The organism is Streptomyces poriticola, from assembly GCF_036689765.1.
Classification (GTDB): Bacteria; Actinomycetota; Actinomycetes; order Streptomycetales; family Streptomycetaceae; genus Streptomyces; species Streptomyces poriticola.
In genome coordinates this window covers 282,274-338,201 of record NZ_JBAGKH010000004.1, presented here as the reverse complement: position 1 = coordinate 338,201, position 55,928 = coordinate 282,274, and the positions used below count along the sequence as shown (strand labels likewise).

The window sequence follows — 55,928 nt, the reverse complement described above, 5'->3', positions numbered from 1 at the left end:
GAGGCCCCGGAACCGGAGGCGTACGGCTGGTGCGGCGGGCGAGCCCACGAAGTGGTAGTTCCGCTCAAGGCGACCCGACCGCCGACGTGGCCGCTGCTGCCCGCCCCCAGCCGGGCCCGCGTCCTGTCTGCGGCCCAAATGCAGACGCCCGCCTCTTCCTCGGTTCTTCTGGCCGCTTTGTACGGCGACCCCCGCCGCCAGGACATCCTGCTCTCCCGCTACTTGCCCGGCCTCCTCGAACAACTCGGCAACCCGCCGTGGTGGTTCATCCGCTTCCGCGACCCGGACCAACACCTCCGCGTACGCATCGCCCTCCCCGGACCGGAAGCCTTCGCTGGCACGGCCCGAACGGTGAGCGCTTGGGCCGACGAGCTACGAAGCATCGGCCTGCTGGCCGATCTGCGCTATCCCACCTCCTACCGGGAAATGGGCCGTTGGGGATCCGGCACCGCATGGGAGGCGGCCGAGGAGGTGTTCCGGGCGGACTCGCGCGCCATCCTGGCCCAGCTCACGCAGCCACAGCGCCCCGGACTGCGCACGCTTGTAGCGGCCCACACGGTCGCCATCACCTCCGCGTTCCTCGGCACCATAGAGGCCGGAATGCAGTGGCTGATCGACCACATCCCGCCGACCCCCCCTGTACCCGTTCCACGCCCGCAGTTCACCGAGGCCGTACGGCTCGCCGACCCGAGCGACGACTGGTCGGCCCTGCATAGCGTCCCGGGTGGAGACGCCATCGTGTCCGGGTGGGCCGACCGGGAAGCGGCACTCAGCGCGTACCGGGCGCACCTGCCCGGCCCGGACACCCAGGGCATCTCCGCCGACGACGTCCTGACCTCCCTGCTGCACGTCCACTTCGTGCGCCACGTCGCCGTGAACTTCCCGGAGGAAGAGGTGTGCCTCTACCTGGCGCGTGCCGCTGCCCTGGCCTGGACCGCTCGCACCAGGGGGAGGGCCTCGTGACCGCTCACCCCGCGCTCGATCTGGTCGACGCCATCGCCGTCCGGCTCGCCGACCCCGGCACCGTGCCCCTCGGCTCCAGGCTGCTGTACTCGGACCGGCAGCATCTTGCTTACGGCCCTCCCGGAATCGCGCTCCTGCACATCGAGCTGGCCGCGAACGGCCTCGGCCCCTGGCACCGCGCCCACGACTGGCTCGCCGCCGCCTCCCGGCAGCCGCTCACCAGCGGCCCGGACAGCCACCCGTTCTACGGAGTGCCCGCCTTCGCCCACGCTCTGACCTGTGCCGCCGACCACCTTCCCGACTCCTACAAACGCGCCCTCGACGCGATGGACGGACAGATCGAAGTCGACGTCGGACGCCGTCTCGACGCCGCACACCGCCGCATCGACGCCGGACGCCTACCGCAGCTCGCCGAGTTCGACGCCATCCGGGGCCTCACCGGATACGGCGCCTACCTACTGCGTCGAAACCCCGACAGCACCACGACCCGAGCCGTTCTCGACTACTGCGTGCGCCTCACCGAACCGATCACTCACCACGGTGAGACCCTGCCGGGCTGGTGGACGGAGACCGGCCCCTCGGGCAACCCGGACGACCGATTCCCTGGTGGACACGCCAACACCGGTATGGCCCACGGCATCAGCGGCGTGCTCGCGCTCCTCGCCCTCGCCGCTCGGTACAGCACCGCCACCGACGGGCACCAAGCAGCACTGCGCACCATCCTGGCCTGGCTGGACCGCTGGAAGCAGAAGGCCGACGGCGGACCGGTCTGGCCGTACTGGGTCACCCACGGCGAGCTGCGCAACGGACACCTCGGCTCGTCAGCCCCCAGGCGGCCCTCCTGGTGCTACGGCACCGCTGGCCTCGCCCGCGCCCAGCAACTCGCGGCACTCGCTCTCGACGACACCCGCCGCCAGATCGACGCGGAGAACGCCCTCGTGGCCGCCCTCACCGACCCCGACCAGCTGAAGGCCACCACGGACAACGGCCTCTGCCACGGGTTCGCCGGCCTCGCCCACACCGCCGCGCGTACGGCCGACGACGCCCACCCCTCGACCGCGGGGAAACTCCGAGCCGCGATCCCGGCCCTCCTGGCTGCGGTCATCCCACCGGGCACCGACCCCGAACTCATGGCCACGGCGCTCATGCAGAACGAGGAAGGCGGCCCCGGCCTCCTCGACGGCGCCGCCGGCATAGCCCTGGCCCTCCTGGCGCCCAGCACCGCCGCACCACCCCGGTCCTCCTGGGATGCCTGCCTCCTCATTACTTGATCCACCGACCGAAGGACCTCTATGCCTCCCGACCGCTGGCAGCAGCACAACATCACCTTCGTGGACCGCGAGATTGCCCGGCGCACCATCGCCGAACGCCTCGGCCCCGCCCTGATCGAGGCCGAGGCCGACGGGCAGCTCACCGGCTGTTGGTTCATGAACAAGCAGCCCTGGCCGCTTCGTTACTTCGCCGACAAGCCCTCACCAGCCATCGAGTCGCTCCTGAGCGATTTCATCGGCAACGGTGTGGCCGTATCGTGCCTGCCCAGCATCTACGAGCCCGAGGTCGACGCATTCGGCGGACCCGAGGCCATGGACGCAGCCCACGAACTGTTCCACAGCGACTCCCGCCACCTGCTCACCTACCAGCCGAGCCCGATGCACTTGGGACGCCGCGAGACCGCCGTCCTGCTGGCGAGCGCCATGATGCGCGGCGCTGGACTCGACTGGTTCGAACAGGGCGACGTATGGGCGAAGGTCGCGGCCCTTCGACCGGCCACCGCCTCACAACCACCCGAACGAGCCGCCGAACTGGCCCCGGCCATGCGCAATCTCATGACCGCCGACGCCCACAGCCTCTGCCTCCAGCGTGGCCCACTCCACGCTCACGAGGAATGGGTGAACGCCTTCGAACGGACCGGCGCCACGCTCGCCGACCTCGCAGCCCGCGGCACCCTCACCCGCGGCCTGCGAGCCGTCATCGCCCACCACGTGATCTTCCACGCCAACCGCGCCGGTCTCCTCCGGGACGACCAGAGCGCCCTGTCCCACATCGCACGAGAGGTAGTCATGGGAACGAGTGACCGCACCGAGTCGCCCATCGAGGCAACGGCCGACATCGATAGCGTCAGCGCGGTGAACACCGACACGATCACCACCCCCACGGCGGACGCAGAGCGCCTCCGCAATGCCCTGGTCGACCAGCTCCGCGCGGACGGACACGCCCGCACGCCCGCCGTCGAGACCGCGTTGCGGACAGTGCCCCGCCACGTGTTCGTGCCTGAGGCGACGCTCGAAGACGCCTACGCCAACGCACCGGTGCACATCAAGTACGACACCGACGGCACGTCCATCTCCTGCGCCTCCCAGCCGGGCGTCGTCGCCCTCATGCTGGACCAGCTCGACGCCCAACCCAGCGAGCGCATCCTCGAACTCGGCGCCGGCACCGGCTACAACGCCGGTCTCCTCGCCTATCTGGTCGGCGAGGGCGGGCACGTGACCACCCTCGACGTTGACGACGACCTCGTGGAAGGCGCCCGCGCCCACGTCGCCAGCGCGGGAATCACCAACGTCCGGGCTGTGACCCGCGACGGGGCTCTGGGCTACGCCGAAGGAGCACCGTACGACCGAATCATCGCCACCGTCGGCGCCCACGGCGTACCGCACGCCTGGCTGCAGCAGCTTGCCCCCGGCGGCCGGCTCCTCGTCCCCCAGCGCCTCAAGGGCACGGTGTCCCGCTCCATCGCCTACGAGCAGCGTGACGGCCGGTGGGTGTCCCTCGGCAGCGAGATGAACACCTTCATGCCGCTTCGGCGAGGCATCGCCGACGACGACCGCCGAGTGATCCCACTCAGTACGGACGGCGCCGTACGACTCCAGGCCCCCGCCGGGCTCAACATCGAAGCCGACGCCCTCGCAGGCGTACTTGACCAGCCGCGCACCGAGGAGTGGACCGGCATGACGGTCCGCGCTATGGAATCGCCGGAGTGGATGGAACTGTTCGTCACCTGCTCCCTCCCCTCCGGTCTGATCCGAATGCTGTTCCCCCGCAGTGCCAAGGGCACCCTGCTCACCGAGGACCCCTACCCCTCCTCCACCGCGGCCGTCGACAAGGGCGCCGTCACCTACCTCGCTCGACGCCTATCGAACGAGCAGACCCCCGAGGGCGACAAGCTCTGGGAGTTCGGCGTCATCGGCCACGGCCTCGGCAGCGACGAACTGGCCGCGAAGGTCGCCGACACCATCCGCACCTGGGACAGGGAGTACCGAGGCCGTGAGGCCACGTTCGAGATGGAGCCGCTCGACGCCCCCGAGATCGAGCAGCGCCCTGGTCTCTTCGCCCTCGACACCCCGCTGAACCGCATCGTCGTCGACTGGCGATGACGCCCCACGCGTAGCGGACGGTGCCCGTCGGCACACGGCTGGCGGGCACCGTCGCTTCAGCAGTCCTCACTCTCGACCCCGGGGGATCCATGGACCCGCACGGCCCCATAGCCCAGCGCTTCCCGCTCGTCGCCCGATTCCGCCCCGCCTGCCTGCCCCTGCTTGCACGCGTAGGGGCACTCGTCGATCTGGCCGACACTGCGGGGGAAGAGACCGACCAGGGGCTCGCATCGGCCGTCTACAACCAGGCCGCGCTCATCGCCTCCGACCTCGACCTCCCCGACCTCGCCCGCGAAATGTGCCACCAGCACGCCGCCGCCTACCTCCGCGCCTGCCCGCTGCGCGGCATGAGCGCGATCCGAGGACTGGAACCGGTCGTCAACCTCGCCCGCCTCCAGATCCGCGCCGGCCACGCCGATGAGGGCCGTCAGCGACTGCTCGACCTGTACAAGGCCATCGAGGCGGGCACAGCCGCCCGGTTCGACGGTGTCAACGTACCTGCGGACCTCACCGCGACCGGTGAAGACCGCCAGGAGGTTCGCGCATGGCTGTGGCGCGTCCTCCTCGCAGACGGCACGCGCACCCTCACCACCGAGGGGCGATGGGCCGAGGCGCTGGCGCACATCGAAGTCCACCATGGCATCGGAAAGCGGATGCTCGACGGTCGACAGGTCGCCGTGCTCGCCGCCCTCGCTGCGGGTGACACGGCGTGGGCAGCTGTCCTCCTTGCCGACACGATGCACGGCGATCCGTGGGAGCAAGCCGTCACGGCATGCCTGACCGTTCTATGCCGCCGCGACGCCGGGCAGCCGATCGACGGCCACATTGCGGACCTGGTGACGGCCTACCTCGGACGGAAGACCGAACCTGGGATGACCGTCTTCGACACCCGGCTCGGACTTACAGTCCTCGACGCGATCGGCTCCGCCGGGGCGCTCACCGCGCACCGCATCGTCAAGGACCTCCACCGCAGGACGACGGACGCCGAAGACGGCTACGCGGCCCGCGAGAACTTGGCTCATCCTCTGTTCACCGAGATCGCCTCGGAGCGGCAAGTGCAGGACTGTCGCGCGCTGGTGCGTGCCTGCGCCCTCGCGTCAGGTCTCCTCTCGGACGGGCTGCGAAGCGATTTGACGGCGGCCATGCGCACCAGCGACAGCGTGATCCGGGAAAGCCTCGCACGGTCCCCGGGTATGGGTGGAACGCAATCCCTGCGGCTCTGACCGGGTTGGATCTGGTGATCGCTGAGGCCGCAGCCCGGCTCGTCCCGCGCACCCGCGCCACCGCCGAAATCACCGCCCTCGAAGCGGAGGTCGAGCCTGACGGCGTGGAGAATCCCGGCCCGGATTCCGTGCTGGATGATGCTGATCCGTCGGGAGGAATCTCGGGGACCAACTTTCCATCCGCTACGCACTGCTAGCGCAAGCGGACCCGGACGAGGAGTCCAAGGCCGAATAGGAGCCCGCCCTGAGGGAGAAACTCCAGGTCAGAGCGGGAATGCGTTGGGTCCCCGGCAGGATTCGAACTTGCGACACCCGCTTTGGTAGCACACAGCACCGGTGGGTCAGGGTCCGCTGTGGGTCCGGGGCACGGTGCTGCTCGGGCTGCCGCTGTCGGGCCGCCGCCGGGCCGGCCGCCCGTCTCCCGCCGTACGGCACCCGACGTCCGGTACGACGCGGGTCCGCGCACGGCGCTGTGGCCGCTCCGGCGGTCGGCCGGGGCCGGGCCGGCCGGTCCGCCGGCCGTGGTGCTCTCCGGCCACGACGGCGGACGCGAACGCCCGGCAGACCCGCCGCCCGCCACCCGGTCGTCGCTCACGAGACCGGGTGGTCGACCCCCGCCGGGACGGCCGGGACCGGTTCCCCGGGCAGGAACGTCACCTGGGGCGTGCCGGTGCGCGGATGGACGGCCACCTCGCTCGCCACGCCGTACACCTCGGCCAGCATCCGCGGCGTGAGCACATCGGCCGGGGTGCCCGAGGCAGTGACCTCGCCGTCGCGCAGGACGTAGAGACGGTCGCAGTAGTACGCGGCCAGATTGAGGTCGTGCAGGGCCACCAGGACCGTGGCCGGCAGTCCGCGCAGCACGCCGAGGATCTCCAGCTGGTGGCGGATGTCCAGGTGGTTGGTGGGCTCGTCCAGCACCAGCAGGGACGGCTGCTGGGCCAGCGCCCGGGCGATCAGCACGCGCTGGCGTTCGCCGCCGGAGAGCCGGTCGAAGGGGCGGTCGGCGAGACCGGTGGCGTCGACCGCGGTCAGCGCCGACTCGATCAGCTCGGTGTCCTCGGGGGTGTCGCCGGACAGCAGCCGTTTGTGCGGGGTGCGGCCCATCGCGACGACCTCGCTGACGGCGAGGTCGACCTCGGTGCCGGAGTCCTGCACCACCGCCGCGACGGTGCGGGCCAGTTGCCGTACCGGCACGGACCAGGCGTCGGCGCCGTCGACCCGGACCCGGCCGGCCGCGGGCCGCAGCACCCGGTACACGGCGCGCAGCAGACTGGACTTGCCGCTGCCGTTGGGACCGACCAGGCCGATGACCTCGCCCGGACGCGCGGTCAGCGACACGTCGTGCACCAGGCGCCGCGCCCCTGCGGTGAGCGTGACGCCGTCGACGGACAGGTCGGAGGCGGTCATGCCACTCCTCGGTCGGTGTTCCGCCGGGCGTCCCGGCGCATCAGCCACAGGAAGAACGGCCCGCCGCACAGCGCCGTGAGCACGCCGACGGGTATCTCCAGCGGCGCGGCGACGCTGCGCGCGGCGACGTCGGCCCAGATCAGGAACACGGCCCCGCCCAGCGCGGCCGTCGGCAGCACCCGGCGGTGGTCGCCGCCCACGAACAGCCGGACGATGTGCGGCAGCATCAGGCCGACGAAGCCGATCGGCCCCGCCGCCGCGACCAGCACCCCCGTGACGAGGGAGACCAGTACGAACATCCGGGCCCGGAACCGGGCCACGTCCAGGCCCATGGTCGCGGCGGCCTCCTCGCCGGCCAGCAGCAGGTTCAGATTGCGGGCCTGCACCAGCAGCACACCGATGCCCAGGAGCATGGTCAGACTCGGCAGCCACAGCGTGCCCCAGTTGACGCCGCCGAGCCCGCCGAGCGTCCAGGCGAGCACCGCGCGGGCCTCGTTGCCCCGGTCGGTGGTCAGCAGCAGCAGGTTCATCACCGCGGTGAGCACCGCGGCGATGGCGACACCCGCCAGCACCAGCCGGGTGGGGGTGATCCGGCCGCCGGTGCGGGCGGTGGCGTAGACGATCAGCAGGGCGCCGAGGGCGCCGGCGAACGCGGCGGCCGGCAGCGACAGCGGCCCCAGCAGGCTCACCCCGAAGACGATGACCGCCACCGCGCCGAGGGAGGCGCCGGAGGAGACGCCCAGCAGATACGGTTCGGCGAGCGGGTTGCGGACCAGGGCCTGCAGCGCGGTGCCGACCACCGCGAGCCCGGCGCCGGTCACCGCACCGAGCAGCACGCGCGGTGCCCGTACGTCCAGCACGATGGTCTCCCGCGCCCCGGACCAGTCGGGTTCCACCCAGCCGGCGCCCAGCGCATGCGTCACGATGCCCCACACCTGGCCGGGGGGTACCGGCACCGAGCCGATGCCCAGCCCGGCCGTGGCGGAGACCAGCAGCAGCACGGTGAGGACGAGCAGGGTCCCGGCGAGCGGGCCGCGGCCGGTCCGCCGGCCGGCCGCCTCCTCGGCGGGGGCGGCCGGACCGGCGGGGGTGTGGGTGGCCGTCACCGGAAGCTCGCGGGGTGCAGCCCGCGGGCCAGGTCCTCGACGGCGTACGCCGACCGGATGCCGACCAGGGTCGCGGTCAGCGGCAGGACGACGAACCGTTCGTTCTTCACGGCGGGCACGTCGGCGAGGGCGGGCTGGGACAGCAGGAACTCCTTCTTCTGCTCGACGCTGCCGGAACCGGCGTAGTCGTAGACGGCGATGACCTCGGGCCTGCGCTCGACGACCTGCTCCCAGGAGGCGTCGCCGAAGACGTCGTCGAGGTCGGCGAACACGTTCCGCCCGCCGGCCAGCGCGATCAGTTCGGTGCCCAGGCTCTTGCCGCCCGCGGTGAACGGGGCCTTGTCGCCGCTGTCGTACACGAAGACGGGCACCTCGGGCTCGGCCTCCACCGCCTCGGCGGCCTCGGTCACCCGGCCCTCGAGATCGGATACCAGCTTCTCGGCACGGTCGGACACGCCGAAGATCTTGCCGATGGTGCGGATCTCGGCGTACGTGTCCTCCATCGTCACCTCCTTCTCGCCGCAGTACTCGCGGTTGAGGTGGGTGTCGATGCCGGCGTCGGCGAACGCCTTGCGGGAGCGGCCCTCGTTCTCGGCGAACGCGCTGGAGTAGCCGCCGTAGACCAGGTCGGGCTCGGCCTCCAGGACGTTCTCGAAGGAGGGTTCCTTCTCGGACAGTTCGGGGATCGCCTCGTAGTCCTCCTTGAGCTCGGGCAGCACGGCCGAGTCGGGGAACGCGGTGCCCACCATGCGGTCCTTCAGGCCGAGGGAGAGCATCAGTTCCGCCGGGTGCTGGTGGATGGTGACCACGCGCGCCGGAGCCTTGTCGTAGGTCGTCCTGACGCCGCAGTTGTCGACGGTGACCGGGAAGCCCTCGGCCGTGGACGCCGCCGCCTTCGGAACGTCGGCGCCGTCGCCGGACGAACCGCAGCCGGCGGTGAGCAGGGCGGCCGACAGGGCGACGGCCGCGGCGGTGGCGCGCAGGGCGGGGTGCCTGCGGGCCGGGGAGAACACGGGACGGCGGGACATGCCGAACTTCACGTAGAGCCTCCTGGGGAGTCCGCGCTCCTCAAAACGGGCCCGCGACAGGCCAGTGTCCTGACTCCCGGATCGACGCTCCCCCCGCCTTCCCGCGCGGTGCGCAGTGGCATGTCGAAGGGGTGTACTCCCCGGTCACAGTGGCGGGACCGTGCCGGAATCGCACCGGCTTCCTGTTCTCCCGTCGCGGCGATGACCTGGCGATATTACGTTCCTATGAGCAGACGGCGAAAGGGCGTGCGGCACCCGCCGCACGCCCCCTGCACCGCACGGGCATCCCGCACCCCGCCGGACCCGCCGGGTGACCGGCTCGGTCCTCCCGCACCGCCCGCGAACCAGCCGCCGGCACGGCGGACTTCCGGCTACCCGGCGCCGGCGCACGTGGGGGGCGCGGACGCGGTCTGGCCGGTGCAGTCCCGGGTGGTCCCGTCGCCCGGGGCGTATCGCGCTGGTGACGGGGCGCGGTCAGGCGTGGCACCATGTCCTGCGACAAAGGCGACGGCGGAACGAGGAAGCCGGTGTGAATCCGGCGCGGTCCCGCCACTGTGATCGGCGAGCGGATCCCGAACAGACCACCGCCCGGATGCGGGTGGGAAGGCCGGGGCGAGCGGTGACCCGAGAGCCAGGAGACTCACGCGGTCGCCTCCTCGATGTGACTGGGGCGGATCTCCCCAGGGAGGGGGCTCGTCGGGATGCCGACGGAGGTATCGCGGGCCGGTCCGGTGCCGTGCCGGATCGTGGTGTGCCGTGACTGCTGCTGCGGCAGTGCGAAGGTGACGGGCGTGGACCATGCCGAGCAGGCAGCGTCTCTCGCCGAGGACGCCCCGGTCCGGATCGCCGAATGTCTCGACGTGTGCGAGCAGGCGAACGTGATCGTCGTGCAGCCCTCGTCCGAGGGGCGTGCCGCCGGTGGCCGGCCGGTCTGGTTCGGTCTCGTCAACGATCCCGCGGCGACCGAGGACATCGCCGCCTGGGTGCGGGCGGGCGGTCCGGGCGTCGCGGCGCTGCCGGACGTCCTCGAGCTCCACGTCTTCCCGCCGCCCCGGCCCGCCCGGGCGGCGCGACAGCCGGCCCGCCGCGACTGAATCGGCGCCGTCCCCCGAATCGGCAGCCTCCCCGGCCGGAGGCCGTATCCGCTTCCGTCTCCTCGAAAGGGGTGAGCCCGCGGACCCTCTTTGTGCGGTGACGAGTTCGTCGTGGCGGGTTCGGTCGTCGCCCGCTCGGCGAAATTGTTGGGAGGCCGGTTCCGTCTGTGCGGATGGAATTCCGTGCACCTCGGTGTGCGGTGATCTCTTCGAATTCGTACCTTCCGAGACCGATTCACCACGACGAGAGATGTGGAAGTCGACATGAATGCTCTGCGGCAAGCCCCGGCCGCCGCGGTCGCCGCCGCCCTGGAGGACAGCGCGGCCTTCGGTTCCTTCTTCTCGATCGGGCTCGGCGGCCCGGACGACGGGTGGCACCCGGTCGAGGACGCCTACGAGCGCGGAGTCGCCGACCTCATCGCGGTGACGGCCGACCGGCACGGCACCCGTGAGCTCCGCATCGGCGCCTCCATCGTGCAGCTCGGGCATGCCGCGCGCCTGTGGTCACCGGTGCTGGCCTGCACGGTCGTCCACGGCATCGTCCCCGACCTGGAGCGGCTGCACCGCGCCGACGACGGCCCCGCACTGCGTCTGCCCGCCGCCCCCACCGGCTGGTACGCGCCCGGGATCCCGCACCTCACGAACCTGCTGCACGAGGTCGTCGTGGTCCGGCAGCTGGACGTGCTGGCCGCCGGGCTGCGGGTCAAGGTGGCACCCGGGCTGCTCGCCGGGAACGCGGCCTCCGCGCTCGTGGAGGCGGCGCGCACCATCCTGGCGGCCAGACCGGATCTCCGCGATCCCCTCGCCGGCCTCGTCGACGGGATGCTCGGCACCGGCCGGCTCGCCGGTACCGGAAAGGTCGTGGGGGGCGATCTCGGTTTCCGCAGACGCAGTTGTTGCCTGTATTACCGGGTGCCTTCGGGAGTGAAGTGCGAGGACTGCTCGCTGGCCGGATGAATTCCGCGGCGCCTGACCGGAAAGCGCTATTGCGAATTCAATCGTGCGTGCCCTAATCTCATCATGCAATCAGCTCGCAACTGCATAGGATGTGCAAGTGAGCGCAGATCCTGTGCCGATCCGAGGAGGACGCACATGGCGCACCACGGCTGGGCCGAGCCCGAGGAGCCCCAGAACGGCCTGAAGTCCCACACCCCGGCGATCGACGCCCCGTTCGAGTGGCGTGAGGACGTCGAGGACGAGCAGACCGACAGCTGAGCACCGACAGCTGAGACCGACGGCGGGGAGTGACGCACCGTCACTCCCCGCCCCCGCCGTACCGCCGGACGGAGAGGACCGCGACACGCCGTGCTGCCAGGTCTGGTCGAACGGGTCACCCGCGACCGCCCCCGCATCGAGACCGTGCCGAGCTGCGTCTCCTACAGCGCCCATCTGTCGGCCCGCTCCGAGTACGCCCCCTGCGCCGTCGACACCGTCACCGGCGGCGCCGCGCTCGGCGACCACGACAAGGCGCGCGCCGCCGCCCTGGGCGAGGCCGTCGAACGCTACTGCGGCAACGCCGTACCGCCCACGCTGCCGATCACCTCGCACAGGCGGCTGGGCCGCGCGGGCAGGCCCGCGGTCGACCCGCGCGAGTTCGCCCTCTACTCGCCCTCCCAGTACGCCCGTCGCGCCTTCCCCTTCGCGGCGATGACACCCGACCTGGAGATCGCCTGGGTGCCGGGCAGGGACCTCACCGACGGAGGGGAAGTCCTCGTCCCCGCGTCGTTGGCGTACGTCAACTACTTCCGCGGCCCGCACTCCGCCGAGCCGGCCACCAACTACCCCCTCCTCGCGGGCACAGCCGCCGGACCCGGCCCCGAGCAGGCACAACGCGCCGCCCTGGAGGAGGTGCTGGAGCGGGACGCCGTCACCGTGTGGTGGCTGAGCGGTGCACCGGCCACGGCCCTCGTCCCGGAACCCGGCGGCCCCGTCGCCGCGGCGGCCGAGGAGGCCCGGGCCGCCGGCCTCCGGGTGACCTTCCTGCGCATCCCCTCGACCTTCGACATCACCGTCGCCGGCGCGTTCATCGAGGACCCGGCCCGGCACCTGGTCGCCTTCGGCAGCGCCTGCCGTGCCACCGCCGAGGCCTCGGCGGCCAAGGCCCTCACCGAGGCCGTAGGCATGCACGAGACAGGCCTGGAACTCCTCGACCACGACGGCGACTTCTGGAGCGGCGTCCGCGCCGGCCGCCACAGCCGGCGCCCGTACCGGCCCCACCGGCGCGACCGGGCCTACCGGGACGACTTCCGGTCCGACCTGCGCGACATCAACGACGTCCGCCTGCACATGCAGTTCCACCTCGACCCGCGCACGCAGGGACCCCGGCTCGACCGGCTGCGCGCTCCCGGCACGTCGCGCCCCCGCACGCCCGCCTCCACCGGGGGAACCGAGGGACTTGTGCGGCAGCTCACCGCCCACGGCCTGCGGGCCGTCGCCGTCGACCTGACGACGCCGGACGTGCGGGCGGCCGGCCTCCACGTCGCCCGCGTGCTCGTGCCCGGGCTCACCTGCAACGCCCCGGCCGCCTTCCCGTTCCTCGGCGGGCGTCGGCTGTACGAGGAACCGGTCGCCCGCGGCTGGCTGCCGGGTCCGCTGACGGAGGACGGGCTGGTGCGCGCCCCCCTGCCGTTCTCCTGACCGCTCCACACCACCGACGACCCCCATCACGACGTACGGAAGGAGCCGCGGTATGCGCCTCGGGCTGGCCCTGGGCTACGGCGGAGAACCCATCGAACAGGTACTGCCGATCGTCGAGCGCGCCGAGGAGATCGGTGTCGACTCGGTGTGGAGCGTCGAGGAGTACGGCCCCGACGCCGTCAGCGTCCTCGGCTATCTGGCCGCCAGGACCGAGCGGATCGAACTCGGCACCGCCGTCATGCAGATCCCCGCGCGCACCCCGGCCGCCACCGCCATGACCGCGATGACCCTCGACATGCTGTCCGGTGGCCGCTTCCGGCTCGGACTCGGCCTGTCCGTCCCGTGGATCGTCGAGGGCTGGCACGGCCGGCCCTACGACAGACCGCTGCGGCGGACCCGCGAGTACGTCGGCATCGTGCGCAAGGCGGTCGCCCGCACCGAACGCGTCGCGTACGACGGCGAGATCTACCAACTCCCTTACCGCGGACCGGGATCCAGCGGCCAGGCCCGCCCGGTGAGGTCGGAGATGACACCCCTGCGCCCCGGCATACCGCTCTACCTCGGCGCGATCGGACCCCGCAGCGTGGCCCTGACCGGCGAGATCGCCGACGGCTGGCTCTCGGGCCTGTACGCACCCGAGCACGAGGCGGCCCTGACCCGTCCCCTGGACGAAGGGCTCGCGCGGGCCGGCCGGGCACCCGACGAGGTGCGGATCTGCCCGATCCTCTACGTGGCCCGCGCCGACACGGTCGAGGAGGGCCGCGACGCACTGCGGCCGTTGTTCGCCCACCTCATCGGCGCGGTCGGCCCCGGCGTGCGCAACACGTACTTCGACGTCGCCTGCCAGATGGGGTACGAGGGGCCCGCCCACGACATGCGGACGCTGCTCGCCGAGGGGCGCAAGAGCGATGCGGTCGCGGCCGTCCCCGACGCGCTGCTCGACGGGGCCGCACTCGTCGGGCCCCTTCCGGCGATCATCGACCGGGTCATCGCCTGGAAGGACTCCCGCGTGGACACCCTGATCCTGCTCGACCGTGACATCGAACTCCTGGAAGCCGCCCAGGCCGCACTGTGAACGACCGTTCCACGACCGACCCGTCGGTGCACGAGCCCACCGGCAAGGACCAGCCCCGGCCGTCCGCGCGGGGCGTGTGGCGGCTGGCCTACCCCCTGCTCGTCGCCGGTCTCACCCAGATCGTCCTGAACATCGTGGACACGGTCATGCTGGCCCGCCTGTCCACCGACGCCCTCAGCGCGTTCGCGCTGGCCGCCCCGGTGTACCTGGTGGCGCTCATCGTCGTACGCGGCTGGGCGACCGCCGTCCAGGTCCAGGTCGCCCAGCGCCACGGCGCGGGACGCCCCGACGAGGTCGCCCGCGTGGTCCGGGTCGGCCTGATCACCGCGCTCGCCGCGGGCGTCGCCATCGGAGCGCTGCTGTACGCGGTGGCCGCACCCGTGCTGACGGTGCTCGGGGCGCCGGAGGACCTGATCGGGCCCGGCACCACCTATCTGCGCGTGCTCGCCTGGGCCGTGCCCGTCGCCGCCGTGTCCTTCACCCTCCTGGGAGCCTGTGCCGGCATCGGCGCGACCCGGGTCTCGATGTACATCGCGCTGCTGGTCAACGCGGTGAACCTGCCCCTCGGCCTGCTGCTCGTCTTCGGGGCCGGTCTCGGCATCACCGGCGCCGCCGTCGCCACCCTGGCCGCGACCGCCGCCGGGACGGGCTGGCTGCTGCTGTACTGCCGGACGCGCGTGCTGCGCACCACCGGTGCCCCGGACGCCGGCAGCACGCGGGAGATCACGCGCGGCCTGTGGCGCATCGGCTGGCCGGAGATGAGCACCATGGGCATCGGCTACGTCAACGAGGCCCTGCTCGCGGGCTTCGCCGCTCGGATGGGCACCCACGACCTCGCCGCCTACCGCATCGTGGACAACCTGCTTCTCGTGGTCTTCACCGTCCTGGCCTCCGGAGCCTCCGCGGTGATGGTCCTCGCAGGGCAGGACCTCGGCCGGGGCGACCGCCGCCGTGCCGACGCCTGGCACCGGGCGGGCACGAGACTGCTGCTGCTCATGCTCGCCGTGCCGTCGGCCGCGGCGCTCGTCCTCGGTGGTCCGCTGATCTCGCTGGTCACCGAGGACGCGGCCGTGGCCGAACCGGCCTGGGCGGCCACCCCCCTGGCGCTGCTGAGCATGGCGCCGATGGTGCTCGCGATGTCCCGGGGCGCACTGCTGCGGGCGGCCGGTGACTCCCGGTCCGTGATGACCGCGTCGGTCACAGCGGACTACACGCTGCTCATCCCGCTCGGCTGGCTCCTCGGCATCCACCTCGGCCTCGGCCTCCCCGGTCTGTATCTGGCCTGGACGGCCTTCGCCGTGCTGTACGCCCTGCTGATCCATCTGCGCTACCGGCGCCGGTTCGGGGACGGGGAGAGCACGGCGGACGGCGTCGTCCTGCCTTAGGCGCTGCGCACCGCGGACCCCGCACGGACGATCTGCCCCACGAGGTCACCGGGCGCAGCCCCGCACGTCCGGTGGTGCGACCGGTGCGCGGGCACTCGCCGGCTCCTCAGTCCCGCGGCTCGGCCCCGCCGTCCCCGAACGCCGTCAGGATCCGCTCGGCCGCCAGCGTGGCGGTCAGCTCGCCGTCCCGCACCTGCCGCTCCAGGGCGGGCGCGAGGGCGCGGACCGCGGGGTCCGCGTGCAGCCGGTCCAGCAGATCGTCGCGGACCATGGTCCAGGTCCAGCCGACCTGCTGGTCGCGGCGGCGCGCGGTGAGCCGGCCGGTGGAGTCCAGCAGCGCACGGTGCTGTTCCAGGCGCTCCCAGACGGTGTCGAGGCCTGCCGACTCGCGTGCGCTGCAACTGAGCACCGGAGGTGTCCAGAACGCGTCCTTGCCGTGCATCAGCCGCAGGGCGCCCGCCAGTTCCCGGGCGGCGGCGCGGGCGTCGCGCTCGTGCGGGCCGTCCGCCTTGTTGACGGCGATCACGTCGGCCAGCTCCAGGACGCCCTTCTTGATGCCCTGCAGCTGGTCGCCGGTGCGGGCCAGGGTGAGCAGCAGGAAGGAGTCGACCATGTCGGCGACCGCCGTCTCGGACTGGCCCACACCGACGGTCTCGACGAGGATCACGTCGTACCCGGCGGCCTCCATCACGACGACCGACTCGCGGGTCGCCTTGGCGACACCGCCGAGCGTGCCCGCGGTGGGGGAGGGGCGCACGAACGCCGCCGGGTCGACGGCGAGGCGCTCCATCCGCGTCTTGTCACCGAGGATCGAGCCGCCGGTCCGACTGGAGGACGGGTCGACGGCAAGCACGGCGACCCGGTGGCCGAGGCCGGTCAGCATGGTGCCGAAGGCGTCGATGAACGTCGACTTGCCCACCCCCGGCACGCCGCTGACCCCGATCCGCCGGGCCCGTCCGCTGTGCGGCAGCAGCTCGGTCAGCAACTGCTGGGCCAGCGCCCGGTGCTGGGGCCGGGTGGACTCCACGAGGGTGATCGCACGGGCGATCACGGCCCGCTTGCCGTCGAGCACACCCTTGACATACGTGTCCAGATCGATCGCCATGCCGGTCACGGCCTCACAGACCGTCGTGCCCGAGACCGGCCGCCAGCCGGGTCACCAGGTCGTACGCCGCGTCCGGGATCACCGTGCCCGGCGGGAACACCGCCGCCGCGCCCATCTCCAGCAGCGTCGGCACGTCCTGCGGCGGGATCACCCCGCCGACCACGATCATGATGTCCTCCCGGCCCTCCTCCGCCAGCTGCTCGCGCAGCGCCGGTACGAGGGTGAGGTGACCGGCGGCCAGCGACGACACCCCGACGATGTGCACGTCCGCCTCGACCGCCTGGCGGGCCACCTCGGCCGGGGTCTGGAACAGCGGGCCGACGTCGACGTCGAAGCCGAGGTCGGCGAAGGCCGTGGCGATCACCTTCTGGCCCCGGTCGTGGCCGTCCTGGCCCATCTTGGCGACCAGGATGCGCGGGCGGCGGCCCTCGGCCTCCGCGAAGTCGTCCACCAGGGCGCGGGTGCGGTCCACGGACGGCGACTGGCCTGCTTCGTTGCGGTACACACCGGAGATCGTACGGATCTGGCTCGCGTGCCGGCCGTACACCTTCTCCAGGGCGTCCGAGATCTCCCCGACCGTCGCCTTCGCCCGGGCCGCGTGCACCGCGAGCTCCAGCAGGTTGCCCTCGCCCGCGGCGGCCCGGGTGAGCGCCTCCAGGGCGTCCCGGCAGGCGCTCTCGTCCCGCTCCTCGCGCAGCCGCCGCAGCTTGTCGACCTGCTGGGCGCGCACCGAGGAGTTGTCGACCTTGAGCACCTCGATCTGCTCGTCGGAGTCGACCCGGTACTTGTTGACGCCGATCACCGGCTGCCGCCCGGAGTCGATGCGGGCCTGGGTGCGGGCCGCCGCCTCCTCCACGCGCAGCTTGGGGATGCCGGCGTCGATGGCCTGCGCCATGCCGCCCGCCTGCTCCACCTCCTGGATGTGCTGCCAGGCACGCCGCGCCAGGTCGTACGTCAGCCGTTCGACGTAGGCGCTGCCGCCCCACGGGTCGATCGCCCGGGTCGTGCCGGACTCCTGCTGGATCAGCAGCTGGGTGTTGCGGGCGATCCGCGCCGAGAAGTCCGTCGGCAGGGCGAGCGCCTCGTCCAGGGCGTTGGTGTGCAGCGACTGGGTGTGGCCCTGGGTGGCCGCCATCGCCTCCACACAGGTGCGCGTGACGTTGTTGAACACGTCCTGCGCGGTCAGCGACCAGCCGGAGGTCTGCGAATGGGTGCGCAGCGACAGCGACTTGGAGTTCTTGGGGTCGAACTGCTTCACCAGCTTCGCCCACAGCAGCCGGGCCGCGCGCAGCTTGGCGACCTCCATGAAGAAGTTCATGCCGATCGCCCAGAAGAACGACAGCCGCGGCGCGAACGCGTCCACGTCCAGGCCGGCCTCCCGGCCCGCCCGGATGTACTCCACCCCGTCCGCGAGGGTGTACGCCAGCTCCAGGTCCGCCGTCGCGCCGGCCTCCTGGATGTGGTAGCCGGAGATGGAGATGGAGTTGTAGCGGGGCATCCGCCGGGAGGTGAAGGCGAAGATGTCGGAGATGATCCGCATCGACGGCTTCGGCGGATAGATGTAGGTGTTGCGGACCATGAACTCCTTGAGGATGTCGTTCTGGATGGTCCCCGCAAGCTTCTCCGGCGGCACGCCCTGCTCCTCCGCCGCCACGATGTACAGCGCCAGCACCGGCAGCACCGCGCCGTTCATCGTCATCGACACGGTCATCCGGTCCAGCGGGATGCCGTCGAACAGCTGCCGCATGTCGTAGATCGAGTCGATCGCCACGCCCGCCATGCCGACGTCACCGGTCACCCGCGGGTGGTCGCTGTCGTAGCCGCGGTGGGTGGGCAGGTCGAAGGCGACCGACAGGCCCTTCTGGCCGGCCGCCAGGTTCCGCCGGTAGAAGGCGTTGGACTCCTCGGCGGTGGAGAAGCCCGCGTACTGGCGGATGGTCCACGGCTGGTTGACGTACATCGTCGGGTACGGGCCGCGCAGATACGGGGCGACGCCCGGGTAGGTGCCCAGGAAGTCCAGGCCCTCCAGGTCCTGCCCGGTGTACAGCGGCTTGACGGTGATGCCCTCCGGGGTCTCCCAGAGCAGGTCGTCGCCGTCGGCGGCCCGCTTGACGGCGCTGCGCCACTCGTCGGGCCCGCCCTCGGCCGTCGGCGCGCCGAGCTCGATCCCGGAGAAGTCGGGGATGGACATCAGGACACTCCCATGCGGTCGAGGGCGGCGGAGAGCACCGCGACGGCGTCGCAGCCCGCGAAGACGTACGCGTCGACCCCGGAGTACCGCCCCGGGCGGCCGGCGAGGAACACCTGTCCGGCGCCGGCGGCCCGCAGCCGCCCGGCCACCGTCTCGGCCTGCTCCTCGTAGAGCGCGTCGCTGGAGCACAGGCAGGCCTCGCGCGCCCCGCTCTCCTCGAAGGCACCCTCGGTGACGGGTTCGATGCCGCCCGCCTGGAACAGGTTCGACGCGAAGGTGAGGCGGGCGGTGTGCGCGGCGGCCGGGCCGAGCGCCGCCAGGAAGATCCGCGGCCGGGCGCCGGTCGCCGCGAGATGGGCGTCGGAGCGGGCCCGCAGCTCCTCGAACGCCTCGTCCCGCCGGACCCGGGGCAGGCCTCCCGACGGCATCTCGGGCGCGGGCTCCCGCACCACCGGCTTCTCGTCCAGATGCGGGAACTCGCTGACTCCGGTGACCGGTTCGCGCCGCTTGGCGAGCTTCGCGCTCCGGGCCGCCCAGGTCGCGGCGAGCCGCTCACCGACCGTGCCGGAGCGCAGGGCCGCGGCCTGGCCGCCCGCCCGCTCGAGCTCCTGGAAGAACTCCCACGCCGCGTGCGCCAGCTCGTCGGTGAGCCGCTCCACGTACCAGGAACCGCCCGCCGGGTCGATCACCCGGGCCAGATGGGACTCCTCGATGAGGATGGTGGAGGTGTTGCGGGCGACACGGCGGGCGAAGGCGTCCGGCAGGCCCAGCGCGTGGTCGAACGGCAGCACGGTGACGGCGTCGGCGCCGCCCACCCCGGCGGCCAGCGTGGCGACCGTGGTGCGCAGCATGTTCACCCACGGGTCGCGGCGCGTCATCATCACCGGCGAGGTCACCGCGTGCTGCCGCTGCGCGCCCGTCCGGCGGGCCCCGGACACCTCGGCCACCCGCGCCCACAGCCGGCGCGCCGCGCGCAGCTTGGCGATGGTCAGGAACTGGTCGGCGGTGGCGGCGTACCGGAACTCCAGCTGGGCGCAGGCCTGCTCGACGCTCAGCCCCGCACCGGTCAACGCGCGCAGATAGGCGACGCCGGTCGCCAGGGAGCAGCCCAGCTCCTGCGCGGCCGAGCCGCCGGCCTCGTGGTACGGCAGCGCGTCCACGGTGAACGCCCGCAGCCCCGGGTGGTCCGCGGTGCACAGCCGGGCCAGCTCGGCCACCGGCGCCATGGCGTACGTCCGCCCGGTGCGGGCCTCGTGGCCCAGCGGGTCGGCGCCCAGGGTGCCGCGGGCCGCCTCGCCGGCGACGCCGCGCTCCGCGTACAGGCGCAGCAGCTCCCGGGCGGCGGGCTCGGTCTCGTCGCCCGCGTCCAGCGCGACGGGCGCCAGGTCGAGGTAGACGCCGTCGAGGGTGCGGTCCAGCGCGTCGACCGGGATGCCGGTGGAGGTGCCCACGGTCAGCCACAGCGACGTGACGCCGTTCTCCAGGTCGGTCACGACCGCGCCCGGGTCGGCCACCGTGTGCCGCTGGCGCACGTCCCAGCCGCCGACCGTGTTGCCCTGCGCCCGGCCACCGCGCAGATAGGGCGCGAAGCCCGGCAGTCCGGGGTCGGGTGCGGTGTCGCGCGCGGTGTAGAGGGGGCGGGCGCTCAGCCCGTCCTCCAGCGGGGTGGACAGGGCGTCCTCCGCCTCGGCGCCCGAGACTTCCTTGCCCGACTTGCGCAGCACACCCGCCACCAGGTGCTGCCACTGCTCATGTGTCGCGTCAGGGAACTCGGCCGCCAGGGAGAGCCCGTCGTCAGGCAGGACCGTCATGCTCGGATGCTAGGACAGATCGACAGACGAGCAGCAGAGGCTGCCGTTGTGACCTTGTTCTCTTCTGGGCTGTGACGTGCACCGCTCACCTGCGGGCGAGCGGTGCACGGGGCCTGCCGAGGAGCTCTCGGATGCCGCAGGGGGAGGCGCGCCAGAAGCGGCGGCTGCGGCACCCGAACCGGCTATGATCATGAAAAATGCGACCAGATGCCCCACGGCGCGTGGGTACCCGTGATCTCCATGCCGAGGGCGAGGGAGTGGCCGAGCGTGAAGGGCATGTGACGCGCCTCGACCATGGGGCGCTCTTGCCGATGCGACAAGAGCGGATCGCTGAACGACCAGTGGCCTCACGTGAGGGGTGAGGGCCGTGCCGGTGCCCGGCCCTCACCCCGGTGGCGCCCGGTCAGCGGCCCGGGATCACAGCCGCTGCCACAGCGCCGGAGTGCCGTCCGGCGACCAGGTGCCCTGCGCCTGGTGGTTCTGCAGGCACTGGTACCGCGCCCCGCCGTGGGCGACGGTGGCCCCGGCCTCGTAGACCCGGCCTGCCGTCCAGGTGTCCACGCCGGCTCCGTCCTGCGGAGCCGGCGGTGCGGCCTGCGACGAGGTGGTCGTCAGGGTGAGGCCGAAGTCGTCGAGCAGCGGATTGACGGGCTGGTAGAAGGTGGTGCCGCCGACGGTGCAGTCGCCCGAGCCGCCGGAGGTGACGCCCTGCGCCTGCGCACCCGCCATGAACGGGCCGCCGGAGTCGCCGGGTTCGGCGCACACCGTGGTCCGGGTCAGCCCGTCGACGGTGCCCTCGGCGTAGCGGACACTGGTGTCGTGCTGCTCGAGCGTGCCGCAGTGCCAGCCGCTGGTGGACCCGGACCGGCACACCGCCGATCCCACCAGCGCCTGCACCGACCCGGCGACCTGCACCCGCCGGCCCGCCTGCGCCCGCACGTCCGCGGTGGTGGTCCAGTCGGCGTTGACCGCCACCCACGACATGTCCCTGCCGGGGAACGTGGCGGCCTGGAAGGTGCCCTGTGCCGTCCGGTCCGAGCCGGTGGTGGTGGCGCCGGGGCTGCCGCAGTGCCCGGCCGAGGCGAAGCCCTGCCGCTCGCCCTGGACGACCGAGAAGCCGATGGAACAGCGGGCCTGTTCGTCGATGTAGTAGGCGTCGCCGCCCACGAGCTCCCCCAGCAGCCGCGGGCGTTCCGCCGAGACGTGCACACCGACGCCCATGCCGGCCACGCCGGCGGAGTCCAGGAACGCCTCGCCGGCCGCCCTGCCGGCCGCCTGTACCACGACCCGGTTGGCCGGCACGTCGACGTACCACACCGGTGTGTCGGCGGTCCCGGCCCGCAGGGCGGCGGCGTCCAGCCGCTGCTTCACGGCCCGCAGTTCGGTCAGCGCCCTCGGCACGACCGCCGCCGTCGCGCCCTGGGCCCGGATCGCCGGCACGTCCGCGGCGTCGATGGTGGCGACGGTCAGCCGGGCGGAGGTGGCGCCGCTCACCCAGGCGCCGGCGAAGTCCGTGCCCAGGGAGTTGCGCAGCCGGCCCGCACGGGTGCCCGCCTCCGCCTCGTTGACCAGCCGGACCGCCGCCTGGTGCGGCGTCAGGCCCAGGTCGCGGCCCAGCGCGCGCAGCAGACCGGCCGGGGGCCGGTCGGCGCCGAGCGTCTGCGCCGCCGAGGGCAGCGCCCCCGGCGCGGGCGGCGGTGCGGCCGACGCGGCCGAGGGGATGGCGGTCACCACGAGGGCGCCGACCGCGGCCAGAGCGGCCCGGCGCCTGTCTGCGGCATGTCTGCCGACCATGCGGCTGTCTCCTTCGTGTTCGGGGAGTGCGGCTTCATCGGGTTGGGGAGTGCGGCTGTGCCGCCGCGAGGTCACAGGCCTTGCCGCGACACGCCGCGGCGATGCCGGATACGCGCCGCTTTCGCGCTTTGGGGACGGCCGGGGACGGCAACTGCAGTACGGGGGAGCCTCCGCGAGGCCGCCCGGTCAGACCGGCTGCAGCCCGGGGGCACCCGCCTCGGTGACGAACGACGCGGCCGTCGTGAGGGGAGCGCCCCGGGAGGTGACGGCGGAGACGGTCCTGAAGTCGACCCGTGCCGACCGGCGCCCGAGCTCGACCCGGGTGAAGCCGCGTCTGCCGTCGTAGAACCTCAGATGGGGGTTGGCCGCCATATAGGTGTCCCAGTTCTCCGGCCGTTCCGTGCCGTTCTTGCCGCTGGCGACGGAGGTGCAGGTCAGCTCGGTGCCGATGGTCCGCGAGCCGGGGTCGTCGAAGTCGTCCTTGATGTCGAAGGCGTACGCCACGTGCACATCGCCGGTCAGCACCAGCCAGTTGTCCACCCCGGCCGCCTTCGCCCCGGCGACCACCCGGCCGCGAGCGGCCCGGTAGCCGTCCCAGGCGTCCATGGACACCCGGGCTTCGGCCCCCAGATCGAATCTGCGCTGGGAGAAGCAGACCTGCTGCGGCATCACGTTCCACAGCGCGGCCGAGTCCCGCCAGCCGTCGATCAGCCAGCGCTCCTGCGCGTCACCGGTGAGCGTGCGCGCCGGATCGTCCGACTCCGGTCCGGGTACGTGCGGACGGTCGCCGTAGGCCTGGTCCGAGCGGTACTGCCGGGTGTCGAGGACGTCGAACTGGGCGAGCGTGCCCCAGTGCAGCCGCCGGTACAGCTGGGCGTCCGGGCCCTGCGGCAGCTGGGCCGCACGCAGCGGCTGGTGCTCCCAGTAGGCCCGGTAGGCGGCGGCGCGCCGGAGCAGGAACTGCTCCGGCGGCACCTCGTTCTCGGGGACGGCGCCGGCGTAGTTGTTCTCCGTCTCGTGGTCGTCCCAGGCGACGACGAACGGGTGCGCCGCATGCGCCGCCATCAGGTCCGGGTCGCTCTTGTACAGCGCGTAGCGCAGCCGGTAGTCCGCGAGCGTCATCGTCTCGCGGTCGAACACGTCGGGCAGGGTGACGTCCGTGTAGCGGCGCTCGCCGCCGACCGGGTTCACCGCGTACTCGTACAGGTAGTCGCCGAGGTGGAACACCACGTCGACGTCCTCCCGGGCGAGGTGGCCGTGCACCGTGTAGTAGCCGTCCTGGTAGGCCTGGCAGGCGACGGCGGCCAGGGTCAGCGAGGATGTCCCGGCGCCCGGCTCCGGCGCGGTACGGGTCCGGCCGGCCGGGCTGATCCAGGCACCGGCCCGGAACCGGTAGTGGTACACCGTGCCGGGCGTCAGCCCCTGGACGTCGACGTGCACGCTGTGCGCGTACTCCGGATGCGCCACGGCGGTGCCCTGCCGCACCACCTGCGCGAAGTACTCGTCCAGGGCCACCTCCCACTCCACCGTCACCCGCTCCACGCCGAGCCCGCCGTCCGCCGCGAAGGGCACGGGCGCCAGCCGCGTCCACAGCAGCACCGAGCCGGGCAGCGGGTCGCCGGAGGCGACGCCCAGGGAGAACGGGTCCTCGGTGATCCGGGCCGCGTCCCGTTCCGGAGCGGCGGCGGCGCCGCGGGCCGGCACGTTGGTGGAGAAGGCGAGTGCGGCGGCGGCAGCGGTCACGGTGAGGAAACGCCGGCGCCGCAGCAGCCGGGCGGCGGCGCTCAGCACGGTGTCGTGCGGGGAGTGGGCGTGGCCTGCCGGTGCGCCGGGACGTCCCGTGGGCGCCATCAGCTGTCCTCTCGTACAGGGCGGCGGACGCTGCATGCTAAGCCGGCAAAACACCCGTGCCCGGCAGGACTTGCGGGATGATCGCACCAGAGGTCCGCCGGACGGCCTACGCCCCCGCAGGGACGCCCGTGGCGAGCGCACCCCGTCCGCCCGCGGTCCCGCGCGCGTAGGCTCGGGCACCCCGGAGAGCGGGCGCAGGAACCCGCGGTCGGGCGGCACGACACCACCGGAGGACCACGTGACGACCACCACCGCACACATCACCCTCGACAGCGTGTGCGAGGCCGCCGCCCGGATCGAGGGCGTCGCGCACCGCACCCCCGTGCTGCGCTCCCGCACCCTCGACGCCCTGGCTGGCGCCGAGGTCCACCTCAAGTGCGAGAACTTCCAGCGGGCGGGCGCCTTCAAGTTCCGCGGCGCCTACCACGCGGTCTCCCGCCTCGACCCGGCACGACGGGCACGAGGCATCGCCGCCTACTCCTCCGGCAACCACGCCCAGGCCGTCGCCCTGGCCGCCCGCGAGCTCGGCACCACCGCCGTGATCGTCATGCCGGAGGACGCACCGGCCGCCAAGCACGCCGCCACGGCCGGATACGGCGCCGAGATCGTCACCTACGACCGCTACACCGAGGACCGCCGGGCCGTCGCCGAGGCCCTGGCCGCCGAGCGGGGCCTGACCGTCGTCCCGCCCTACGACCATCCGCACATCATCGCCGGGCAGGGCACCGCCGCCCTCGAACTCCTCCAGCAGACCGGCGAGCTGGACGCGCTGCTCGCCCCGGTCGGCGGCGGCGGACTGATCGCCGGCAGCGCCACGGCCGCCAAGGGACTGCACCCCGGCATCCGGGTCATCGGCGTCGAACCCGAGGCCGGGGACGACACCAAGCGCTCCCTGGAGGCCGGCCGCCGCGTCGCCGTCCCCGTCCCGCACACCGTCGCCGACGGCCAGGCCCTGCCCACGCCCGGAGAGCTGACCTTCTCCGTCAACCGGCGGCTGCTCGACGGGATCGTGCTGGTCTCCGACGACGAGATCCGGGAGGCCATGCGGTTCGCCTTCGAACGCCTGAAGATCGTCCTGGAGCCCAGCGGCGCCTGCGCACTGGCAGCCCTGCTCACCGGCCGCTCCGGACGCCTGCCGCGCCGGGTCGGCGTGATCCTCTCCGGCGGCAACATCGACTCCGGGCGCTTCGCCCGGCTCTGCGCCACGGACGGCTGACGCCCCGGCACCCGGCGTCACCCGAATGGCAGCGCCCGGCCGCCGGGCGGACGATGGAGGGGTGGGCCGGGCGGCACCGTGCCCGGTGTGGGGACGGCGCGCAGACACTGCCCGGCCCCGGCCGCACGACGGACGCGGCCGGAGAGGAGAAGCGACATGTTCGAGGCCAAGACGCTCGACAAGCCGGACGAGCGCCGCGACTTCCCCCGCGGCCACCTGGAGGCCGTGCACCTCACGGGGCTCGACTTCGCCGTGGCCACCTTCGAACCGGGCTGGCGCTGGTCGGAGTCCGTGGCCCCGATCGCGGGCACCGACAGCTGTCAGATCCACCACAACGGCTACATCGTCCAGGGCCGCATGTGCATCCGGATGGACGACGGCGGGGAGCACGAGGTGGGCCCCGGCGACGTCTTCGTCTGCCCGCCCGGGCACGACGCCTGGGTGGTGGGCGACGACCAGGTCGTGGCCTACGACTTCGCCGGCGCCATGGCACAGCAGTACGCCAAGGCGGACTAGGCCGGCCAGCGGCTCGGCACCGAGGAGTGCAGTCATGACGGATACGGCCGACACGGTGGCGGCCGACCGTGCCCTCAAGGCACGGCACCGGGCGATGTGGGCCCAGGGCGACTACCCCGCACTGGCCGCGGACATCATCGCCGGGCTCGGGGAGAGCCTGGTGGAGGCGTGCGGGGTGGGCCCGGGGGACCGGGTGCTCGACGTGGCGGCGGGCGCCGGCAACGCGTCGATCCCGGCCGCGCTGACCGGCGCGGACGTGCTGGCCACCGACCTGACCCCCGAACTGCTGGAGGCCGGGATGCGGCTGGCGCGGCGACGGGGCGTGCGGCTGCGGTGGCAGGAGGCCGACGCCGAGGCGCTGCCCTTCGACGACGCCGCCTTCGACACCGTGCTGTCCGTCGTCGGGGTGATGTTCGCGCCGCACCACCGGCGGACCGCCGGCGAGCTGCTCCGGGTCTGCCGGCCCGGCGGCACCATCGGCCTGGTCAACTGGACGCCGGAGGGCTTCGTCGGACGCATGCTGGCGGCCCTGAAGCCGTACGCCCCGCCGCCCCCGCCCGGTGCTCGGCCGCCCCCGCTGTGGGGAGACCCGGAGCACCTGCGGGAGCTGTTCGGGGACATGGTCACCGACGTGAGGACCGAACGCGGGACGGTACGGGTCGACCGGTTCGCGACCCCGGAGGAGTTCCGGGACTACTTCAAGGAGCGCTACGGCCCGATGATCAGTGTCTACCGGGCCAACGCCGGGGACGCGGACCGGGTCGCCGCTCTCGACCGCGACATGGCCGATCTCGCCGCCCGGCACGACCGGGGGACCGAGCCGGGCAGACTGGTCATGGAGTGGGAGTACCTGCTGTTCACGGCCCGCCGGACGGCCTGACCGCCGTCACACCGGCAGCAGCCGGCCGACCAGCGCGCCGAGCTGGCGGGCGGTGCGGCACTCGTGCATCGCGACCAGCCCGGCGTACTCGGGTGCCGCGGAGTCGCCCGTCCCCCACCGGGAGCGCGGCTCGGGGTTGAGCCAGTACACGCGCCGGGCCCGCCGCGCGATCCCGCGCACGGCCGCGAGGTGGGGGTCGGCCAGGTTCGTCCGGGCGTCCCCGAGCACGAACACCGTCGTACGCGGGCCCACCGCGTCGCCGTACCGCTCCGCGAACTCGCCCAGCGCCGCCCCGTAGTCGCTGCTGCCGTGCCAGCCGGTGAGCTCCGCCTCGGCCCGGATACGGCCGCCGAGCCGCTCCGGGTCGGCGACACCGCGCTCCAGCAGCCCGGTCACCTCGTCGATCCGGTTGACGAACGCGAACACCCGCACCCGGGCGAACTGCTCGTGCAGTGCCTGCACCAGCAGCATCGTGAAGTCGGAGAACCCCGCCACCGAGCCCGAAACGTCGCACAGCAGCACCAGTTCGGGGCGGCCGGGACGGCGGCGGCGCAGCACCGGCCGCATCGGCACCCCGCCCGTGGACAGCGACCCGCGCAGCGTACGCCGCAGGTCGATGCTGCCGCGTGAGGCGCGGCGCCGGCGGGCCGCGAGCCGGGTGGCGAGCTTGCGGGCGAGCGGCTGCACCGTCCGGCGGAGCTCGGCCAGCTGATCCCGGCCGGCCAGCAGGAAGTCGACGCGGTCCGGGGTCGGCGCCACCGCCCGCCGGGCGATCTCGTCCCGGCCCCGCCGCTCGGCGACGCGGCGGCGCGCCTCGGCCCCCACCATCCGCCGGAAGTCCTCGATCCGGCGGCGGATCTCGTCCTCGAGCAGCCGGTCGGCGAACCCCTCGCCGCCGGCCCGCCCCCGCACGTCGTCGCGGACCCGGGCCAGCAGGGTCTGCGGCCGGACCCGGTCCAGCGCCTGGTACGCCGACCAGCCGTCCGACCCGGGTGAGGAGCCGTACCCGCCGAAGCCGTCCACGGCCTCTGCGGCCAGCCGCTGCAGCAGCGCCCGGTCGTCGTCGGCGAGCGCCGCGGCCAGCCGGTCGCGCAGCTCCTCCCGGTCCGCGGGCCGGGCCCCGGGCGCGCCCACGCCCCGCGGGAAGTACAGGTCGAAGACCGCGTCGAACACCTGCCGCTGGCCGGCGCCGTGCAGCAGTGTCGCGGCGAGCCCCTCCCGCAGGCGCTCGCGGTCGGCCAGGCCCAGCGCCTCGGCCGCCCGCGCCGCGTCCACGCTCTCCCCGGTGCCGACCCGGATGCCGTGCGCCCGCAACGCCGCGACCAGCGACGTCAGCCGCTCGGCGACGGCGGCGGTCACAGGGCGTCCAGGTCGAGCTTGGCCGCCGCCCTGAGCAGATCGTCCTGGTGCTTGAGCACCACGCCCAGGCTGTCCCGGACGACGTCCTCGTCCAGCGCGGTCGCGCCCAGGGCCAGCAGGGTGCGGGCCCAGTCGACGGTCTCGGCGACCGACGGGGCCTTGCGCAGGTCCATCGCGCGCAGCGCGCCGACCACCCGGACCACCGACGCCGCCAGCGCCGCGTCCAGCCCCGGCACCCGCAGCCGGACGATCCGCCGCTCCAGCTCCTCCTCCGGGAAGCCGATGTGCAGGAACAGGCAGCGCCTGCGCAGCGCCTCGGACAGCTCCCGGGTGGCGTTGGAGGTGAGCACCACGAACGGGCGCCGGGCCGCGGTGACCGTGCCCAGCTCCGGGACGGTGACCTGGAAGTCGCCCAGCACCTCCAGCAGCAGCCCCTCGACCTCCAGGTCCGCCTTGTCGGCCTCGTCGATCAGCAGCACCTTGGGGTCGTCGCCGCGGATCGCCGTCAGCAGCGGCCGGGCCAGCAGGAACTCCTCGCCGAAGATGTCCGTGCGGGTCTCGTCCCAGCTCTCGTCGCGGCCCGCGCTGATCCGCAGCAGCTGCTTGGCGTGGTTCCACTCGTACAGCGCCCGGGACTCGTCGATCCCCTCGTAGCACTGCAGCCGTACCAGCCGGGCGTCCGTGACCTGTGCGACGGCCTTGGCGAGTTCGGTCTTCCCGACCCCGGCCGGTCCCTCCACCAGGAGGGGCTTGCCGAGGCGGTCGGCGAGGAAGACGGCGGTGGCGACCGCGGGGGCGGCCAGATAGCCGGCCCCGGCCAGTCGGGCGGAGACGTCGTCGACGGAAGTGAACACCGGGGCCTCCAACTCGGGGCGTTGCCTGCGTGGCCTGCATCGTGCACTGCGGCCCCTATCCAAGCGCTTGTTCACCTACTTGTCACGCGTCCGCTGTGTCCGCCCCGCCCCGACCGCCGGGACCCGCAGCACCCGCCGTGCCGTCGCCAGGGCGGCGCTCCGCGTCACCGCCGCCGCGACCCCACCGCGAGCCGGGTCCCGGGCAACTGCTCAGGCAGCACCGCGTCCCCGCGCACCACCGTGAACGGCACGCTCCCGCTCGCGCGGCCACCGTCCCGGCCGGCACCCCGACCGCGGTCAGCAGCCCGCCCTCGGCGCCGCCCCGGCCAGCACCTGGCCCGGGGCCGCGCCCGCCGGCCGCTGCCGGCCGAAACCGCGCGAGCGGTACGTCGTCGCCGCGCGCAGCGAGTTGACCGGCATGACGCGGACGAACTCCACCCGGTCGCGCCGGAACCTCGTCGGCTCCGCCTCGCCGCCCCGCCGGTCGGCTCCGTGCCGTCCACCACACGAAGCCGCTGTCCGGCCGGTCCAGGCCTGCCGGACAGTGCAGCAGTGTGGTCCTGCCCGAACCGGACGGCCCCGTCAGCGCGGTGAACGCGCCCTGCCCGAGGCAGAGCGTCACCCCGTCCAGGACGGGCACCGCGTTCCAGGCGGTGCCGCGGGTCCGGCCGGCCCTCACCGGCCGCAGCGCCTCCGCGGCCGGTCCTCACCGGCCGCAGAACCCGTATCCGGGGTGTAACCGGGGTCCCCCCGGCGCTCACCCCGTCACCAGGACCACCTCCAGGGTCCGGGGGCCGTGCACCCCCTCGACCCGGTCCAGTTCGATGTCGCTGGTGGCCGACGGGCCGGAGATCCAGGTCAGCGGGCGGGCCGGGTCGAGCCGGTCCAGGGCCTGCGGGACGGAGGAGACGACCTGGTCCGGGACGCGGACGACGCAGATGTGGTGGTCCGGGACGAGCGAGATGCGGCGGCGGCCCTGGTCCGGGGAGCCGTCCAGGACGACGGTGCCCGTCTCCGCCACCGCCACCGCGCACCCCGTGACCACACTGTCGACCCGGTCCAGGTCGTACGGCGTGTCCTCGGCGCGGTCCGGGATCCGCTCGACAACGGCCGCCGCGAGCCACCCCGGGCCGACGCCGGGCGGTACCACCACCGTCCGCGCGCCGCGTGCCGCGAGCAGTCCGGCGAGCAGCGAGGACAGGGCGTCCGCCGTGCAGCGGTGCACCAGCGCCCGGTACTCCGCCAGGTTCTCCGCGAGCAGCTCCACCGTCTCCTCCGCGCTCCGCCCGCCGTGCTCGCGCAGATAGTCCCGCGGCACCGCCCGCTCGTACGGCGTGTCGCCCCGCGGCACGTCGGCCAGCGCGCGCCGTACCCGGCCGAGGACCCGTTCCCTGCTGCTCACCCGTGCCCGCCCTTCCCGCCGCGGGTGCGCTGCCACCAGTCCCGGAACGGCTCCGCGGGCGGCTCGGGCAGCTCCCTGCTGCCGGTCCAGGCCCGGCCGGGGCCCGGCAGCGTCCGGGGACGGAAACGGCGGGTGCGCGAGGCCAGCCGCTGCCCTGCCCGCAGGGCCCTCGGGCGGCTGAGCGCCCACTGCGCCGCCCGCATCGCCGCCCGCTCCGCGGCGTGTCCCCGGGCGGGCCGCAGGACGACCCGGTTGCCGCTCCGGGTGGCCGGGCCGCCCTGGACCACCCGCTCCCGCAGATGCACCAGCACCTCGGGGATGTCGATGGCGACCGGGCACACCTCGTAACAGGCGCCGCACAGGCTGGAGGCGTACGGCAGGGAGGCGTCGATCTCGCTGCCGGTGCCGCGCAGCTGCGGGCTGAGGATGGCGCCGATCGGGCCCGGGTACACCGACCCGTAGGCGTGCCCGCCCGCCCGCTCGTAGACCGGGCAGACGTTCAGACACGCCGAGCAGCGGATGCAGCGCAGCGCCTGGCGGCCCACCTCGTCGGCGAGGGTGTCGGTGCGGCCGTTGTCCAGCAGGACGAGGTGGAAGGCGCGGGGGCCGTCGCCGTCGGTGGTGCCGGTCCAGGTGGACGTGTACGGGTTCATCCGCTCGGCGGTGGAGGAGCGGGGCAGCGTCTGGAGGAACACCTCCAGGTCCCGCCAGGTCGGCACGGTCTTCTCGATGCCGACCACCGAGATCAGCGTCTCGGGCAGGGTCAGGCACATCCGGCCGTTGCCCTCGGACTCCACGACCACCAGCGTCCCGGTCTCGGCGACCACGAAGTTGGCACCGGAGACGCCGACCTTCGCGCGCAGGAACTTCTCCCGCAGGTGCCGCCGGGCCGCCTCGGCCAGTTCGGCCGGTGTGTCGGACAGACCCTCCGGGGCCGGGCGGCCCCAGGCGCCCATCTCGGTGCGGAAGACGTCGCGGATCTCCCCGCGGTTGCGGTGGATCGCCGGTACCAGGATGTGCGAGGGCCGGTCCCGGCCCAACTGCACGATCAGCTCGGCCAGATCGGTCTCGTAGGCCCGGATGCCCGCCGCCTCCAGCGCCTCGTTCAGCCCGATCTCCTGCGTCGCCATCGACTTGACCTTGACGACCTCCGACTCGCCGGTGTCCCGGACCAGCCGGGTGACGATCGCGCACGCCTCGTCCGCGTCGGCCGCCCAGTGGACGGTGCCGCCCGCCGCGGTCACCGACTCCTCCACCTGCAGCAGATAGCGGTCGAGGTGACGCAGGGTGTGGTCCTTGATCCGCCGGCCCGCCTCGCGCAGCTCCGCCCAGTCGGACACCTCCGCGACCGCCTTCGCCCGCTTGGCGCGGATGGTGTGCGTGGCGTGCCGCAGATTTCCGCGCAGCGTCCGGTCCCGCACGGCGGCCCGCGCCGCCTCGGGAAAGGCCGGCATCCCCAGGAACGTCCCGCTCATGCCGCCGGTTCCTCCTCCGTGCTCGCCAGGATCTCCGCGAGGTGCACCGGGCGCATCCGGGTGCGCAGCCGCGCCATGGTGCCGCCGAGGTGCATCAGGCACGAGCTGTCGGCCGCGCACAGCACCGACGCGCCGGTCGACTCCGCGTTGCGCACCTTGTCCGCGCCCATCGCCGCCGACACGTCGGGGTTCTTCACCGCGAACGTGCCGCCGAAACCGCAGCACTCCTCCGCACCCGGCAGCTCCACCAGTTCCAGCCCCCGCACGGCGCGCAGCAGCCGCATCGGCCGCTCGCCCAGGCCCAGGCCGCGCAGGCCGTGACAGGTCGGGTGGTACGTCACCGCGTGCGGGTAGTACGCGCCGACGTCCGTCACCCCCAGCACGTCCACCAGGAACTCCGTCAGCTCGTACGTCCTCGGCACCACCGGCGCGAGCGCCGCCGCCAGGGTCCCGCCGCGGCCCTCCGCCCGCGCCCGCTCACCCATGCGCGGATACAGCTCCCGCACCATCGCCCCGCACGAACCCGACGGCGTCACGATCGCCTCGTAGCCCCGGAAGACCTCGCCGAAGCGCCGGGCCAGCGGCTCGGCGGCGTGCCGGTATCCGGTGTTGTAGTGCGCCTGACCGCAGCAGGTCTGGGCGAGGGGGAAGTCGACCTCGACGCCCAGCCGGTCCAGCAGCCGCACCACGGCACGGCCGGTGCCGGGGAAGAGCGTGTCGTTGACGCAGGTGACGAACAGGGCGACACGCATCCCGGCTCCTTCGGGTCGATCACCGGACGAGTGCAGGGTAGCCGCGAGCCGTCCGGCCCGTGGGTACGGACCCGTTCGGCCCGTCCCGGCGCATCGCCGGCCCGCCCGTGCTCCGCGCGCGCCGCGGCCGTGCCCCGCAGGCCCGTCGGGGTGCCGTCATCCCCGGCTCCGCGGCCGGACGTCCATGTGCTGAACTGGGTCCGGGTCCGCAGGATCCGCGGTCGCCGGCCGTGGCCCGGACCGGCCGCCCGTATCCGCCCGTCCCGGGAGCCCTCGTTGAGCGTCAGCTACCGCCAGCCCGGCGTCGTCCTCACCGACCGACGCTTCACCGTGCCCCTCGACCACGACACCCCCGGCGGGGAGACGATCGAGCTGTACGGGCGCGAGGTCGTCGCGAGCGGCAAGGCGCGCCAGGATCTGCCGTGGCTGGTCTACCTCCAGGGCGGCCCCGGCTTCGGGGCGAACCGTTTCGTCGGCAAGCCGTCCTGGCTCGGCCGCGCGCTGAAGGAGTACCGCGTCCTGCTGCTGGACCAGCGCGGTACCGGCGCCTCCACCCCCGCCACCCGGCAGACCCTCCCGCTCCGCGGCGGCCCGGCCGATCAGGCCGACCACCTCGTGCACTTCCGCGCCGACGCCATCGTCCGCGACTGCGAGGCGATCCGCCCCCGGGTCACCGGCGGCGCACGCTGGACCGTCCTCGGGCAGAGCTTCGGCGGCTTCTGCACGGTCACCTACCTCTCCCTGGCCCCCGAGGGCCTCGACACCGCCCTGGTCACCGGCGGGCTGCCCGCCCTGGACGCCCACGCCGACGACGTCTACCGGGCTGCCTACCCGCGCATCGCCCGCAAGGTGGCCGCGCACTACGACCGCTACCCGCAGGACGTCGAACGCGCCCGCCGCATCGCCGACCACCTGCTCACCCACGACGTGGTGCTGCCCGGCGGCTACCGGCTCACCGTGGAGGCCTTCCAGTCCCTGGGCATCCTGCTCGGCAGCGGCGACGGCAGCCACCGGCTGCACTACCTCCTGGAGGACGCCTTCGTCCGGACCCCGCACGGCCCCGAGCTATCCGACGCCTTCCAGGAGCAGGCGCAGAGCCTGCTGTCCTACGCCGGCCACCCGCTGTACGCGCTCGTCCACGAGGCGATCTACGCCCAGGACGCCCGGCCCACCGCCTGGTCGGCGGAGCGGGTCCGCGCCGAGTTCCCGCAGTTCGACGCCGCCAAGGCGCTCGCCGGTGACGAACCGCTGCTGTTCACCGGCGAGTCGGTGCACCCCTGGATGTTCGACTGCGACCCGGCGCTGCGCCCGCTGCGCGAGACCGCCGAGCTGCTCGCCGCCCGCACCGACTGGCGGCCCCTGTACGACCCCGCCCGCCTCGCCGCCAACGAGGTGCCGGCCGCCGCGGCCGTCTACCACGACGACATGTACGTCGACACCGGCCACGCGCTGACCACCGCGCGTGCCGTCCGCGGTCTGCGCACCTGGGTCACCGACGAGTTCGAGCACGACGGCGTCCGCGCGGGCGGCCCCCGGGTCCTGGACCGGCTGCTGGCACTCGCCCGCGACGAGGCGTGAATCTGCGCGGTGTTGTCAGTGGCTCGGGCTAGTGTGCGGAGCATGACCGAGCCGACGATCACCCAACTGCAGCCCATGCCCGGCGACTGGCAGCGCGCCCTCGCCGTCGTGGCCCACCCCGACGACCTGGAGTACGGCTGCTCGGCGGCGATCGCGGCCTGGACCGACGCGGGCCGCGAGGTCGCCTACGTCCTCGCCACCCGGGGCGAGGCGGGCATCGACACCCTGCCGCCCGCCGAGTGCGGCCCGCTGCGCGAGCGCGAACAGCGGGCCGGCGCCGCCGTGGTCGGCGTGACCGAGGTGGAGTTCCTCGACCACCGGGACGGCGTGATCGAGTACGGCACGGCGCTGCGCCGCGACATCGCCGCCGCGATCCGCCGGCACCGCCCCGAGCTGGTCATCACCCTCAACCACCGGGACACCTGGGGCGGCGTCGCCTGGAACACCCCCGACCACGCGGCCGTCGGCCGTGCCACACTCGACGCGGCGGGTGACGCGGGCAACCGCTGGATCTTCCCGGAGCTGACCGAGCAGGGTCTGGAGCCGTGGGACGGCGTCCGCTGGGTCGCCGTCGCCGGTTCCGCCACGCCGACCCACGCCGTGGACGCCACCGACGGCCTGGAGCGCGCCGTGAGCTCCCTGCTCGAACACCGCACCTATATCGAGGCGCTGACGGACGAGGACCCGGAGACCTACGTCAGAGGCTTCCTGACCGGGTACGCCGAGACCACGGGGAAGCGGTTCGGGGGCCGGCCCGCGGTCGCCTTCGAGCTGTTCGGGCGGTAGGCGGTGGATCTCGCGCAGACTCTGGCCGACCGATTCGAGGAGCACCGGGGCCCGCTGCGGGCGGTGGCCTACCGCATGCTGGGCTCGGTGCCCGAGGCCGAGGACGCCGTCCAGGAGGCCTGGCTGAGACTGGACCGCACCGGCGCGGACGGCATCGACAACCTCGGCGGCTGGCTGACCACCGTCACCGGGCGCATCTGTCTCGACATGCTGCGCTCCCGCGCGGCCCGCCGTGAGCAGCCGATGTCCGGGCAGGGCGACGCCGACGTCTTCGTCCCCGACCCCGTGCTCCGGGCGGTGCCGCGCACCGACCCGGAGCAGGAGGCGCTGCACACCGACGAGGTCGGTCTGGCCATGCTGGTCGTCCTGGAGACGCTGGACCCGGCCGAGCGGCTGGCCTTTGTGCTGCACGACATGTTCGCCGTGCCGTTCGACGCCATCGCGCCGGTCGTGGAGCGCACTCCGGCCGCCACCCGGCAACTGGCCAGCCGTGCCCGCCGCCGGGTGCGCAGCGCGACCCCGGCGGCCGATCCCGACCCGGGCCGGCAGCGCTCGGCCGTGGAGGCCTTCCTGGCCGCCAGCCGCACCGGGGACTTCGAGAGCCTCGTCGCCGTCCTCCATCCCGACATCGTGCTGCGCGCCGACGCGGGCGCGACGGGTGCCGGGGACGCGGTCACGAAGCTGGTGCGCGGGGCGCGGGAGGTGGCCGCGCAGGCGATGCTGTTCCGGAGGGTCAACGTCCGTGCGCGGATGGTCCTGGTCAACGGCACGGTCGGTCTCGTCGTCCTCTCCGAGGGGCGACCGCTGTCGGTCACCGGTCTGACCGTCGAGGACGGCCGGATCACCGGTCTCTACATCCTTGCCGACCAGGAGCGGCTGGCCCGGCTGGACCTGTCCGGCCTGCAGGTCTGAGGACCCCGGCCACCGTCGGTCACGTCCGTGACGTTCCGTATGCTGAACGGCATGCGAGAACCCACGGCGGACCCGGCGGGCGGCGCGGACCCGGAGGGCGGAGCACCGGCCGCGGACCGAGGGCCGCTGCGCGGTGACTGCGGGCGATGCTTCGGCCTGTGCTGCGTCGCTCTGCCGTTCGCCGCCTCGGCGGACTTCGCCGTCGACAAGGACGCCGGGACGCCGTGCCGGAACCTGACGGAGGAGCACCGCTGCGGCATCCATGCGCGGCTGCGGCAGAGCGGCTACGCCGGCTGCACCGTCTACGACTGTTTCGGTGCCGGGCAGCGGGTCTCCCAGATCACCTTCGGCGGACGGGACTGGCGCACCGGTCCCCGGGAGCACGCCCGCCGCATGTTCGAGGTGTTCCCGGTGGTCCGGCAGCTGCACGAGCTGCTGTGGTACCTGACCGGGGCACTGGCCCTGCCCGCCGCCCGGCCCGTCCACGCCGACCTGCGCCGGATGCTGCAGCGGACCGAAGCGCTCACCGCGGGGACCGCGGACGAACTGGCCGCACTGGACGTGGCCGCACACCGGCAGCAGGTCAACGTGCTGCTGCTGCGCACCAGCGAGCTGGTCCGGGCCGGCCGCCGCGGACGCCGGAAGAACCGCCGCAACGCCGACCTGATCGGTGCCCGCCTCACCGGTGCCGACCTGCGCGGTGCCGACCTGCGCGGTGCCGACCTGCGCGGGGCCTGTCTCATCGCCGCCGACCTCACCGGCGCCGATCTTCGCGGTGCCGACCTGATCGGCGCGGACCTGCGGGACGCCGACCTGGCCGACGCGGATCTGACCGGTGCGTTCTTCCTGACCCAGCCCCAGCTCAACGCGGCGCGGGGCAGCGCCGGGACCCGGCTGCCGGGGCCGGGGTCACTCACCCGTCCGGTGCACTGGACAGCGGGCGGCTGACCCGGCGTCGGCGCCGGCCGCCGGCGCCTCGGTTTCCGGGACCTCGGGTTCCGGGACCTCGGTTTCCGGGACCGCCGCGGTGCGCTCGGCGGTGCGCCGCCGGTCCAGATGCAGCCGGAGTCCCTCCGGCATCAGCGTCAGCCGCTCGGTGACCCGCAACCGGTAGCCCTCCTCGGGCCGCAGCTCGTAGCGGCGCAGCAGCAGGCCCAGCACCAGCGCCGCCTCGTGCAGCGCGAACTGCCGCCCGATGCACGCCCGCGCCCCGGTGCCGAACGGCTTGAAGGTGTGCGGCGGCCGGGATCGCACGGCGCCTGCCTCGAACCGGTCCGGGTCGAACCGTTCGGCGTCCGGACCCCACACCTCGGGGTCGCGGTGCAGCATCGGGGTCAGCACCAGCGCCCAGGCGCCGCGCCGCATCGGATGGGCACCGCCCAGCACCGTGTCGGCCCGGGCCTCCCGGGCGAAGGCGGGCGCCGTCGGCCACAGCCGCAGCGACTCGTCCAGCACCCGGCGGATCTGCCGCAGCTTGGCCACCTGCTCGTATCCCGGGGCCGCCGTACCGCCCCACACCCGGTCCACCTCGGCGCGGGCGCGCGCCGCGACGTCCGGGTGCCGGGCCAGGTAGTACAGCGCGAAGGAGAGTGCGCCCGAGGTGGTCTCGTGACCGGCCACCAGGAAGGTGACGACCTGGCGGCGGACGTTCTCCGGTGACAGGCGCTCACCGGTCTCGGGATGCGCGGTCTCCAGCATCAGGTCCAGCAGATCCCTGCCCGTGCCGCTGGACCCGTCCCCGGCCCTGCCGCGGCCGCCGGCGTCACGGCCGGTGCGGCGAGCTCGCACCAGGTCGTCGACCGTGCGGTTGATCAGGGCGATGTCGGCGGTGTTGCGGCGGCCCGCGCGGCGCAGCAGCCAGGGCGCCAGGGGTGCGGGCACCGTGTTGAGCCGCTGGGCGTAGCCGAGCGTGCCGACCATGGCGGTCACGAAGGGGTGTGGCCGGGACCGTTCGAAGGAGCCGAAGTCATGGCCGAACCCGGTGCGCGCGATGGTCTCCAGCGTCAGCCTGGTCATGTCCCCGGGCACGTCCACCGTGCTCCCCGACGCCACCGCGCGGTCCCAGCGTGCGGTGAGCCGGTCCGCGACGTCCAGCATCATCCGGTGGTAGCCCGCCATGGCGTCCCGGCTGAAGCCCGGCGCCAGGACGTCGTGCGCCAGTTGCCAGTTCGGCTCGTGGTTGTACGCCGTGAACAGCCCGTCCCCGGCGACCGGCCGCAGATTCGCCACCCCGAGGCCCACGTGTTTGGCGAACCGCGCCTCGTCGGCCAGGTCGGCGCCGAGCTCCGCGCCCCACACGAACACGAACTCCTTGCCGAAGGCCCGCCGCCGGAATATCGGCCCCAGCTGCCGTGCGTACCGCACGGAATCCTGCAGCGGTGTGCGCCGGCTCGCCCCGAGCACATCACCGAGCAGCGGGAGCCGGTGTGGTGGGTGCGGTATGCGGTGCAGTTCGGGCCAGCCCTGCTCGGCGCTGCGGAACCCCTTGGACGGCCCGCCCACGGCCGGTGTTCCGGTCAGCGCTCCCGTCGGTGCTCCGGTCGTCCCGGTGGTCTCCGCCATGACGCGATCTCCCTTGATCCGGCGACCCGTTGACCCGGCGGCCCGGTGCGCGCGGGCGGTGCGGTCCGTCCTCCCCTCGCGGCGGCCGCCTGTTGTACACGAGTTCAATAGCGCGCTCCAGTCTGGTCCCGTTGCTGAATCGGCGTCAAGTAGAGTGCCGGCATGGCCGCGAACCAGGGCGGGCGCACACGGCGCCGGCTCAGCACCGAGGAGCGCCGGGAACAACTGCTGGCGGTCGGGGCGCGGCTGTTCTCGGAGAGTCCGTACGACGACGTGTGGATCGAGCAGGTCGCCGAGATCGCCGGCGTCTCCCGCGGGCTGCTGTACCACTACTTCCCGACCAAGCGGGACTTCTTCGCGGCCGTCGTCGAGCGCGAGAGCGAGCGGATGCTGCGGATGACCGCGGCCGTGCCCGGTGCGCCGGTGCGCGAACAGCTCGCCGCGGGGCTGGACGCCTATCTGGAGCATGTCGCCGCGCATGCTCACGGTTACCGCGCCTTCCATCGCGCCGAGGCGGCGGGGGACCAGGCGGTGCGGCGGGTCTACCGCCGGGCGCTCGCCGCGCAGGAGCGGCAGATCCTCTCCGCGCTGGCGGCCGACCAGGAGTTCGGGCCGCTCCTGCGGGGGCGGCCGGAGGTGCGGCCCGCGGTGCGCGGCTGGCTGGCCTTCACCACCGCGGTCTGTCTGGAGTGGCTGCGGGGCGGGTCCGAGCTGTCCCGGGAGCAGGTGCGTGACCTGTGCGCACGGACCCTGCTGGGCGCTGTCGCACCCTGACGGACCGGTCCGCACCCGCTGACCGGATCCGCACCCGTTGACCGGGTCTCCACCCGCTGGCCCGTTCGCACCCGCCGAGGGTCCCGCACACTCCGAAAGGTCCCGTAAGGATCACGTGCCGTGGTTGGCTCACACCCCGATCTTCGGTAAGTTAGGCAAGGCTTACCTAATAGGAGGTTGGGATGGGTGAGAGCCAGACCTGGACGGCCGCGCCTGCGGCGGCGGAGCGCGCCCGCTCGGTGCTCGCCGCCGCATGGTCCTGCTCGGTGACCGCGGAGGGCGGTCGGGAGGAGTTCGTCGGCGGGCACACCGTGGCCGACGACGGCCGGGTACGGCTGCAGGTGCCCGAGGACAGCGCCCTGCTCGCCGCCGCGATCTGCGCGCCCCGCGGCGAGCCCTCCGCCGTGCTGGAGTTCGCCGACGTCGCGCCCGTCCCGGTACGGGACCGCATCCGCGCCCGGCTCTGGCTCGCCGGCCGGCTGGCCGTCGGCGACGGTCACCTCGTCTTCGAGCCCACGCGCGTGGTGCTGCGGCAGTCGTCCGGCGCCGTGGTGGTCGACCTCGACGAGTTCGCCGCCGCCGCGCCCGACCCGCTGGCCACCGCCGAGGCCCGGCTGCTGACCCACCTCGCCGACTGCCACGGCGACGCGGTGGAGCGGCTCACCCGGCTCGTCGAGCCCGACAGCCTGCACGGTGCCGTCCGGGTCCGGCCGCTCGCCGTCGACCGGCACGGGCTGACGCTGCGCATCGAACGCGCCCGAGCCCACGGCGATGTGCGCCTGCCGTTCCACCGGCCCGCCGACGACGTCGCGCAGCTCACCGAGCGCATGCACATCCTGCTGTCCCAGGCCGGCGCCGGGCCCCGGGTCCGGCCGCCGCCCCTCCCCGCTACCAGCCGCCGTCCTGCACCGGCTTGCCCGGCGCGTCCCCCAGCGGATGCACCTGGCCGGGGCCCGGTTCCTGCCACGGTGCGTGGTCGTCGCCGAGCCAGTCGCCCACCGGCCGTACACCCGTCAGCGGATCCGCCGGCGCGAGGTCGTGGGCGTCCTCGTCGTAGTAGTCGTACCAGGGCAGTCCGGCCCGGGTGTACGCCGCCCGGTCCACCGGGGACGGCGGAGGGGCCTCGCCGGTGATACGGCGCCACTCGGGCGGCGTCACCAGATGCACGAACACCCGGCCGGCGGGCCGCTCGGCCCAGTCGGCCGACGGCCGGGGGTCGCGGTACACCTCCTGGCGCATCGTCCCGCCGGCGCCCAGCCCCATGGCCGCGGCGGCCCGCGACCGGGCCGCGGGGGCGGCGGCGGGAGCGGCGGGTGCGGCTCCCGGAGCCGGCATCGGACTCCCGTACGGCCCCGCCGCGCCTGCCGCACCGCGCGGAGGCCGTCCCAGCCGGCGCTGGTCCTCCCGCCACCGCGCCAGCACCTCGTCGTCGAGCGGGAACGACCGCAACTGGATGCCGCCCCAGGTCTCCTCGCCGGTGACCTGGCCCTCGACGGTGGCGCCCAGGCCGAGCGGCACCGCCACGAACTGCCGGACCGTGCCCGTACCGGAGTTGACGCCGTCCAGCCAGGGCTGGCGGGGGAGCACCACGTAGTTCTGCGGGTCGCGGCGGAGCCGGTCGCTCCAGGGCTGTCCCGAGACCGCACACACCTTTCCGACCCCCACCTGGAGGGCGGCCGGCTCCGTCGATCCGGCGAAGCTCAGCCACATCGCCTCACGCAGGTACACCGGCAGCAGCACCCCGCCGCGCGCCCGCCACTCCTCGGGCACGCTGTCCGGGAAGTCCGAGATCCTGCGTACCGGGAACGTGCCCAGTCCCGGCGGCAGCCGGTGCGTGCCGGTCTCCGGCAGCCGCAGGGTGCGCATGAAGCGCACCGCCACACCGCCCGGCAGCAGCAGTGTGTCCCCGTCGATCCGCACGGTCCTGCCGGTCATCCGTGCCCCCCTCCTTCGCGCTCGATGTGCCCGGAGCCTCCCGCCCGCCCCTCCGGGCGGCGGCAGCGCGTCCCACAGGGAGAACGCCGTCAGGCCGCCCTCCGGTTCCGGCGCAGCCGGCCGACGCGGCGCAGGCGGTCCCGCGCACGGGTCAGCCGCGGCATGCGCTCGCGCTGTTCGCGGGTGTGCCGGTCCAGTTCCTCCAGCAGCCGGCGTGAGCGGTGCTCGGTGTCCATCTCGTCGATGATGCGGTTGACCTCCGCCAGTACCGCCCCCTGGAGCTGCCACTGCCGGGCGTCGTGCCGCACCTCCTCCAGCAGCAGTTGGGCGAGCCGGTCCCGGGTGAGGGCGGCCTGCCGGTGTTCCGCGGCGAACCGCGCCTCGGCGGACTCGGCGTCCTCGCTGGTGCTGGTCGTCACCAGCACCGCGAAGCTGACGACGGCGTCCCCGATCTCGGACAGCAGCTGCTCCACCGCGGTGCCGATCTCCGGCGAGAACAGCGGCTCCGGCTCCCGCTCCTTGGCCATGTCGGCCAGTGTGCGCGCCAGGACCCGCAGGACCACGGTGCAGATCTCCAGGGTGTCCAGGCCGGTGCGCAGCACCACCCGGTGCAGCAGACCCTCGCGGACCCGGGGGTTGAACTTGAGGCTGTCCTCGGCCTGCCGCAGCGCCGCGTCCACCTCCACGATGTCGTGGTCCAGGCGGCGGGCCTCGTGCAGCCGCTCCGCCGCCTCATGGTGCGGGGTGCGTCCGGCCGCCTCCTCGCCCACCCGCAGCATCAGCTGCCGCAGCCGCCGGGACAGCCCCTCGATCGACTCGCTCGCCTGCTCCACCCAGACCGGGGGCGCGAGGAACAGGTTGAAGGCCAGTCCGACGATCGCCCCGGTCAGCGTCTCCACCACCCGGGCCCACGCCGTGTCCCCGTGCGAGGTGACGCCCAGCACCAGCATGGCGCTGATCGCCACCTCGGGCACGAACTCGTCGACCCGCACCAGATGCCCGACGCCCAGCGACGCCACGATCACGAGGGCGAGGCTCCACCAGGTCAGGCCCACCAGCTGGCTGAAACCGATCGCGATCAGCACGCCGGCCACCACGGAGTTCACCCGGCGGATGCCGGTGGTGAGGGTGGAGTACAGGGTGACCTGGACGACCAGCAGCGCGGTGAGCGGTGCGGTCAGCGGCGCCGCCTCCGGGCTCAGCCGCAGCGCGATGACGTAGGAGATCGTCGCCGCCGCAGCGGACCGCAGCGCCTGGACGACCACCGGGTCCCGGTGCGCCCGCCTCACCGACCGCGCGGCGGACGCCGTGCGCTCCCGTACTTGCAGCATCCTCGGGCTGTTCCCCTTCCCCGGCTGCGGCGAACGTTTCTGGACAGGAACCCGTCGGACAGGACGGTATCCGGACGAAGGGCGTACGGACCGGTTCCACGCGCCGGGGCCGCCCGACGTACACCCGGGGCGGGCACGCGCCTGCGGAGCACCCCCGTGACCGATCCCCGACCGCCCGGGAGGGGGAGGGCGCAGGGGCGTGGTCCGTCGGCGGCGGAGCGGCCGGCGGCGGTGACCGCGCCGTCCCCCTCCCGGGCGGTCGCCGAGTCCCTGGACCGGGCGGCCCGCCTGCGCCGCCCACCGGTGAGCTAACCCTGGGTCACCTTGGCCAGGAACGCGGACAGATTGCCCAGGGTGCGGGCGGTCTGCTCGTCCAGGGTGAGGCTCTCCTCGTAGCGCGGGCCGGAATCCGGCACCTTCCTGCCGCGCAGATAGAGGGAGCAGGCGAGGTCGGTGCAGATGTACAGGCCGACCGAGTTGCCCTCGCGGCCGGCCGGTCCGGCCTTGCGCGCCGTCATCAGCGAGACCCCGCCGCGCGGGTGGGACGTCAGACACAGTGCGCACATGCTGCGCTGGAGGAACCCGCTCCGGGCAGCCTGGAAGCGCAGCGCCACCCCGGTCAGGCGTCCGTCCTGTTCGGCGACGAGGTAGCTGCGGTCCGGTGCGCCCGGATCCCGCCAGCCGAGGAAGTCCAGGTCGTCCCACGGCAGCTCACCGAGGTCCCGCGGCACGGCCAGCCGCTTGGCCTCGCCCTTGGAGCAGTTGATGAACGAGGCGCGGATGTCGGGTTCGGCGAGGGCACGCATGCGGGCTCCAGGTCGGATCGGGTCGGGAACGAGGCGGCCCCGAGTGAAAACTAGGACCTCTAGGTTTCTCAGCGTAGAGACGTCACGCCCGAGCGGGCCAGCGGATTTCGACGGGCCGTTCCCGCGGTGGATCACCCGGGGTTTCACCGTGCGCCGCGGAGGTACCCGGGGTGGCTCGCACGACGTCGTCCGCGAGCGAGGCGGAGGACAGGAGGGAGAGCGCCGTGACCGACCACCGAGCCGAAGCCCCGGGAGAGAGCGGCGGGCCCGTCCCCCGGGATCCGCCGGACCAGCAGGCAGCACCCGGCGAGGACACCCGGGAGGCGCCGCCCGGGCCCCCCGACGACGTCCCCGACACGGACGAGGCCGGTACGGGACGGCGCGGGGCCCCGCACTCCGGCGCCGTGCACCCCGAGGACCCCGTCCCCGACGAGTCGTCCGGCTGACCCGCGGGTCGAGCGCTCGCCGCGGCGGCGCGCGGGCGGTCCGCGGGCAGCGAGAAGCCCCGGCCGGACGGGGGGATCGCGGCCGGGGCGGCTTGTGGCGGACACGGACGGCGGTCGCCTCTCGGCGGAAGGCAGCACAGGGCTTCAGCCGAACGATCGTCCCTGTACGCGAAAGGTGGGGCCCGGGGACACTGTCCCGTCCGTACCCACGCTCTGTTCAACGGGGAACCATCGACGGGTGTTCCATGGTCTGTCTGGATTTGCGGTTATGTGCGTCACTCGCGGTATCCGGCATACCGCCGGCCGCGGCGGCTCAGCGGACCTCCGCCGCGGACGGCGTACGGCCGTCACGGGTCCAGGCCAGCAGGTCGTCCAGCGGCCAGGTGGTGACCACCCGCCCGGCGGGCACCCGGCACTCCGCCGCCCGCAGGCACCCGTGGATCTGCCAGTCCAGCTGGCCGGGCGCGTGCGCGTCGGTGTCGATCGAGAACAGCACGTCCGCCGCCACCGCCCGGCGCAGGAGCCGCCGCGGCGGGTCGAGCCGCTCGGGCCTGCTGTTGATCTCCACCGCCGTTCCGGACTCCGCACAGGCCGCGAACACCTCGTCGGCGTCGAACTCCGACTCCGGGCGCCCCCGGCCGGAGAGCAGCCGCCCGGTGCAGTGCCCCAGGATGTCGGCGTGCGGGTTCCGTACCGCGGCGACCATGCGGCGGGTCATCGACCGGGCGTCCATCCGCAGCTTGGAGTGGACCGACACCACCACGACATCCACCCGTGCCAGCAGCTCCGGCTCCTGGTCCAGCGAGCCGTCCTCGAGGATGTCGCACTCGATGCCGGTCAGCATCCGGAAGGGCGACCAGCCGGCGTTGAGCGCGGCCACCACGTCCAACTGCTCGCGCAGCCGGGCGGCGGACAGGCCGCGGGCCACCGTCAGCCGCGGCGAGTGGTCGGTGAGCGCCGCCCACTCGTGGCCCAGCGCCGCCGCGGCCCGGCCCATCTCCTCGATCGGGCTGCCGCCGTCCGACCAGTCCGAGTGGAGATGGCAGTCCCCGAGCAGCCGCTCCCGCAGCTCCTGCCCGGCCGCGGCGTGCGGGCCGCCCGGGGCGACCGGGCCGGCCGTCTCGTCCTCCAGGTCCCGCAGATAACCGGGTACCTCGCCGGCCAGCGCCTCGCGCACCACCCGGGCCGTCTTCGGGCCGACGCCCCTGAGCGACTCCAGGGACCCGCTGTCCGCCCGCTGCCGCACCTCGTCCGCGGACAGCCCGGACAGCACGCGGGCCGCCGTGCGGAAGGCGCGGACACGGTAGGCGGGCGCCAGGGAGCGCTCCAGCAGGAAGGCGATCCGCTCCAGCGCCTCGACGGGATCCATCACCACCTCCAGAGCCACCTGCCCGGCCGTCGGCGCAGGTGGGCGGGGCGCCGCCGCCGAGGGAGTCATGAACGGCCGTCCCGCTCTACCCTCTATTGCATGACCGAAATCGCGAGCCCGCACATCGCCCGACCGCGGATCCTGGTGCTCGGGGTTCAGCCGGGCACTCCGCCGTTCCGGATCGTGGAGATCGACGGCCAGGTCGTCGGTGAGGCGAAGGCCGTCACCGACGTCCTGGAGGCCGCCGCCGCGTTCGGTATCACCGTCCACGACCTGGACGATCCGGACGTGGTCCGCTGGGTGGGCGGGGACAAGTTCACCTGGACGCTGCACTAGCGTCCGCCGGGCCCGAGGGGCGCGTCGGCGCAGCCGGCCGTCCGCTTTCCGCTGCCGCCCTCGGTCCCCCGGGCGCGCGTGCACCGCACGGCTCATCCGCCGGCCCGCGATCAGATAACCCGTCACCGCCCCGCCGGTGTTGAGGATGACGTCGTCGATGTCGAAGGCCCGCCCCGTCACCGTCGCGCCCCGGCCGACCTCCACCAGGAGCATGACGGCGGCGGTGAGCAGCAGGACCCGCAGCGGTCCGCGGGTGCGCGGGGCGACCACCGGGAGCAGCACGCCGAACGGGACGCCGAGCAGGATGTTCCCGCCGGTCTGCTTGGCCGTCTCGCGCAGCTCCGGCTGGTCCAGGCAGGCCCTGAGTGAGCGGCCGGGGGTGCAGATCGGTGTGGGTCAGCGCCTCCCGAGGCCGGAGAGGGGCGCGGGGGCGGGTGGGCCGGCACCACCGCGAACGCCACCGTGAACACGAAGGCGCGCGCCGTCGCCGGCAGCCTCAGCGGCCAGGGCGGCGGGCGCCGTTCGGACCGGTCGGTGTGCTGGTCGCCGGTGCCGCGGGAATGCAGCAGGGAACGCGGCCGTGGGGCGGCGGTACGGGCCATGTCGGTCCTCCGGTCGTCGGCGTGGGGCAGTCGTGGCGGGTGGTGACGGGTGGGTGGTGGCGGGCGGCCGTCCGGGGCCGGGCCGGCGCGTCACCCGCCGTAGGTCACCCGTACCTCGGTGAAGCCGAGGGGGTGCAGCAGCCCCCGCAGCTGCCGGTGGTGTTGCGCTCGGCGCGCGGTCGGTTCGCTCTCCTCGGCCGCCTCCCGGATGCGCCGGGCGGCGAGCTTCTGCACGGCCTGCTCGCCGCCCGGGTTGCCGGAGAACAGGTCGCCGATCCGGTCCGGCAGCCCGCGCCGCTCGGAGACTGCATAGGAGCGCTCCGGGGCGAGGGCGGGCGCGCCGAGCGCGGCGTGCGGCAGCCGCAGCGTGGCCGAGGTGCGGTCCTCGTCCACGGTGACGTCGCCCTCAGCGACCCTGCCGAGGTCGACATGGGCGTCGACGGTGCCGGCGCAGACGTACAGCGTCCGGGTGCCGCGGATCGCGTCGGGCAGGAACCTGGCGCCCTTCTCCGGGTCCACGACGACCTGGAAGCTGCCGCAGGCCGCCTCGCAGCGGCTGATGTCCTGCCCGGACCGCAGCAAGGCCGGACCGGAGCGGTCGTGGGTGTCGGTGCCGAACAGGTCCTTCAGGCCCTGGACCACGCTCTGCCGAAGGCCCGCGAAGAGCACGGCGAGTACCAGCACGAGCGCGGTCACCGCCCTGGCCCACCCGGGCATCCGCCCCGGCAGGCGACTGATACGAGTCGTCATGGCGACGGCCCTCCTTCCTCTGCCTCGCATGCCCCCAACTCCGCCGCCGGACCGGGCGGTCGGAGCGGTGGGGGAGCGCGGCCGGAGGACGGCGGGCGGACCAGGGGGCGGGAAGCCCCGCCGCGGAGCGGGCCGTGCGCGGCCAGTAGCATGGGCGGCCCGGCCGGACGTGATCACCCGAGGAGCGGTCCGTGCGAGACATCGCCGTGTTCAGCGGTAGCGCCCACCCCGAGCTCGCGGAGGAGGTCTGTGCCCAGCTCGGTGTCCCCCTCAGCCCCACCCGGGTCAGCAGGTTCGCCAACGACTGCCTGGAGGTCCAGCTGGAGGCCAACTGCCGGGAGCGGGACGTCTTCCTGGTCCAGCCGCTGGTCCGCCCCGTGCAGGAGCATCTGGTCGAACTGCTGCTGATGTGCGACGCCGCCCGCGGTGCCTCGGCCGGACGGATCACCGTCGTCATGCCGCACTACTCCTACGCCCGGTCCGACAAGAAGGACGCGCCCCGCATCTCCCTGGGCGGACGGCTCGTCGCGGACCTGCTGGTGGCGTCGGGCGCGAGCCGGGTGCTCGCCATGACGCTGCACGCGCCGCAGGTGCACGGCTTCTTCTCGGTCCCCGTGGACCATCTGCATGCGCTGCGTGAACTCGCCGCGCACTTCCGGCAGTACGACCTGTCCCGCACCACGGTCGTCTCACCGGACCTCGGCAACGCCAAGGAGGCCGCCGCCTTCGCCCGCAGGATCGGCGCGGCGGTCGCCGCCGGCGCCAAGCAGCGCTACGCCGACGACCGGGTCAGCATCAGCTCCGTCATCGGCGACGTGGCCGGGCGCGACCTGATCGTGCTGGACGACGAGATCGCCAAGGGCAGCACCGTGCTGGAACTCCTCGACCGGCTGCGGGAGTCGAACCCGCGCTCCATCCGTATCGCCTGCACCCACGGGCTGTTCGCGGCCGGAGCGCTCAAGCGCCTCGCCGAACAGCCGGACGTGCTGGAGATCGTCTGTACCAACACCGTGCCGGTCCCCGTCGGCGAGCACACCGACAAGCTGCGCGTGCTGTCCATCGCCCCCGCCCTCGCCGAGGCCGTGCGCCGCATCCACAACGGGGAGTCCGTCAGCGCCCTGTTCGACGACATCCAGCCCGCCGCGCTGCCGGGCCTGTGACGGCCCCGCGTCACAGCGGGCCGGAGGCGGCCCCGGGCCGGCCCAGGACGGCGTCCAGGGTCGGCCGCGGCGGCAGCAGCGGCGCCAGACCGGTGATGCGCAGCATCCGCAGCGTCAGCGCATGAGCGCACACCAGGTGCAGCTCGCCGTCGTGGGCGAGCATCCGGGACCGGGCCCGGAACAGCAGCCGCAGCCCTGAGCAGTCGAAGAACTCCACCCGGCTGAGGTCGATCACGACCCGGGCGCCCGGTCGGCCCGTCTCGCGGTCCAGATGCGGCGCGATCTCGGCCTCCGCGGCGATGTCGATCTCGCCGCGGAACTCCAGCACCGTGTGCCCCCGGTCGCGGTGGACGCGCAGGTGCCGGGTGAACGGTGCTGATCGCTGCCGCACGACGGCACCACCTCCAGCCTGCTCCGGGTCCGCCCCTGCAAGTTACCCCCGTCGGAAGGCATTTGAGCATGTTCGAATGACATATGTCTTCGAATTCTCAACGATCCCGGCGCCTCCGGACGGCGTCGGTGGCACGCCCGGACCGGCCGGGGCCTCGGTCCACGACCAGGACCAGCTTGCCCGTCGTCCGGCCCCGCTCGCCCAGGGCGTGCGCCTCGGCGGCCCCGCCCAGCGGGAAGGTCCGCATCCGGGATCCTGACGGCCGGGCGGCCGGAACGGGTCGTCGTCCTCGCCCTGGACGGCGTCCACGCCTTCGAGTTGGGCATCCCCAGCCGGATCCTCGGCGCCGCCGACGGCCGGTACGAGGTGCTCACCCGCACCGCCGACGGGCGCCCGGTCCGCACGGGCGCCCGCTTCACCGGCACCCCCGCGCACGGCCCCGGGATCCTGGCCACCGCCGGCACCGTGGTGATCGCCGCGATCGAGGCGTCCCGCATCACGGCGGAACTCCCCGGAGGTCGTCGGCGCCCTCGCCCGGATCCGCCCCGACGCCCGGATCGTCTCCATCTGCACCGGCGCCTTCGTGCCGGCGGCGGCCGGACCGCCGGAGGGGCGCAGGGCGACCACCCACTGGAACCTCACCGGCCTGTTCCGGCGGATGCACCCGCACGTCTCCCCCGACCCGGACGTCCCCTTCGTCGCCGACGGCCGGATCCTGACCTCCGCGGGAGCCGCCTCCGGGTCGACGTCTGCCTCCACCTGGTCCGCACCGACCACGGCGGCGCCCTGGCTTCGCCGAGCACGCCGGGATGAGCCTGCGCACCCTCGCCCGGCGCTCCGGCGACGAGGTCGGCCTCAGCCCCGGCCGGTGGCTGATCCAGCGCGTCGCCCGCGCCCGGGACCTGCTGGAGTCCGGCGGCCCGTCCGTCGACCAGAGCAGGTCTGTCAGCCGGTCGGTCCGTCGGCCGGCCGTGCGGTCCGTGCGGCGGTGCAGGGGCTCACGGGGAAGGGGCGGCCGGAACCGGACGGGGCACCTCGGCGCCGGTGCCCTCGCCGGTACGGAAGTACGGCGATCTGCGCACCCACTTCGCCCAGGCCGCGGTGTGGCGGGCGCCGTACGCCCGGCTGTCCCCCGACACCCACCCGGACACCGCGGCCACCGCGCGGCACGTGGTGGCGGACATGCGGCGCAGCGCCTACCCGCCCGTCCCGCACCGCCGGGTCGGCCCTGCCCTGCGCCGACATCCGGTGCGCCGACGGGGTGCGCTGGTCGGTTCCTGCGCCTGGTCGGCCTCGGCGCCTGCGGGCATCTGGTCTGCCGACGGGCACTTCGCGTGCCAGGGGGACGTGCCCGCCTTGGCCGGCTTGCGTGTCCCGCGGATCGGTTGGTCGGCCGGCGTTGCTCGGTCGGGCTCCGGGGTCTGTGGGTGTTGCGTCTGCCGGTGGGTGCGTCGCCTTCCGGGGGTGGGCGCACGTGGCGTCGGTCGGTTCTCGCCCCCCAGGGGGGCGGTTGGTCGGCCCGCGCCGCTCGGTCGGCTCCGGGGTCTGGGGGCGATCCGCTCGTACCGGTGCCCCGCAGGGCCCCGATACGAGCGGGATCCGCCGACCGAACCCGTGCCCGGTCGGCACCGTGACCTGGCCGGTCCGGGCGTCGGCGGGATCGCGGAGTCCGGGCGGGCAGGGCCGGCAGGGCAGGGCCCTGCCCCGGGTCCGTGACAGCCGGGCGCCGCGTCGGGCAGGGGGCCGCCGACCTGCCCCCGCGCCCGCTCGGGCCTGGTGTCGGTGGGCGCTCGGCGCTCCGGTGGGCACCCCGTGTCCCGGCGGGGCGGCCGGGAACGGCGTCCCGGGTTCAGTTCCGTCCGCCCTTGTCCTGGACCGGCCACACCCCGGTGGAGCGCTCGATCGCCTTGGCGCCGCCGCGGTCCACGGCGCTGCGGACCGCCGCGAAGATGGCGCCCTGTACCGCCGCGGCCAGCAGGATCTCGCCCCAGCCACGGTCCGGGTCCAGCGCGTCGGGCGCGTCGTCCTCGTGCCGGATCAGTTTCCACGTCTTGCGGAAGGCGATCCCGGCCAGTGTGCCGCCCGCCCAGCCCAGCACGAAACCGATCGGCTGGTAGGCCAGGGGGAGCTTCCTCTTCGTCGTCTTCTTGCCCACGGGGGTCTCCTTGCCAGAGGTGGATCGTCGGCTGCGGTGGTGGTTCACGTTCCCGGTCGCGGGACCTGCTCGTCGGCGCGGACCGGACCGGGAGGCGTGCCGGCGCCGAACGGACGGCCGCCCAGCCGCTCCCGCCCGTGCGGGGTCAGCCAGCCGGACAGGTCCGGGCCCACCGGTACGATCCGGGTCGGGTTGATGCCGGTGTGCACCCGGTAGTAGTGCCGCTTGATGTGGTCGAAGTCGACGGTGTCGCCGAAGCCTGGCGTCTGGAACAGATCGCGGGCGTAGGCCCACAGCACCGGGTTCTCCGTCAGCTTCCAGCGATTGCACTTGAAGTGGCCGTGGTAGACGGCATCGAACCGCACCAGTGTGGTGAACAGCCGGATGTCCGCCTCCGTGATCGAGCCGCCGACCAGATAGCGCTGCCGCTCCAGCCGTGGCACCAGAAGCTCCAGCCGCCGGAACACCCCCGCGCACGCGGCCTCGTACTCCTCCTGGCCGACGGCGAAGCCCGCCCGGTACACGCCGTTGTTGACGTCCTCGTAGACACCGGTCATCACCTCGTCGATCTCGTCGCGCAGCGCCCGCGGATACAGCTCGGGCGCGCCCGGACGGTGCAGGCCCGCCCACTCGGTCGCCAGATCCAGGGTGATCTGCTGGTAGTCGTTGGTGACCAGCCGCCCGCTGGGCACGTCCACGATCGCAGGTACGCTCACCCCGCCGGGGTATCCGGTCTCCCGCGCGTCGTAGGCCTCGCGCAGCAGCCGGATGCCGAGCACCGGGTCCCGGCCGCCCGGGTCGAGGGTGAAGCGCCAGCTGCGGTCGTCCTGGATCGGGTCGGCGACCGCGAGGGACAGCGCGGCCTCCAGCCCGAGCAGCCGCCGGGAGACCAGCGCCCGGCTCGCCCACGGGCAGGCGCGGCTCACCACCAGCCGGTAGCGGCCGGCCGCCACCGGCCAGCCGTCCCGGCCGTCGGCGGTGATCCGGTCCGTGAAGTGGCTCTTCGAACGCCGGAAGCTCCTCCTGCCGTACGCGGCGTTGCCGCCTTCCGCGTCCTCGCCGCCGCTCATCGCGCCTCCTGTCCGCCGTACGTCCGCTCTCCGTTCCCCGTCCGTCAGCCCGGGCGTCCTCCCCGTCTGGACGCGTTCCCCGTTTTCCGCCGTCGGCACTGGTGAGCCACCGGGCGCCACCCGCAAGGCGGGTGTGAGCGCGGCCGGGGCGGGCAGTCGGCGATGGATGAGCAGCACACACCCGGACGCCCGGACCGACCCCACGACGACGCGACGGCCCCAGGGCCGCAGCGCGGACCGCCGGACCCGGGTCACCGTGCTGGTGGCGCTGTCGGCCAATCTGGTGATCGCGGCCGCCAAAGCGGCCGGCGGCGTGCTCGCCGCCTCCCCGGCCCTGCTGTCCGAGGCCGCACACTCCGTGGCCGACAGCATGAACGAGATCTTCCTGCTGGCGGCGCTGCGCCGCAGCCGCCGCCCCGCGGACCGGCGCCACCCCTTCGGCTACGGCAAGGAGCGGTTCTTCTGGTCGCTGCTGGCCGCCGTAGGCATCTTCGTGATGGGCGGATGCTTCTCCTTCTTCCAGGGCGTGAACGCCCTGCGCGGGGGCGCGCGGGAGGACCTCGGCGGCTATGTGGCCGGCCTGATCGTGCTCGGCGTCGCCCTGCTCGCCGAGGGACTGTCGCTGCTGCGCGCCCTGCACCAGGGGCGCCGCCAGGGCGGGAGGGACGGCGGCGGCCTGCGCGACCCGGCACTGCGCACCGTCGTCGCCGAGGACGGCACGGCGGTGCTCGGCGTCCTGCTGGCCATGGCGGGCATGCTGCTGCACATGCTCACCGGCCGGGTCGCGTACGAGGCAGCCGCCTCGCTCGCGATCGGCGCGCTGCTCGTGTACGTGGCCTACCGGCTCGGCCGCGAGGCCCGTGACCAGCTGATCGGCGAGGCGGCCGACCCCGAGGCCGACGCCCGGATCCGTGCCCTGCTCCGGGCCCAGCCGGAGATCGACAGCGTCGAGGCGCTGTTCACCATGAAGACCGGCCTGGACTCCGTCCTGGTGGCCGCCCGCGTCGACCTGATGCCCGGCCTGGACAGCGAACGCGTGGAGGAGGCCGCCGTACGCATCAAGCGGTCCCTCGCACGGGCGGTTCCGGAAGCGCGGCAGATCTTCCTCGACGTGACCGACCGGCCCGCGCACGAGGGAGCGGACGGCCCCGCCGCGACGGGGGAACACGGCGGGGCCTGACCCACACGTGCCCACAGGCGCGCGGTTCATGCACCCCCCGGACGCTGCGACACGACCGAGCAGGTGCTGGAACTCCCCACGGCCCGGTAGGAGGCTCGGGGCATGCACATCGACATCGACCACGACCTCTGCGTCGGCGCGGGCCAGTGCGCCCTGACCGCCCCGGACGTGTTCACCCAGGACGACGACGGATTCAGCGCCCTGCTGCCCGGACGGGAGGACAGCGGTGGCAGCCCCCTCGTCCAGGAGGCGGCCCGGGCCTGCCCGGTCCAGGCCATCACCGTGTCCGGGACGGCCACCTGACACGCTCCCCGGTCCGCGCCGGACCGCCACGGGACCGCACCTGACCTGATCCGCACTGGACCTGAAGCGCACTCCAGCGCTTACGCTCCCCCTGCCAGTGATCCAGAAGGCAGGAGCAGCAACGATGCAGTACGTGAAGCTCGGTTCGACCGGCCTGGACGTGTCGCGGATCTCCCTGGGATGCATGACCTACGGCCTGCCCGACCGGGGCGTGCACGAGTGGACCCTCGACGAGGAGGCCTCGCGCCCGCTGATCCGGCAGGCGCTGGAGGCGGGCATCACCTTCTTCGACACGGCCAACGTCTACTCCGACGGCACCAGCGAGGAGATCGTCGGCCGGGTGCTCGCCGACCACGCCCGCCGGGACGAGATCGTGCTCGCCACGAAGGTGCACGGCCGGATGCGGCCCGGGCCCAACGGCGGCGGACTGTCCCGCAAGGCGATCATGTCGGAGATCGACCACAGCCTGCGCCGGCTCGGCACCGACTACGTCGACCTGTACCAGATCCACCGCTGGGACCCGCACACCCCCGTCGAGGAGACGATGGAGGCCCTGCACGATCTGGTCAAGGCCGGCAAGGTCCGCTACATCGGGGCGAGTTCGATGTACGCCTGGCAGTTCGCCAAGGCCCAGTACACCGCCGAGCGGCACGGCTGGACCCGGTTCGTGTCCATGCAGAACCACTACAACCTCCTCTACCGTGAGGAGGAGCGCGAGATGCTGCCGCTCTGCGCCGACCAGGGCGTCGGCGTGCTGCCGTGGAGCCCGCTCGCCCGCGGCCGGCTCACCCGGGACTGGGGGACCGCCACCGAGCGCAGCGCCACCGACGGTTTCGGCAGCACCCTCTACCAGGAGGGCGACCGCGCCGTCGTGGAGGCCGTCACCCGTATCGCCGGCGAGCGCGGGGTGCCCCGCGCCCGGGTCGCCCTGGCCTGGCTGCTGCACCAGGACACGGTGACCGCGCCGATCGTCGGCGCCGCCCGGCCGCAGCACCTCGACGACGCGGTGGCCGCCGTCGAACTGGAGCTGAGCGACAAGGAGGTCGAGGAACTGGAGCGGCCCTACGAGCCGCACCCGGTCGCCGGTCACTGAGCCCGGACCGGGCCCGGCGGGGGCTCAGGGACCGGTTCCGGGCGCCAGGGCGGTGACGGAGACCGTGGACTCGTTGCCGCCCACGGGCACCTCACCGGCCGTCCAGTGCACCTCGAGGGAGTTCCGTTCGTCCGGTGGGGTGACGAGCAGCGCGTCCGGTGTGGCGGCGCGGGCCCCGCTGATCTCCGGACTGGCGAACGACAGCCCGGACCAGGCGCTGGCACCCGGCGTCAGCGTGACCGTCTCCGGCGCCGAGGGAGCGCGCCGCGGATCCGGGCCGAGCTGCCGCCCGGAGGCGTCGACGAAGGCGGTGCCCGGATAGCCGTACAGGGTGCAGGTGCGGTCGGAGACGTTGGTCAGCACCACCGGGAAGTTCCGCTGCCCGGCCCCCGGGTCCACCCGGCCCACCCGGGCGCGCAGTTCGGAGCTGTGGCAGCGGCCGTCGGTGCGGGCGGACGAGGACGCCGACGCGGCGGTGTCACCGGCCGTGGGACTCTCGGCGGCGGCCTGCGGGGGACTCGGGGTCGGCGAACCCGTGCCGCGGCCGGTCGGAGCCGGGCCGTCCGTCGCCGTCGCGCGGTCGGCCGCGGTGGGCCGCGGAGCGTTCGTCGCGGCGCCGTCGCCGCAGGCGGTGAGTCCGCCGAGCAGCGCGACCGCGCCGGCCACCAGGGCGGGCCCGCGCATTCCGCGGGACCGCACCGGCCGGGACCGGACGGGTGGGGACGTCTTCGCCATGGCTCCTCCACTCCCGACGGGGTCGTCGCGCACGGCCGGACACCTCGCTCGCACCGTACGCCCCGGGCGGTCGGGTGTCCCGCCGTGCGGGTGGGGAAACCGGGGTCACTCCTCGTCGAGCAGGGTCAGCTCGGCCCAGATGGTCTTGCCGTCGGCCGTGTGCCGGCTGCCCCAGCGCTGGGTGAGCTGGGCCACCAGCAGCAGCCCGCGCCCGCCCTCGTCCCAGGTCTTGGCCCGGCGCAGATGCGGGGCGGTGTGGCTGGTGTCGGAGACCTCGCAGATCAGCGTGGCCGCGTCGTGGATCAGCCGCAGCCGGATCGGCGCCGTGCCGTACCGGATGGCGTTGGTGACCAGTTCGCTCACCACCAGCTCGGCGGTGAAGGAGGCCTCCACCAGGGCCCAGTCGGCCAGCTGGTCGACGACCTGCTTGCGGACCGGGGCGACCAGCGCGGGGTCGGCGGGGATGTCCCAGGTCGCGACCTGGTCGGCGGGCAGGCCCCGGGAGGCGGCCAGCAGCAGCGCCACGTCGTCGGCGGTGCCGCCCGGCGGCAGCAGTGCGTGCAGTACCCGGTCGCAGGTCTCGTCCAGCGAACCGGACGGGGCGGCCAGCGCCCGGCAGAGCAGCGCGCGGCCGGTCTCGGCGTCCCGGCCCGGGATCTCGACCAGCCCGTCGGTGTAGAACGCCAGCACACTGCCCTCGGGCAGCGCCAGTTCGGCGGACTCGAAGGGCAGCCCGTCCACGCCCAGCGGCGGCCCGGAGGGCAGGTCGACCGGACGGGGCGGCCCGCCCGGCTCCACCAGTACGGGCGCCGGATGCCCGGCCCGGGCCAGGGTGCAGCGCCGGGAGATGGGGTCGTACACCGCGTACACGCAGGTGGCGCCGGTCTCGCCGGTGGTGTCGCCGCCGGACTCCTCCGACAGCCGGACGACCAGATCGTCCAGATGGGTGAGGAGTTCGTCGGGGGCCAGGTCCAGGTCGGCGAGGGTGCGGACGGCGGTGCGCAGCCGGCCCATGGTGGCCGACGCCGGGATGCCCTCTCCGACGACGTCGCCGACGACCATGGCGACCCGCATCCCGGACAGCGGGATCACGTCGAACCAGTCCCCGCCGACCCCGGAGTCGGCCGCCGGGAGATAGCGGCAGGCGGTGGTG

The 55,928-nt window shown here is 73.9% G+C and carries 50 protein-coding genes, 5 pseudogenes and 2 riboswitches (2 of these 57 only partly in view); of the genes and pseudogenes, 26 read left to right on the top strand and 29 right to left on the bottom strand.

Translation table 11 applies throughout. The features are described 5' to 3' along the window. The 4 genes from V5O46_RS09180 to V5O46_RS09165 form a co-directional block, all read left to right on the top strand. A protein-coding gene (locus tag V5O46_RS09180) for a lantibiotic dehydratase (RefSeq protein ID WP_332883982.1) crosses the window boundary here: on the top strand, positions 1 to 963 show its 3' portion. It extends 1,992 nt beyond the left edge of the window; 963 of the gene's 2,955 nt are visible here — the last part of the coding sequence; its start codon lies beyond the left edge, outside the window; it ends in the stop codon at positions 961 to 963. Further along, entirely contained in the window at positions 960 to 2,234 is a 1,275-nt protein-coding gene (locus V5O46_RS09175) for a lanthionine synthetase C family protein (RefSeq protein WP_332883981.1), read from the top strand. The genes V5O46_RS09180 and V5O46_RS09175 overlap by 4 nt, the downstream gene beginning before the upstream one ends. Positions 2,235 to 2,255: 21 nt before the next feature. After that, complete coding sequence (gene fxlM / locus V5O46_RS09170; protein ID WP_332883980.1) at positions 2,256 to 4,337, top strand: methyltransferase, FxLD system; 2,082 nt, start codon at positions 2,256 to 2,258, stop codon at positions 4,335 to 4,337. An 89-nt stretch (positions 4,338 to 4,426) separates the two neighbouring features. Beyond that, positions 4,427 to 5,560 carry a hypothetical protein gene (locus V5O46_RS09165; protein ID WP_332883979.1) on the top strand — a complete coding sequence of 378 codons (1,134 nt, stop codon included), beginning with the start codon at positions 4,427 to 4,429 and terminating at the stop codon, positions 5,558 to 5,560. A gap of 591 nt (positions 5,561 to 6,151) precedes the next feature. On the opposite strand, the gene V5O46_RS09160 is transcribed toward V5O46_RS09165, so the two are convergent. Genes V5O46_RS09160 through V5O46_RS09150 form a run of 3 tightly spaced genes read right to left on the bottom strand, consistent with a single transcriptional unit; the run spans position 6,152 to position 9,104 of the window. Then, positions 6,152 to 6,970: an ABC transporter ATP-binding protein gene (locus V5O46_RS09160; protein WP_332883978.1), complete on the bottom strand. Its 819-nt coding sequence runs from the start codon at positions 6,968 to 6,970 to the stop codon at positions 6,152 to 6,154. Beyond that, on the bottom strand, positions 6,967 to 8,076 hold the full coding sequence (locus V5O46_RS09155; protein ID WP_332883977.1) for a FecCD family ABC transporter permease: 1,110 nt from the start codon (positions 8,074 to 8,076) through the stop codon (positions 6,967 to 6,969). The genes V5O46_RS09160 and V5O46_RS09155 overlap by 4 nt, the downstream gene beginning before the upstream one ends. Then, positions 8,073 to 9,104 carry an ABC transporter substrate-binding protein gene (locus V5O46_RS09150; protein WP_332884129.1) on the bottom strand — a complete coding sequence of 344 codons (1,032 nt, stop codon included), beginning with the start codon at positions 9,102 to 9,104 and terminating at the stop codon, positions 8,073 to 8,075. Before V5O46_RS09150 ends, V5O46_RS09155 begins: the two co-directional genes overlap by 4 nt. 42 nt (positions 9,105 to 9,146) lie before the next feature. After that, positions 9,147 to 9,329, bottom strand: a riboswitch (cobalamin riboswitch). A gap of 246 nt (positions 9,330 to 9,575) precedes the next feature. Further along, positions 9,576 to 9,766, top strand: a riboswitch (cobalamin riboswitch). A gap of 39 nt (positions 9,767 to 9,805) precedes the next feature. Between V5O46_RS09150 and V5O46_RS09145 the strand changes: the two genes are divergently transcribed. The 6 genes from V5O46_RS09145 (at position 9,806) to V5O46_RS09120 (ending at position 15,295) form a co-directional block, all read left to right on the top strand. Next, the gene (locus V5O46_RS09145; protein ID WP_332883976.1) at positions 9,806 to 10,198 is read left to right on the top strand and encodes a (2Fe-2S) ferredoxin domain-containing protein; all 393 of its coding nucleotides are present in this window, start codon (positions 9,806 to 9,808) and stop codon (positions 10,196 to 10,198) included. Positions 10,199 to 10,462: 264 nt separating this feature from the next. Continuing rightward, positions 10,463 to 11,155, top strand: coding sequence for a (2Fe-2S)-binding protein (locus V5O46_RS09140; RefSeq protein WP_332883975.1), 693 nt, complete (start codon positions 10,463 to 10,465; stop codon positions 11,153 to 11,155). Positions 11,156 to 11,290: 135 nt separating this feature from the next. Next, positions 11,291 to 11,413: a hypothetical protein gene (locus V5O46_RS09135; protein ID WP_332883974.1), complete on the top strand. Its 123-nt coding sequence runs from the start codon at positions 11,291 to 11,293 to the stop codon at positions 11,411 to 11,413. 90 nt (positions 11,414 to 11,503) lie between these two features. Then, entirely contained in the window at positions 11,504 to 12,835 is a 1,332-nt protein-coding gene (locus tag V5O46_RS09130) for a YcaO-like family protein (RefSeq protein WP_332883973.1), read from the top strand. A gap of 52 nt (positions 12,836 to 12,887) precedes the next feature. Then, positions 12,888 to 13,910: an LLM class F420-dependent oxidoreductase gene (locus V5O46_RS09125; protein ID WP_332883972.1), complete on the top strand. Its 1,023-nt coding sequence runs from the start codon at positions 12,888 to 12,890 to the stop codon at positions 13,908 to 13,910. Further along, positions 13,907 to 15,295: an MATE family efflux transporter gene (locus V5O46_RS09120; protein WP_332883971.1), complete on the top strand. Its 1,389-nt coding sequence runs from the start codon at positions 13,907 to 13,909 to the stop codon at positions 15,293 to 15,295. The genes V5O46_RS09125 and V5O46_RS09120 overlap by 4 nt, the downstream gene beginning before the upstream one ends. A 106-nt stretch (positions 15,296 to 15,401) precedes the next feature. Here V5O46_RS09120 and meaB read toward each other — a convergent pair whose 3' ends face one another. From meaB to V5O46_RS09095, 5 genes are all read right to left on the bottom strand, one after another. Continuing rightward, positions 15,402 to 16,400, bottom strand: coding sequence for a methylmalonyl Co-A mutase-associated GTPase MeaB (gene meaB, locus V5O46_RS09115; RefSeq protein WP_332883970.1), 999 nt, complete (start codon positions 16,398 to 16,400; stop codon positions 15,402 to 15,404). Between the two features lie 13 nt (positions 16,401 to 16,413). Beyond that, positions 16,414 to 18,591 carry a methylmalonyl-CoA mutase gene (gene scpA, locus V5O46_RS09110; protein WP_332883969.1) on the bottom strand — a complete coding sequence of 726 codons (2,178 nt, stop codon included), beginning with the start codon at positions 18,589 to 18,591 and terminating at the stop codon, positions 16,414 to 16,416. Then, positions 18,591 to 20,402, bottom strand: coding sequence for a methylmalonyl-CoA mutase family protein (locus V5O46_RS09105; protein WP_332883968.1), 1,812 nt, complete (start codon positions 20,400 to 20,402; stop codon positions 18,591 to 18,593). The genes scpA and V5O46_RS09105 overlap by 1 nt, the downstream gene beginning before the upstream one ends. Positions 20,403 to 20,819: 417 nt before the next feature. After that, on the bottom strand, positions 20,820 to 22,196 hold the full coding sequence (locus tag V5O46_RS09100) for an alpha-lytic protease prodomain-containing protein (RefSeq protein ID WP_332883967.1): 1,377 nt from the start codon (positions 22,194 to 22,196) through the stop codon (positions 20,820 to 20,822). A 186-nt stretch (positions 22,197 to 22,382) separates the two neighbouring features. Then, positions 22,383 to 24,047 carry an alkaline phosphatase D family protein gene (locus tag V5O46_RS09095; protein ID WP_332883966.1) on the bottom strand — a complete coding sequence of 555 codons (1,665 nt, stop codon included), beginning with the start codon at positions 24,045 to 24,047 and terminating at the stop codon, positions 22,383 to 22,385. A gap of 238 nt (positions 24,048 to 24,285) precedes the next feature. On the opposite strand from V5O46_RS09095, the gene V5O46_RS09090 reads away from it, so the two are divergent. The 3 genes from V5O46_RS09090 to V5O46_RS09080 all read left to right on the top strand — a co-directional run bounded on the left by V5O46_RS09090 (position 24,286) and on the right by V5O46_RS09080 (position 26,659). After that, positions 24,286 to 25,263 (top strand): pyridoxal-phosphate dependent enzyme, encoded by a 978-nt coding sequence (locus V5O46_RS09090; RefSeq protein ID WP_332883965.1) that lies wholly within the window; start codon positions 24,286 to 24,288, stop codon positions 25,261 to 25,263. A gap of 156 nt (positions 25,264 to 25,419) precedes the next feature. Then, entirely contained in the window at positions 25,420 to 25,779 is a 360-nt protein-coding gene (locus V5O46_RS09085) for a cupin domain-containing protein (protein WP_332883964.1), read from the top strand. 34 nt (positions 25,780 to 25,813) lie between these two features. Then, entirely contained in the window at positions 25,814 to 26,659 is an 846-nt protein-coding gene (locus V5O46_RS09080; RefSeq protein WP_332883963.1) for a class I SAM-dependent methyltransferase, read from the top strand. Positions 26,660 to 26,665: 6 nt separating this feature from the next. Here V5O46_RS09080 and V5O46_RS09075 read toward each other — a convergent pair whose 3' ends face one another. From V5O46_RS09075 to V5O46_RS09045, 7 genes and pseudogenes are all read right to left on the bottom strand, one after another. Next, positions 26,666 to 28,018 carry a vWA domain-containing protein gene (locus tag V5O46_RS09075; RefSeq protein WP_332883962.1) on the bottom strand — a complete coding sequence of 451 codons (1,353 nt, stop codon included), beginning with the start codon at positions 28,016 to 28,018 and terminating at the stop codon, positions 26,666 to 26,668. After that, positions 28,015 to 28,872 (bottom strand): AAA family ATPase, encoded by an 858-nt coding sequence (locus V5O46_RS09070; RefSeq protein WP_332883961.1) that lies wholly within the window; start codon positions 28,870 to 28,872, stop codon positions 28,015 to 28,017. The genes V5O46_RS09075 and V5O46_RS09070 overlap by 4 nt, the downstream gene beginning before the upstream one ends. Before the next feature lie 75 nt (positions 28,873 to 28,947). Further along, positions 28,948 to 29,304 (bottom strand): annotated as a pseudogene (locus tag V5O46_RS09065) (ABC transporter permease); the annotation flags it as partial. After that, a pseudogene (locus V5O46_RS09060) lies at positions 29,299 to 29,560 on the bottom strand (ATP-binding cassette domain-containing protein); the annotation flags it as partial. The pseudogenes V5O46_RS09065 and V5O46_RS09060, both read right to left, overlap by 6 nt. Positions 29,561 to 29,629: 69 nt before the next feature. Further along, entirely contained in the window at positions 29,630 to 30,274 is a 645-nt protein-coding gene (locus tag V5O46_RS09055; RefSeq protein WP_332883960.1) for a LutC/YkgG family protein, read from the bottom strand. Beyond that, positions 30,271 to 31,749, bottom strand: coding sequence for a lactate utilization protein B (locus tag V5O46_RS09050; RefSeq protein ID WP_332883959.1), 1,479 nt, complete (start codon positions 31,747 to 31,749; stop codon positions 30,271 to 30,273). The genes V5O46_RS09055 and V5O46_RS09050 overlap by 4 nt, the downstream gene beginning before the upstream one ends. Next, positions 31,746 to 32,501, bottom strand: a complete 756-nt coding sequence (locus V5O46_RS09045) for a (Fe-S)-binding protein (RefSeq protein WP_332883958.1) — start codon at positions 32,499 to 32,501, stop codon at positions 31,746 to 31,748. The genes V5O46_RS09050 and V5O46_RS09045 overlap by 4 nt, the downstream gene beginning before the upstream one ends. Before the next feature lie 276 nt (positions 32,502 to 32,777). Between V5O46_RS09045 and V5O46_RS09040 the strand changes: the two genes are divergently transcribed. Genes V5O46_RS09040 through V5O46_RS09025 form a run of 4 tightly spaced genes read left to right on the top strand, consistent with a single transcriptional unit; the run spans position 32,778 to position 36,725 of the window. Then, the gene (locus V5O46_RS09040) at positions 32,778 to 34,079 is read left to right on the top strand and encodes an alpha/beta fold hydrolase (protein WP_332883957.1); all 1,302 of its coding nucleotides are present in this window, start codon (positions 32,778 to 32,780) and stop codon (positions 34,077 to 34,079) included. 42 nt (positions 34,080 to 34,121) lie between these two features. Then, on the top strand, positions 34,122 to 34,865 hold the full coding sequence (locus V5O46_RS09035; RefSeq protein WP_332883956.1) for a PIG-L deacetylase family protein: 744 nt from the start codon (positions 34,122 to 34,124) through the stop codon (positions 34,863 to 34,865). Between the two features lie 3 nt (positions 34,866 to 34,868). Next, complete coding sequence (locus tag V5O46_RS09030) at positions 34,869 to 35,777, top strand: sigma-70 family RNA polymerase sigma factor (RefSeq protein ID WP_332883955.1); 909 nt, start codon at positions 34,869 to 34,871, stop codon at positions 35,775 to 35,777. A gap of 51 nt (positions 35,778 to 35,828) precedes the next feature. Beyond that, positions 35,829 to 36,725: a pentapeptide repeat-containing protein gene (locus tag V5O46_RS09025; RefSeq protein WP_332883954.1), complete on the top strand. Its 897-nt coding sequence runs from the start codon at positions 35,829 to 35,831 to the stop codon at positions 36,723 to 36,725. On the opposite strand, the gene V5O46_RS09020 is transcribed toward V5O46_RS09025, so the two are convergent. Further along, entirely contained in the window at positions 36,687 to 38,339 is a 1,653-nt protein-coding gene (locus V5O46_RS09020; protein ID WP_332883953.1) for a cytochrome P450, read from the bottom strand. The two genes, V5O46_RS09025 and V5O46_RS09020, sit on opposite strands and share 39 nt — an antisense overlap. 162 nt (positions 38,340 to 38,501) lie before the next feature. On the opposite strand from V5O46_RS09020, the gene V5O46_RS09015 reads away from it, so the two are divergent. Together V5O46_RS09015 and V5O46_RS09010 are read left to right on the top strand one after the other, a co-directional pair. Beyond that, positions 38,502 to 39,113, top strand: coding sequence for a TetR/AcrR family transcriptional regulator (locus V5O46_RS09015; RefSeq protein WP_332883952.1), 612 nt, complete (start codon positions 38,502 to 38,504; stop codon positions 39,111 to 39,113). A gap of 182 nt (positions 39,114 to 39,295) precedes the next feature. Beyond that, positions 39,296 to 39,970: pseudogene (locus tag V5O46_RS09010) on the top strand (DUF2470 domain-containing protein); the annotation flags it as partial. Positions 39,971 to 40,001: 31 nt separating this feature from the next. Here V5O46_RS09010 and V5O46_RS09005 read toward each other — a convergent pair. From V5O46_RS09005 to V5O46_RS08995, 3 genes are all read right to left on the bottom strand, one after another. Beyond that, the gene (locus V5O46_RS09005; RefSeq protein WP_332883951.1) at positions 40,002 to 41,048 is read right to left on the bottom strand and encodes a hypothetical protein; all 1,047 of its coding nucleotides are present in this window, start codon (positions 41,046 to 41,048) and stop codon (positions 40,002 to 40,004) included. Between the two features lie 89 nt (positions 41,049 to 41,137). Next, a complete protein-coding gene (locus tag V5O46_RS09000) occupies positions 41,138 to 42,379 on the bottom strand; it encodes an FUSC family protein (protein ID WP_332883950.1) in 1,242 nt (413 codons plus the stop codon). Between the two features lie 308 nt (positions 42,380 to 42,687). Then, positions 42,688 to 43,185 (bottom strand): FBP domain-containing protein, encoded by a 498-nt coding sequence (locus tag V5O46_RS08995; RefSeq protein ID WP_332883949.1) that lies wholly within the window; start codon positions 43,183 to 43,185, stop codon positions 42,688 to 42,690. 224 nt (positions 43,186 to 43,409) lie between these two features. Between V5O46_RS08995 and V5O46_RS08990 the strand changes: the two genes are divergently transcribed. Then, positions 43,410 to 43,631 carry a hypothetical protein gene (locus tag V5O46_RS08990; protein ID WP_332883948.1) on the top strand — a complete coding sequence of 74 codons (222 nt, stop codon included), beginning with the start codon at positions 43,410 to 43,412 and terminating at the stop codon, positions 43,629 to 43,631. A 313-nt stretch (positions 43,632 to 43,944) separates the two neighbouring features. Here V5O46_RS08990 and V5O46_RS08985 read toward each other — a convergent pair whose 3' ends face one another. After that, positions 43,945 to 45,000, bottom strand: a complete 1,056-nt coding sequence (locus V5O46_RS08985) for a PHP domain-containing protein (protein WP_332884128.1) — start codon at positions 44,998 to 45,000, stop codon at positions 43,945 to 43,947. Between the two features lie 99 nt (positions 45,001 to 45,099). Here V5O46_RS08985 and V5O46_RS08980 point away from each other — a divergent pair, with 99 nt between their 5' ends. After that, positions 45,100 to 45,336, top strand: a complete 237-nt coding sequence (locus V5O46_RS08980) for a hypothetical protein (RefSeq protein WP_332884127.1) — start codon at positions 45,100 to 45,102, stop codon at positions 45,334 to 45,336. Between the two features lie 165 nt (positions 45,337 to 45,501). Here the strand turns inward: V5O46_RS08980 and V5O46_RS08975 are convergent. Then, positions 45,502 to 45,606 (bottom strand): annotated as a pseudogene (locus tag V5O46_RS08975) (VanZ family protein); the annotation flags it as partial. Between the two features lie 422 nt (positions 45,607 to 46,028). After that, on the bottom strand, positions 46,029 to 46,688 hold the full coding sequence (locus V5O46_RS08970; RefSeq protein WP_332883947.1) for a DUF4230 domain-containing protein: 660 nt from the start codon (positions 46,686 to 46,688) through the stop codon (positions 46,029 to 46,031). A gap of 191 nt (positions 46,689 to 46,879) precedes the next feature. On the opposite strand from V5O46_RS08970, the gene V5O46_RS08965 reads away from it, so the two are divergent. Further along, the gene (locus V5O46_RS08965; RefSeq protein ID WP_332883946.1) at positions 46,880 to 47,848 is read left to right on the top strand and encodes a ribose-phosphate diphosphokinase; all 969 of its coding nucleotides are present in this window, start codon (positions 46,880 to 46,882) and stop codon (positions 47,846 to 47,848) included. Between the two features lie 10 nt (positions 47,849 to 47,858). On the opposite strand, the gene V5O46_RS08960 is transcribed toward V5O46_RS08965, so the two are convergent. Beyond that, entirely contained in the window at positions 47,859 to 48,239 is a 381-nt protein-coding gene (locus tag V5O46_RS08960) for an anti-sigma factor antagonist (RefSeq protein WP_332883945.1), read from the bottom strand. 97 nt (positions 48,240 to 48,336) lie between these two features. Then, positions 48,337 to 48,486, bottom strand: a complete 150-nt coding sequence (locus V5O46_RS08955) for a hypothetical protein (RefSeq protein WP_332884140.1) — start codon at positions 48,484 to 48,486, stop codon at positions 48,337 to 48,339. Between the two features lie 5 nt (positions 48,487 to 48,491). Between V5O46_RS08955 and V5O46_RS08950 the strand changes: the two are divergent. Next, positions 48,492 to 49,174 (top strand): annotated as a pseudogene (locus V5O46_RS08950) (GlxA family transcriptional regulator); the annotation flags it as partial. A gap of 63 nt (positions 49,175 to 49,237) precedes the next feature. Here V5O46_RS08950 and V5O46_RS31860 read toward each other — a convergent pair. The 3 genes from V5O46_RS31860 to V5O46_RS08935 all read right to left on the bottom strand — a co-directional run bounded on the left by V5O46_RS31860 (position 49,238) and on the right by V5O46_RS08935 (position 51,464). Next, on the bottom strand, positions 49,238 to 49,423 hold the full coding sequence (locus V5O46_RS31860) for a hypothetical protein (protein ID WP_408648947.1): 186 nt from the start codon (positions 49,421 to 49,423) through the stop codon (positions 49,238 to 49,240). 665 nt (positions 49,424 to 50,088) lie between these two features. Next, positions 50,089 to 50,394, bottom strand: a complete 306-nt coding sequence (locus tag V5O46_RS08940; RefSeq protein WP_332883944.1) for a DUF4235 domain-containing protein — start codon at positions 50,392 to 50,394, stop codon at positions 50,089 to 50,091. A 44-nt stretch (positions 50,395 to 50,438) separates the two neighbouring features. Continuing rightward, a complete protein-coding gene (locus tag V5O46_RS08935; RefSeq protein WP_332883943.1) occupies positions 50,439 to 51,464 on the bottom strand; it encodes a glutathione S-transferase family protein in 1,026 nt (341 codons plus the stop codon). Between the two features lie 256 nt (positions 51,465 to 51,720). Between V5O46_RS08935 and V5O46_RS08930 the strand changes: the two genes are divergently transcribed. The 3 genes from V5O46_RS08930 to V5O46_RS08920 all read left to right on the top strand — a co-directional run bounded on the left by V5O46_RS08930 (position 51,721) and on the right by V5O46_RS08920 (position 54,040). Beyond that, positions 51,721 to 52,644: a cation diffusion facilitator family transporter gene (locus V5O46_RS08930; RefSeq protein WP_408648953.1), complete on the top strand. Its 924-nt coding sequence runs from the start codon at positions 51,721 to 51,723 to the stop codon at positions 52,642 to 52,644. Between the two features lie 102 nt (positions 52,645 to 52,746). After that, positions 52,747 to 52,947: a ferredoxin gene (locus tag V5O46_RS08925; protein WP_332883941.1), complete on the top strand. Its 201-nt coding sequence runs from the start codon at positions 52,747 to 52,749 to the stop codon at positions 52,945 to 52,947. Between the two features lie 124 nt (positions 52,948 to 53,071). Then, complete coding sequence (locus V5O46_RS08920; RefSeq protein ID WP_332883940.1) at positions 53,072 to 54,040, top strand: aldo/keto reductase; 969 nt, start codon at positions 53,072 to 53,074, stop codon at positions 54,038 to 54,040. 24 nt (positions 54,041 to 54,064) lie between these two features. Here the strand turns inward: V5O46_RS08920 and V5O46_RS08915 are convergent, their stop codons facing one another. Together V5O46_RS08915 and V5O46_RS08910 are read right to left on the bottom strand one after the other, a co-directional pair. Then, entirely contained in the window at positions 54,065 to 54,775 is a 711-nt protein-coding gene (locus V5O46_RS08915; protein WP_408648946.1) for a DUF4232 domain-containing protein, read from the bottom strand. A 105-nt stretch (positions 54,776 to 54,880) separates the two neighbouring features. Then, positions 54,881 to 55,928: the 3' portion of a SpoIIE family protein phosphatase gene (locus tag V5O46_RS08910; protein WP_332883939.1), read on the bottom strand. Its footprint extends 1,337 nt past the window's final position; the window shows 1,048 of its 2,385 coding nt (coding positions 1,338–2,385); the start codon falls outside the window, past its right edge — the gene reads right to left on this strand; its stop codon occupies positions 54,881 to 54,883.

Bases quoted from the DNA above. Each gene is read 5' to 3' on its own strand.
- fxlM (WP_332883980.1), top strand. From the start codon at position 2,256: ATGCCTCCCGACCGCTGGCAGCAGCACAACATCACCTTCGTGGACCGC.
- V5O46_RS09165 (WP_332883979.1), top strand. From the start codon at position 4,427: ATGGACCCGCACGGCCCCATAGCCCAGCGCTTCCCGCTCGTCGCCCGA.
- V5O46_RS09160 (WP_332883978.1), bottom strand. From the start codon at position 6,970: ATGACCGCCTCCGACCTGTCCGTCGACGGCGTCACGCTCACCGCAGGG.
- V5O46_RS09150 (WP_332884129.1), bottom strand. From the start codon at position 9,104: ATGTCCCGCCGTCCCGTGTTCTCCCCGGCCCGCAGGCACCCCGCCCTG.
- V5O46_RS09145 (WP_332883976.1), top strand. From the start codon at position 9,806: ATGCCGACGGAGGTATCGCGGGCCGGTCCGGTGCCGTGCCGGATCGTG.
- V5O46_RS09140 (WP_332883975.1), top strand. From the start codon at position 10,463: ATGAATGCTCTGCGGCAAGCCCCGGCCGCCGCGGTCGCCGCCGCCCTG.
- V5O46_RS09135 (WP_332883974.1), top strand. From the start codon at position 11,291: ATGGCGCACCACGGCTGGGCCGAGCCCGAGGAGCCCCAGAACGGCCTG.
- V5O46_RS09125 (WP_332883972.1), top strand. From the start codon at position 12,888: ATGCGCCTCGGGCTGGCCCTGGGCTACGGCGGAGAACCCATCGAACAG.
- meaB (WP_332883970.1), bottom strand. From the start codon at position 16,400: ATGGCGATCGATCTGGACACGTATGTCAAGGGTGTGCTCGACGGCAAG.
- scpA (WP_332883969.1), bottom strand. From the start codon at position 18,591: ATGTCCATCCCCGACTTCTCCGGGATCGAGCTCGGCGCGCCGACGGCC.
- V5O46_RS09105 (WP_332883968.1), bottom strand. From the start codon at position 20,402: ATGACGGTCCTGCCTGACGACGGGCTCTCCCTGGCGGCCGAGTTCCCT.
- V5O46_RS09100 (WP_332883967.1), bottom strand. From the start codon at position 22,196: ATGGTCGGCAGACATGCCGCAGACAGGCGCCGGGCCGCTCTGGCCGCG.
- V5O46_RS09095 (WP_332883966.1), bottom strand. From the start codon at position 24,047: ATGGCGCCCACGGGACGTCCCGGCGCACCGGCAGGCCACGCCCACTCC.
- V5O46_RS09085 (WP_332883964.1), top strand. From the start codon at position 25,420: ATGTTCGAGGCCAAGACGCTCGACAAGCCGGACGAGCGCCGCGACTTC.
- V5O46_RS09080 (WP_332883963.1), top strand. From the start codon at position 25,814: ATGACGGATACGGCCGACACGGTGGCGGCCGACCGTGCCCTCAAGGCA.
- V5O46_RS09050 (WP_332883959.1), bottom strand. From the start codon at position 31,749: ATGAGCGGGACGTTCCTGGGGATGCCGGCCTTTCCCGAGGCGGCGCGG.
- V5O46_RS09045 (WP_332883958.1), bottom strand. From the start codon at position 32,501: ATGCGTGTCGCCCTGTTCGTCACCTGCGTCAACGACACGCTCTTCCCC.
- V5O46_RS09035 (WP_332883956.1), top strand. From the start codon at position 34,122: ATGACCGAGCCGACGATCACCCAACTGCAGCCCATGCCCGGCGACTGG.
- V5O46_RS09025 (WP_332883954.1), top strand. From the start codon at position 35,829: ATGCGAGAACCCACGGCGGACCCGGCGGGCGGCGCGGACCCGGAGGGC.
- V5O46_RS09020 (WP_332883953.1), bottom strand. From the start codon at position 38,339: ATGGCGGAGACCACCGGGACGACCGGAGCACCGACGGGAGCGCTGACC.
- V5O46_RS09015 (WP_332883952.1), top strand. From the start codon at position 38,502: ATGGCCGCGAACCAGGGCGGGCGCACACGGCGCCGGCTCAGCACCGAG.
- V5O46_RS09005 (WP_332883951.1), bottom strand. From the start codon at position 41,048: ATGACCGGCAGGACCGTGCGGATCGACGGGGACACACTGCTGCTGCCG.
- V5O46_RS09000 (WP_332883950.1), bottom strand. From the start codon at position 42,379: ATGCTGCAAGTACGGGAGCGCACGGCGTCCGCCGCGCGGTCGGTGAGG.
- V5O46_RS08995 (WP_332883949.1), bottom strand. From the start codon at position 43,185: ATGCGTGCCCTCGCCGAACCCGACATCCGCGCCTCGTTCATCAACTGC.
- V5O46_RS08985 (WP_332884128.1), bottom strand. From the start codon at position 45,000: ATGGATCCCGTCGAGGCGCTGGAGCGGATCGCCTTCCTGCTGGAGCGC.
- V5O46_RS08980 (WP_332884127.1), top strand. From the start codon at position 45,100: ATGACCGAAATCGCGAGCCCGCACATCGCCCGACCGCGGATCCTGGTG.
- V5O46_RS08970 (WP_332883947.1), bottom strand. From the start codon at position 46,688: ATGACGACTCGTATCAGTCGCCTGCCGGGGCGGATGCCCGGGTGGGCC.
- V5O46_RS08955 (WP_332884140.1), bottom strand. From the start codon at position 48,486: ATGCGGACCTTCCCGCTGGGCGGGGCCGCCGAGGCGCACGCCCTGGGC.
- V5O46_RS31860 (WP_408648947.1), bottom strand. From the start codon at position 49,423: ATGTCCGCCACCACGTGCCGCGCGGTGGCCGCGGTGTCCGGGTGGGTG.
- V5O46_RS08935 (WP_332883943.1), bottom strand. From the start codon at position 51,464: ATGAGCGGCGGCGAGGACGCGGAAGGCGGCAACGCCGCGTACGGCAGG.
- V5O46_RS08925 (WP_332883941.1), top strand. From the start codon at position 52,747: ATGCACATCGACATCGACCACGACCTCTGCGTCGGCGCGGGCCAGTGC.
- V5O46_RS08920 (WP_332883940.1), top strand. From the start codon at position 53,072: ATGCAGTACGTGAAGCTCGGTTCGACCGGCCTGGACGTGTCGCGGATC.
- V5O46_RS08915 (WP_408648946.1), bottom strand. From the start codon at position 54,775: ATGGCGAAGACGTCCCCACCCGTCCGGTCCCGGCCGGTGCGGTCCCGC.